The sequence below is a fragment of the Micromonospora sp. DH14 genome (assembly GCF_029809455.1).
Classification (GTDB): domain Bacteria; phylum Actinomycetota; class Actinomycetes; order Mycobacteriales; family Micromonosporaceae; genus Micromonospora; species Micromonospora parva.
Map to the genome: position 1 here is coordinate 1 of NZ_JARVKT010000029.1, position 54262 is coordinate 54262.

Consider the following 54262-nt stretch of genomic DNA (forward strand, 5'->3'; position numbering starts at 1 on the left):
GTGATCATGAAGTTGTTGCCGTGACACGCCGGTCCGAGTGGCAACAACTTCATGATCACCGTCTGCCGTGGGCAGAGTGGTTGGGCTGGTCGGGTGTCGGGGGCGCAGGATCGCTGCATGCGGATCCTCATCCTGGGTGGCACCCAGTTCCTCGGCCGGGCGACGGCCCGGCTCGCCGTCGAGCAGGGCCACGAGGTGACCTGCGCGGCAAGGGGAGTGTCCGGTGTCGTGCCGGCCGGGGCGCGGTTCGTCCCGGTCGACCGCGATGATCCGCAGGCGCTCGTCCCGCTGGCCGACGCGGGCTTCGACGCCGTGATCGACGTGACCCGCCAGATCAGTCACGCCCGGCACGCGCTCGCCGCGCTCGCCGATCACGTCGGCCACTGGTCGTTCGTGTCCACGATGTCGGTGTACGCGGACAACACCACCCCGGGCCAGAGCGCCGCGGACGCGCCCGTGCTGCCGGCCGCCCCGGCGGACGTGGACGGTCCGGTCGGCCCGGATCACCGCTGGTACGGCGAGTGCAAGGTGAGCATCGAGGAGCTGGTGCGGGAGCGGATGGGGGTGGACCGTTCGTTCGTCTGCCGGGCGGGGTTGATCGTCGGCCCCGAGGATCCGAGCGACCGTTTCCCGTACTGGGTGCGGCGGCTGTCGGCCGGTGGCGAGGTGCTGGCCCCCGGAGCGCCGACCGACCGGGTGCAGTTCGTGGACGTCGCCGACCTGGCGGGTTGGTTGCTGCACGCCGCCGGCACCCGCCTCGGCGGCACGTACGACGGCATCGGGCCGGCGATGACCCGGGCGGACCTGCTGGCCGGGGTCGCGGCCGGGCTGGACCTGGCAGAACCCGTCCTGACCTGGGTCGATCAGGAGTTCCTGAGCTCCCACGACGTCCGCGAGTGGTCGGGGGAGCGGGCGCTGCCGCTGTGGGTGCGACTGCCGGAGTACGGCGGCCTGATGGACCGCGACGCCCGACCTTCTCTGCACGCCGGGTTGGCGATCCGTCCGCTGCCGGACACCGTTCGGGCGACCGCGTCCTGGATGGCAGCGCATCCGGCCGCCGTACGGCAGGGTGGTCTCGACCCGGCGGATGAGGCGGTGGTCCTGGGGGAGTGGCAGGCTGTGCGGGACCGGTGATCCCGGCTGCCGACACTTTTCCCTACCGGACAGTCATAGTTGACGCTCACGCCTGGTGAAAGTAAGTTTCACCCGTGGCGAAGAGTCCGAAGATTTCTGCGAGAAACGAGCCCGGTGGACTGATCGTCCACATCAGTGGGTTGCTGCCATCGCTGTCGCCCGCCGAGCAGCGGGTCGCCCGGCTGGTCGTCTCCGACCCGGCGGCCGCCGCCCGGCGGACAATCACCGACCTCGCCACCGCAGCCGAGACGTCGGAGGCGACCGTCATCCGGTTCTGCCGTTCGGTGGGCATGGACGGTTACCCCCAGCTGCGCATCCGCCTCGCCGCCGAGGCCGCCCGGCGGATCGAGCCACCGGACGCCCGAGTCGTCGGCGGTGACATCCCGCCCGGCGCCGACCTGGCCCAGATCATCGCCACCATCGCGTTCAACGACGCCCGGGCCGTCGAGGAGACCGCCGAGCAACTCGACCCGGCCGTCTGCGAGCAGGTGGTCGAGGCGATCAGCGGCGCCGGTCGGATCGACATCTACGGCGCCGGCGCCAGCGGCTTCGTCGCCTCGGACTTCCAGCAGAAGCTGCACCGCATCGGGCGGATCGCCTTCTACTTCCCGGACGTGCACACCGCGCTGACCTCGGCCGCCCTCCTGGGCCGGGGCGACGTGGCGATCGGCATCTCGCACACCGGCACCACCTCCGACGTGATCGAGGTGCTGGAGCAGGCCCGCACCCGCGGCGCCGCGACGGTGGCCCTGACCAACTTCCCGCGCTCGCCGATCGCCGACGTGGCGGACTTCGTGTTGACCACGGCGGCCCGGGAGACCACCTACCGCTCCGGCGCGACGGCCAGCCGGCTGGCCCAGCTCACCGTGGTCGACTGCCTCTTCGTCGGTGTGGCCGCCCGCAACCGTGCCCGGGCCCGCAAGGCCCTGGAGGCGACCGCCGAGGCGGTCCAGTCGCACCGGGTGGGTGCCAACCGGAGGCGGGCATGACGGCCGGTGCGGAGATGCCCGCACCGCCCGCTCGCCCGACGGTCCGGGTGGGTGCTCCGACCGAACGGCGTAACCCGCTCAGCGTCGACCTGGACCTGATGTCGACCCGGGACGTGCTCACCGTGATCAACGACGCGGACCGGCGGGTGCCCGCCGCCGTCGCCGCGGTGCTCGACGAGATCGCCACCACCGTCGACCTGGCGGTCGAGGCGCTTCGCGGCGGTCACCGGGTGCACTACTTCGGTGCCGGCACATCCGGCCGACTGGGCGTGATCGACGCGGCCGAGCTGGCCCCCACCTTCAACTCGCCCCGGCACTGGTTCTGCGCACACCTCGCGGGCGGCCCGGACGCCATGTGGCGGGCAGTCGAGGACGCCGAGGACGATGACCGGGGCGGCGCGGTCGAAGCGGCCAGTTGTGTCCGTGCCGGGGACCTGGTGGTTGGTCTGGCGGCCAGCGGACGCACCCCGTACGTCCTCGGGGCGCTCGCCGCAGCCGGCGCCATCGACGCTTCCACGGTGCTGCTCTGCGCCAATCCGGAGGCGGAGGCCGCCCGGTCGGTGGACGTGTTCATCGGGGTGGACACCGGACCCGAGGTGGTCACCGGGTCGACCCGGATGAAGGCGGGCACCGCGCAGAAGTTGGTGCTCAACACGTTCTCGACCGCCGTCATGGTGCGCCTGGGGCGGGTCTACTCGAACCTCATGATCGACATGGTGGCCACCAACGCGAAACTCCGCGGACGAATGATCTCGATTCTGGTCGAGGCCACCGGCTGCTCGGAGGAGATCTCCCGGCAGGCCCTCACCGAGGCCGACGGTGACCTGAAGACGGCGCTCGTCTCCCTCGTCTCCGGCGCCGAGATCGACGCCGCCCGGGCCGCGTTGGCCCGCTCGGCGGACCAGGTGCGCGGCGCCCTCGCCCTGCTCGCCTCCTAACGCCGCCCACCCCCCGGGAAGCGAACCGGGCTTCGGATTGTTCATCTGGCCGGGGGGTAATAACACCCCCGTGGATGAACCGACCGGTTCACCGGTGCGTATCTGGCAGTGAGCAGGATCGCATCGTGGTGGTGACCCGGGTCGCTGTCCCCCGCGGCGGGCGGTGTTGCCATGGTGCGGTAACCCGTACGTGGTGCCCAATGGTGAGCCCACCCGATGGGGTGCTGACAGCAAACATGGACCGTGCTCTCAGCTACTACTCAGGCATTCGTGACACTTTCGACTCACGGCGAGGAATCCCCGACACGTCTCATCTGTTGTGTAGGTGTCAGCACCGATGGGCACAGCAGAAGTTACCAGGGGCTGACAGGCGTGGGAAATGGCAAGGAACCGGGCAACCGGCGCGAGCGAGGGGACCGTGGGCAACGTGGACAAGAACATCGGCATGCGAACCGACGAGGTTGCCGAGGAGCGCGACCTGGTCGGCGTCTACCTGCACGAGATCTCCCGGACGCCACTGCTGGACGCCGCCAAGGAGGTCGATCTCTCCAAGGCGATCGAGGCCGGCCTCTACGCCGAGCACCTGCTCGGTGAGGAAGCCGTTCCCGCCGGTGTCGACCGGGCCGACCTGGAGTGGCTGGTCGTCGAGGGGGAGCGGGCGAAGGACCTCTTCATCCGCGCCAACCTCCGGCTGGTCGTGTCGATCGCCCGGCGCTACGTACGCTCCGGGATGCCCATGCTGGACCTGATCCAGGAGGGCAACACCGGCCTCGTCCGGGCGGTCGAGAAGTTCGACTACGAGCGTGGATACAAGTTCTCCACCTACGCCACCTGGTGGATCCGGCAGGCGATCAGCCGGGCGATCGCCCAGCAGGAGCGCACCGTCCGACTCCCGGTGCACCTGGTGGAGGACGTCAACCGGATGCGCAACGTGGCGCGGCAGCTGACCCGCGAGTTGGGCAGCGACCCGGAGCCGGAGCAGATCGCCGCCGCCCTTGGCGTCACCGTCGAGCGGGTGAACGAGCTGCGCCGCTGGTCGCAGGACACCGTTTCGCTGGACACCCCGGTGGGTGACGACGGCGACACGAACCTCGGCGACCTGGTGGCCGACAGTGACGCGCCGTCGCCCGAGGACATCGTGCTCAGCGGCCTGGAGCGGCAGCGCATCGAGGGGCTGCTCAACCACCTCGACGACCGGTCCGCCGGCATCATGCGGGCCCGCTACGGGCTGGAGGACGGCCGGGAGCACTCGCTCACCGAGGTCGCGTCCCGGTTCTCGCTGTCCCGCGAGCGGATCCGGCAGTTGGAGATCCAGGCCCTCGGCCGGCTCCGTGAGCTGGCCCGGGCAGAGGGGCTGCAGGCAGCCTGACCTGGTAGTAATGACGGCGAACGGCCGGCGTCCGATAGGGGGACGCCGGCCGTTCGCCGTTTGCCGAGCGTGGTCAGCGAACCCGACCGTAACCCTGGATGGGCATCATGTTCATGCCGCGCTTGAGCACGTTGCGACCGGCGCTGGGCGCGTCGATCACCTGGCCGCCGCCCACGTAGAGGGCGACGTGCCCGAGCCCGCTGTAGAAGACCAGGTCGCCGGGGCTCAGGTCGCTTCGCCCGATGTGGGTGACCGCGCTCCACTGCATCCGGGTGTTGTGCGGCAGGGACTTCCCGGCCGCCCGCCAGGCCGCCGAGGTCAGCCCGGAACAGTCGTACCCGTTCGGCCCGTCACCCGCCCACACGTACGGCTTGCCGATCGCGCCGAACGCGTAGCGCACCGCCGTGCCGGCGGCGCCGGACACGGCGGGCACGTTCTTCGCCTCGTTCTTCGCCGCAGTGGGCTCGGGTCGTTCGGTGGCGGCCCCGTACGCCTGCCGGCGCAGCTCGTACAGCTTGGCCAGGTCCTGCTCGATCTGCTTCTTTCCCGCGGCGAGCTGGCGAGCCTGCGCCGCCTGCCGGGCCAGCGTGGCGTCCAGGCTGGCCTTCTCGTCGAGCAGTCGCTGCTGATTGGCGGTGAAGCCGGAGATGCTCGCCTGCCGTTGGCGGGTCAACTGTTCGACGGTGCCGAGCCGGTCCAGCAGCGTGGCCGAACCACCGGGACGCAGCAGCGCGTCAGCGGTGCGCAGGCTGCCGCTCTTGTACGCGGTGGAGGCGATCTTGGCGACGTCGGCCCGGCTCTGCTCGACCTGCTGTTCGAGCGGGCCGATGCGGTCCTGTAATCGGGCCACTGCGGCCTCGTTCGTCTTGATCTCCTCACGCAGCTTGTTGTACGACTCGACGACCCGCTCCAGCTCCGCCGAGGACGTCTCGATCCGGCGGGTCAGCTCGGCGGGGGACGGCTCGGCCTGGGCCACCGCCGTCGGGGCGATCAGCGCGGCGGACATGCCGACCAGCGCCACGGTGCGCAGCAGATTTCTCAGGGATGACAAGAGCGAAAGGCCCCTCTCCCACGGCCGCCGGGGCTGCTGATGCCCGCGACGACACCGGCCGGGGCCATCCGGGCGGACGGCACTGGGCCGGACCGGCTCGCCCAACCTAACCCGGGACGGATGTCACTCGCAGTTGAAGCAGTGGCGAAAGTTGGCGGAGTTGCCGGTCGTGGCCGGTGTGTTGGGTGGCGTCATCGTGGCTGATGACGACTCAGAACAGGCGAACATCGCCCCTTTTGAGGATCAGTGACGGATATGCGACTTTCGTCGTTCCCGGCGTATGCCGCCGGATTCCTGGCCGCCATAACCGATAAAACCTGAAATGGATGCTGTTTCTCGGCGATGTCACCCGCCGGGGTGGGCTGTCGGGAGCCCGCAAATGCCCAGGTCGACTGGCAATGCCGAAACACAATGAAGTCCGGAGCCGGGAATCCCGTCGGCAGATGGCGATGACTGTCACTGGCGGTCCACCCGGCCAACCGTCCCCTGCGGGAGGAACCGTGAATCGTGAAGGCGCAAAGACGCGACCGCCGCGAACGGTGCCGGGCGCCCGGTCGACCCTGCTGTACGCGCGGCCCGGCATCATCGTGACCGTCGACCGGTTCACCGTCGGTCGCAACAGCTACCGGGTCGCCGACCTGACCCATCTGCGTACCACCCGAGGCCCGCACGACCGGATCGCCGTCCGGGCCGTCGTCCTCACCGCCAGCATGCTCGGCGGGGTGGGGGTGCTCCTCGGCTTCACCGGCGGTCTGCAACGTCTCACCGCCGAGGCGTACCTGATCCTCGGCGCGGTGTTCCTGCTCCCGGCCGCGCTCGCAGTGGTCGGTGACCGCTGGCGGCCGCCGCCGCACGAGCTGTGGGGGTGGTACCGGGGAACGGAGGTGCTGCTGTTCAGCGCCGACGACGAACGGCAGTTCGGCCAGGTCACCCGGTCGCTGCTGCGGGCCCGGGAGGTCAACCGCTACGGCAGCTGGGTCGATCCGCTCGCCGCGGCGGACCCGTGGCGGCCCAACCGCTGACGCCCCGACCCGCCCGGGTGATCCTGCGACGGGCAGACCAGTCTGGGCGGTGCGGACCCAACTGCCGTAGCTGACCGACGGTACGTCAGCTGGCGACCGTCTCCGGGGTGCGTTGCACCGGTCGGGTCAGCCACCCGCTGACCCGGCGCTCGGCGTAGAACGAGACGAACGGCACGGTGCCGGCCAGCATCACCAGGAGCATCCGCTTCAACGGCCAGTCGGCCCGCCGGCTCAGGTCGAACGCGGCCACCAGGTAGATCATGTAGAGGAAGCCGTGCGCCGGCCCCACCGTCTCCACCACGACCGGGTTGTCGAACGCGTACTTCAGTGGCATGCCGATCACGACCAGCAGGATCAGCACCACGCCCACGATCCAGGCGATCACGCGGTACCGGGTAAGGGCAGCGCCCACCTTTGTCCGTCCTTCCGAGCCCGGCTCAGCCGGGATAGTCACCGGGCCGGGCACCCGGATTGGCGTTCAACCATGACAGATAGTGGTTGTAGGCGGCCAGATCGGTGTCCTCGCCGACGTCACCGGTGGCCGGCACCCGGGACACCCGCACCGGTCGGCGTACCGCCGGTCGGGACCCGGTGGTGACCGTCGGCGCCGGCTCGACGGCCGGGTCCACGGGCGGTGTGTCGGCCTCCGTCGCCCTGCGGCGGGCCAGCTTCACCTCACGCCACCAGACGTAGACCACGAAACCGGCGAAGATCGGCCACTCGACCGCGTACCCCCAGCTCAGGCTGTTGCCGGCGGTGGCCCGGCTGATCTGCCACCAGCCCAGCCCGAGGAAGCCCACGACCAGCACGACCATGGCCACGTGGCGCGCGATCCACGCCGGAGTCCAGAGCCGCCTCATGGCATCGAGGGTACCGGGGACGCCGCCGGTCTCCGACACCGTGTCGTAGTTGTCGCCTGGTCGGCGTGGTTTGGCATCAGCACGTCTGGGCAATCGTCTAGACGCCAGCCCAAACGAGATCAAGGGGGGCGATCATGACCGGATCGGTACGTGAGGACGGCTTCGCGTCCAGCGGCGGCGCGGATATGAGCCCGGAGCAGCGGGTGCCCGAGTGGGGCGGCGATGAGCTGGCCGACCCGGCCGGTGCTTCCGGTCTCGACGGCGATCTGCCCGGCATCGACCCGACGGAGCTGACCGACGAGGACCTGATCCGCGAGATGCACAGCCTGCACCGCACCCGCCTGGACACCCTGCGGCACGCTGCGGACTCCGCACTCGCCAACCACCTGCGACGCACGGCGGAGCTGGAGACCGAGTACCTGGCCCGCCACCCGGGTCGCGAGGTCGATCCCAGCCGCCTGCGGGACGCCTGATGTCGGCGCGCGCCGTACGCGGCATGTCCGCGCCGCCCGAGGTGGTCTTCAGCACGGCCACCGACCCCGACCGTGCCTCGGCCTGGCTGCCGGAACCACTGCGTGGCGACGGCAGCCCGGCCGCGGAGATCGACGGCGACGAGCTGCGTGCCCGGTGGGGCGACACCGACGACTGGTCCGCCGAGATCCGGGTCGAGCCGGCGGATTCCGGTGGCGCCCGGATCGAACTCGACCTGACCGACGGGTCGGGCGGGCCCGGGCCGGACCAGCTGGCCGACCAGGCGCTCACCAACCTGGCCCGCGAGGTCGCCGACAACCTCCAGGCCGGCTGAGCCGGCCGAGCGGGACGCCGCTCCCGCCGCCACCACCACGACACGTGAGGAGATCGGGTGAGCGACACTGGCCTGCGACAGAAGGCGGCCCGGCTGCGCCGGGCGTACGCGCCGCACGAACACCGGCCGCTCGGCGGCTACCTGGTGGCGATGGGCGCCTACGCCGGGGTGACCGGTGCGCTCGCCGGCCTGGTCAAGGCGACCGGTCGGCCGGTGCCGGAGCGCCCCGCGCCGTCCGACGTGGTGCTGCTCTCCATCGCCACGCACAAGCTGAGCCGGCTGCTGTCCAAGGACGCGGTGACGAGCCCGCTGCGGGCGCCGTTCACCCGCTACGACCGCCCGATCGGCAGCGGCGAGGTGATGGAACAGGTCCGCGACTCGGGCAGCCCGACCCGGCACGCCATCGGCGAGTTGCTGAGCTGCCCGTTCTGCCTGGCCGTCTGGGTGGCCACCGGGCTGACCGGTGGCCTGGTCCTCGCGCCCCGGCTCACCCGCCTGGTGGCGACCGCGCTGACCGCGGTCGCCGCGTCCGACTTCCTCCAGATGGCGTACGCGACGGCCCAGCAGGCCGCCGAGGGCGGGCACGGCGAAGACTGATCAGCACGCACGAAAAGGGGGGCCGGCGGAAGCTGGCCCCCCTTCTCGTACCCCTCAGCGCTGCATGCCGGACCAACCGTGCGGCGACTCCGGCTCCCGTTCGTGCTCGTCCGCCCCGGTGATGATGTCCCGGTCCACCGCCGTGCGGTCGTGCTCGTTGGCGAAGTCCGGCTCGGGCGTGGTGTCAGTGCCCTTGGGCGGCTGACCCAGCGCCGGCATTTTCTCGTCGTGGTCCTCGTCGTGGTGCGTCATGTGGTGTCCCTTCTGCTGTCGCTCACGCGGCGGAGCTGGCACAGGCGCTCAGCCGATGGAACCACCCAGCAGGTCGCTGGCCTCGTCCACCGCGTACTCGCCCTCGGGCAGCGCGTCGATCCGGGCGAGCAGGTCCGGCGGGAGTTCGGCGGCCACCGCCCGGCGGTAGATGTCCGCCTGGGTGACCCGTTCCTGCCCCCGGTAGAGGTCGTCGAGCAGGTCGTCGAGGGCCCGGGTGTCCGGCTCGCCGGCTACTGATGCGTCGTCGGTCACGTCGTTCAGCTACCCCGGGCGGAATCGGTCAAACGTCACGCCACCGGGCCGGCCGTCGCCTCCGGAGGGTTCGAGGGGGCTACCGACAGCGCCGCCCCCGGCCTTGTGGGCCGGGGGCGGCGCTGGTGTCGGTGTGCAGGTCGCCTCTCGGCGAGTGGCGCTACGCGGCTCCAGCCGGACGGTATTCCGCGAAGGCTATTTAGGTGAGGCCCGGGGACACTGGGCACACCGACACCCCAGTCAACGAGCCGACCCCCGCTCGTGTTCCGTGCGGCCCGGTGTCGGCGGTCACACCGTCGTCGGCACTGTGGCCCGGCGGGCCCGCACGGCCGAGGCGAGGTGGTCGAGCACCTCGGCGGTGTCGTCCCAGCCGAGGCAGGCGTCGGTGACCGACCGGCCGTACTCCAGCTGCCGGGTCGGGTCGAGCTCCTGTCGGCCGGGCAGCAGGAACGACTCCAGCATCACACCGGTGATCCCACGCTGGCCGGCGGCCAGTTGCGCTGCCACGTCCGCGGCCACCAGCGGCTGGTTGCGGTGATCCTTGCCGCTGTTGGCGTGACTGGCGTCGATCACCAGCCGCTCCGGCAGGTCGGCGGCGCGCAGCAGATCGAGCGCCCCGGCGACCGACGCGGCGTCGTAGTTGGGCCGGCCGCCCCCGCCGCGCAGCACCAGGTGCCCGTCGGTGTTGCCCCGGGTGTGCATGATCGCCGGGGTGCCGGAGAAGTCGATGCCGGGGAAGACGTGCGGAACCCCGGCGGCGCGGATCGCATCCACCGCCGTGCCGATGCTGCCGTCCGGGCGGTTCTTCATGCCGATCGGCATCGACAGGCCGGAAGCCAACTGCCGGTGCACCTGACTCTCCACGGTGCGGGCGCCGATCGCGCCCCAGGCCACCGTGTCCGCGATGTACTGCGGGGTGATCGGGTCGAGGAACTCGCAACCCACCGGCAGGCCGAGACGCAGCACGTCGAGCAGGAGCGCCCGCGCCAACCGCAGCCCGGTGTTGACGTCCCCGCTGCCGTCCAGCCCCGGGTCGTTGATCAGGCCCTTCCAGCCGACCGTGGAGCGTGGCTTCTCGAAGTAGACCCGCATGACGATCAGCAGGTCGTCGGCCAGCCGGTCGGCCGCCGTCCGCAGCCGCTGCGCGTAGTCGAGGGCGGCGGCCGGGTCATGCACCGAGCAGGGACCGACCACCACCAGCAGGCGGTCGTCCTCGCGGTCCAGCACGCGCCCCACCGCACGGCGGCCGTTCAGTACGGCCGACGCGAGCGGGGGATCAAGGGGCAACTCGTGGTGCAGCAGGGCGGGCGTGGTCAGCGGCACGACACGGTCGATCCGCTGATCGCTGACCCGATCGGTCTCCGGGGTCGTCACGGTGGGCATCCTTCCGCCGACCGTGCCCGGGGCCGGTGCCCGGGACGAGCCGGCTGCTCGTACGCAAAAGGGCAGGAACGACAGCTCCTGCCCAGCCGGCTCGGTCCGTGGTGACGTCAGTTCATGGTGAAGTCACCGGCGTGCGAGCCGGCTGCCTAAACCATCGATAGGAACGCGTCACCCGGCCAGCGTACCCGACCCGACGCGGTCACCCGGCCCGTCGTCCCAAGATGCGGAGCGAACATCGCGTGCCAGGGGTGCGGTCGGGGTAACAGGGGTCCCATGACACACGAACAGAGCGATCAGGACCGGGTGGAGTCCCGTGCACACCACCTCCTGCCCGAGGAGACGGCGGTGGGCAGCGACGACCCGGAGGCGCAGGCGGAGGCCATCCTCACCGAGTCGGACATCCGCACGGCGGACCAGAACGCCGCCCCGGACACGGTGCTGGAACGTCGTACCTCGGATCAGACCGTTGTCGCTGTCGAACCGCCGGACTGAGCGGTCGCCCCGCGCGCCCGGCGCGACCCCCGGTAGGTCTGGTCGCGCAGCCAGGCCAGCGGACCTGCCAGCCGCAGTTCGGCTGGCAGGTTGCGCGTCGGGTCGAACGCGAGCGCCGCGTCCTGCTCGGCGCTGAGCTGGGCACCGAGGCTGACCTGCCCGACCAGCCGCCACGGCCCCACCGCCGACGCGACCGCGAGCACCAGGCGCGGGGTGTCCGTGCGCGTCGCGGCGGCCACCGTGGCCAGGCTGCGGCCCAGGTCGGCCGCGTCCGGGTCGGCCAACGCGGCCAGCCAGAGGCGTCGGCGACCCGCGCGGTAGCACGTGATCGTGCTGTACGTGCCGGTGAAGCGGCGGCGGGGCAGCGGCAGGTTCCGCAGCACCGGGGCCGCGCCGCTGGAGCTGACCAACAGGTCGAACGGACGGCCGTCGTCGCGGTGCAGGCGCACCGCGAGGCCCAGCACGTCGGGCCAACTGCCCGGCGTGGGCGTGCCCTTGGAGAGCCGGACGGTGGTCCGGTACCGGCCCGGGTCGTCGAGCAGAGCGACCCCGGTGGGAGGTCCCGGCGTACCCCAGATCACCGTCTCGCCGACGAACGAGCGACCGGCCGGATGCAGCAACCGGCCGCGGCGCAGCCGGCCGAGTGCGGTGCTGGCGCGTTCGACGGCGGTGGCGGCCCGGGACGGGGGCGGGGTGACGGTCATTCCCCTCCGGTACCCCGCGCGGCCGCACCGATGCCGCCCGGGTCGGCTCGCCGACCGACAGCGCGTCACCTTTCCGCCCCCGAGATCGGATAGCGTCGGGGCATGCCCGACAGCGGTTACCCCTGGCCCATTCAGACGTCCCGACTGGACAACGGCCTGCGCGTGGTGGTGAGTGAGGATCGCACCGCGCCCGCCGTGGCCGTCAACCTCTGGTACGACGTCGGCTCCCGGCACGAGCCGGCCGGGCAGACCGGTTTCGCCCACCTCTTCGAGCACCTGATGTTCGAAGGCTCGGTGAACGTGGCGAAGACCGAGCACATGAAGCTGATCCAGGGCTCCGGCGGCTCGCTCAACGCCACCACCAACCCGGACCGGACCAACTACTTCGAGACGGTCCCGGCCGAGCACCTCGAGCTGGCGCTCTGGTTGGAAGCCGACCGGATGGGCGGCCTGGTCCCCGCCCTCACCCAGGAGACGCTGGACAACCAGCGGGACGTGGTGAAGAACGAGCGCCGGCAGCGCTACGAGAACGTGCCGTACGGGGACGCCTGGCTGCGACTGCTGCCGATGCTCTACCCGCCGGGGCACCCCTACCACCACGCCACGATCGGCTCGATGGCCGACCTGAACGCCGCCGACCTCGCCACCTTCCAGGCGTTCCATCAGACCTACTACGCGCCGAACAACGCGGTGCTCACCGTGGTCGGCGACGCCACCGCCACCGACGTGTTCGCGCTCGCCGACAAGTACTTCGGCGCGCTGCCCGCCCGCGACGACATCCCGCCGGCGCCGGACGGCCGCAGCGTCCCCGCCACCGGGCAGACGGCCGTCGAGTCGGTCAGCGCCGACGTGCCGGCGCCGCGGGTGTACATCGCCCACCGCAGCTACCCGTTCGGCAGCCCGGGGTACGACGTGATCACCGTGCTCGCCACGGTCCTCGGCAGCGGCCGAGGCAGCCGGCTCTACCAGCGCCTCGCCGACGGCGAGAGGATCGCGCAACCGGACCTGGTCGGGGCGTACGGGGTGGACCTCGCGCACGGCCCGGCACCACTGATCGCCACCGCCACCGCCCGCCCCGGAGTGAGCGCCGAGCGGCTGGCCGAAGGGTTGGCCGAGGTCGTCGACGAGCTGGCCACCGTGCCAGTCACCGCCGCCGAACTGGACCGGGCCAAGGCGTTGCTCAGCACCGGCTGGTGGCGTCAGCTGTCCACCGTCGACGGTCGCGCCGACCTGCTCGGCCGGTACGCCACGCAGTTCGGTGACCCGGCCCGCGTCGCCGACCACCTGCCGGCGCTGCTCGCGGTCACCGCCGAGCAGATCGCCGAGGCCGCCGCCGACGTGCTCGCCACCGACCGGGTGACCTTGACCTACCTGCCCGAGGAGACCTCATGACGCTGATCGCCGACCGTCCCGGCCCGGGTGCCGCCCGCCCGTACCGGTTCCCGCCGGTGGTCCGCCGCGCCGTGGCCGGTGGTCAGGTCGTCGCCGCGCACCTGCCGGGGCAGAACCTCGCCGTGGCCCTGCTGCTGCTCGACGTGGGCGCGGGCCAGGAGCCGGTCGGCAAGGAGGGCCTCTCCGGTGTGCTGGCCAAGGCGTTGGAGGAGGGGACCGCGCAGCGGGACGCCGCCGCGTACGCCCTCGCCGTCGAAGGGCTCGGCACCGCGTTGTCGACCGGCCTGGACTGGGACTCGTTCCAGGCCAGCGTGGTGATCCCGGTGGACCGGCTGAACGCGGCAGTGGAGTTGCTGGCCGAGGCGGTCCGCACGCCCAGGCTGGACCCCGCCGACGTACGCCGGGTCCGCGACGACGAGGCGACAGCGCTCCGCATGGACTGGGCCAACCCCGGCCCGCGCGCCGACGCCGCGCTGCGGGCCGACCTGTTCGGCGCGCAGAACCGTTGGGGGCGGCCGATGCACGGCGACCCGGAGTCGGTCGCCGGGTTGGACGTGGAGGACGTCACCGTCTTCCACTCCGAGTGGTTCCTGCGCCCCGGCACCCTGATCGTCGCCGGTGACCTGGACCGGATCGACCTGGACGCGCTGGCCGCCGCGGCGTTCGCCGGCACCGGTGGTGGCCCCGCCGAGCGCGGTGGCCCGCTTGAGGTGCCGACGCACAACGGTCGGCGGATCATCCTGGTGGACCGACCCGGGTCGGTGCAGTCGACGCTGCGGTTGGGCCACCCGGCACCACACCGGGCGCACCCCGACCACGTGCCGATGACGCTCGCCGGCACGGTGCTCGGCGGCGCGTTCACGTCCCGACTCAACCACCTGCTGCGTGAGGTCCGCGGCTACACCTACGGCATCCGGGCTGACTTCGCCGCGTCGCGGCGGTTCGGTCGGTTCGCGGTCAGCTCCGGGGTGCAGACGGCGGTCACCGCGCCGGCCCTCGTCGAGGCGGTGGGCGAGATCACCCGTACCCAGGCCGGCGGGGTGACCGAGGACGAGCTGGAGGTGGCCCGCTCCTGGCGGGCCGGGCAGCTCTCGGTCGAGTTGCAGAGCCCTCGGGCGATCGCCTCCGCGCTGACCACCCTGGTGGTGCACGACCTGCCGGACGACTACCACGCGCGGTTGCGGGAGTCGTTGCTCTCCGCCGACGTGGAGCAGGTCTCCGCGGCGGCGGCCACCCACCTGCACCCGGAGGCCCTGACCCTGGTCATCGAAGGCGACGCCGCCGTCATCCGCGACGACCTGACGGCAGCGAACCTGGGCGACCTGATCGCCTGACCCCGCTGTTCTCTCCCGCGTTGATCATGAAGTTGTTGCCACCTGCCACGGCGTGTCGCGGCAATAACTTCATGATCAACGGGGTGAGGCGGGGGAGAGGTGGTCGGGGAGGGGGTGGTCGGGGTGGGGGTGTGAGGTGGGACCCGGGGGGTGGGAAAGGGGTCCCGGTTCCGGGGGTCGGGTCGGTAGCCTCGCGGGCATGAGGATCGGCATTGTGGGAGCCACCGGCCAGGTCGGTGGCGTGATGCGGCAGGTGCTGGCGGAGCGGGAGTTCCCGGCGGAGCAGGTGCGGTTGTTCGCCTCGGCGCGGTCAGCCGGGCGTACGCTGCCGTGGCGCGACGGCGAGGTGATCGTCGAGGACGCGGCCAGCGCCGACTACTCCGGGCTGGACATCGTGCTCTTCTCGGCCGGTAAGGGCACCGCCCGGGAGTTGGCCCCCCGGGTCGCCGAGGCCGGCGCCGTCGTGATCGACAACTCCTCGGCGTTCCGGATGGACCCACAGGTGCCGCTGGTGGTCGCCGAGGTCAACCCGCACGCCGCACTGGACCGGCCGAAGGGCATCATCGCCAACCCCAACTGCACCACGATGGCCGCGATGCCGGTGCTGCGCCCGCTGCACGCCGAAGCCGGCCTGGTCGGCCTGGTCGTGTCGACGTACCAGGCGGTCTCCGGTGCCGGGCTGGCCGGCGTCGCCGAGCTGGACGAGCAGGTCCGCAAGGTCGCCGAGCACGCCACCGGGCTGGCCTTCGACGGGTCGGCCGTGGAGTTCCCCGCGCCGCGTTCGTTCGCCCAGCCGATCGCCTTCAACGTGCTCCCGCTCGCCGGCTCGATCGTCGACGACGGCTCGTTCGAGACCGACGAGGAGCAGAAGCTCCGCAACGAGAGCCGCAAGATCCTGGAGATCCCCGACCTGAGGGTCTCCGGTACCTGCGTCCGGGTCCCCGTCTTCACCGGGCACTCGCTCCAGATCAACGCCCGGTTCGCCCGGCCGCTCACCCCGCAGCGCGCCCACGAGCTGCTGGTCGACGCGCCCGGGGTGGCGTTGACCGACGTCCCGACGCCGTTGCAAGCCGCCGGCCAGGACCCGACCTACGTGGGCCGGATCCGCGCCGACGAGACGGTGGAGCACGGGCTGGCCCTGTTCTGCTCCAACGACAACCTGCGCAAGGGCGCCGCGCTCAACGCGGTGCAGCTCGCCGAGCTGGTCGCCGCCGAGCGCCGCTGACCGGCACGGGTCGCCACAGCGCAGGCCCCTCGACACCCGACAAGCACCGAGCCCTCGCCGCCCGTCGGCGAGGGCTCGCTGCCGTTCCGGGTGGTCGCACTGTCGTCGCGCGCGCTCGACCTCGGTCGCCCGAAAGCTCTGGACGAAGGCCAGCACCGGGTGGTCGCCCGCGAGGGCCGGCGGGTCGTGCTTGGATGGGTCGGAGACGATCGTCCAACCTGGAGGACAGCATGCCCGACGACCGCACCCAGCAGGCCTTGACCGACCTGGTGGCCGGCCACTCGATGGGCGTGCTCGCCACCATCAAGCGGGACGGTCGCCCGCAGCTGTCCAACGTGCTCTACTCCTTCGACCGGGACGCCGGCCTGATCCGGGTCTCGGTCACCGACTCGCGGGCGAAGACCGCCAACCTGCGCCGCGACCCCCGGGCCAGCTTCCACGTCAGCAGTCGGGACGGCTGGGCGTACGCGGTGGTCGAGGGTCGCGCCGAGCTGACCCCGCCGTCCGCCGAGCCCGGCGACGACACGGTCGAGGAGTTGGTGGCGCTCTACCGGGCGTTGAGCGGCGAGCACCCCGACTGGGACGAGTACCGCCAGGCCATGGTCGACGAGGGGCGGATCGTGCTGCGGTTGCACGTGGAGCGGCTCTACGGGATGCCGCCGAGAGGCTGAACCCGCCCGCTCAGCCCGGTTCCATCACGGTCACGCCGGGCCAACGCTGCGCCGGCCGGTGCCGGGCCAGCCGCCGCCGGGACAACGCCACACCCACCCGGGCCGGGTTGTGTCGCCACACCCCACCCAGCAGGTCCGCGAGGCCGTACGGCGCGCAGACCTCCAGCCGGTCGGCCGAGTCCAGGCGGACGGCCACCGCCGTCGCGTACTCCGGCCAGGTGGCCACCGCTTCGGCCACATCGCGGTACGGGGTGATCGGTTCGCCGCCGAACTTCGCCGCGTACCAGGTGTGCACCGCCGCCTGGTTGCGCGCCTCCCACGGCGGTTGCGGCCACGCCGCCGTCAGCCGGGCGGTGGCCCGGTCGTCGTCCTCGCGGGTCAGCCGGGTCGGGTCGAAGAAGACCACGTCCACGTCCCGGACCGTCGCCGGGTCGAACCCGTGTCCGTACCGATCGCCCCAGACCAGGTCGCGCAGGACGCCCGCGCCGATCCAGACGTCCGGCAGCCCCGAGTCGCGCACCACTGTCAGCGCCCGGGTCAACCACCGGTTGCCGGCGACCAGCTCCCGCAACTCCGACTCGTCCGCCGCCATCGGCCCACCGTAGGCGGCCACCCCGCGGCGCGCTGCCCCGGGCGGGTCGGCGCGTGGCGGGTCCGAGGTGCGGCGTGTGCGGCAGCGCCGGTAGCCACCGGCAGCCGGGCGTTACCCCGTGCCGGGCGGCGGGTAGACGGGCCGTGCCGACACCGAGAGGGGAGCACCATGACAACGGTCGGAGAGTTCATGACGACCCGGTTGGTGACGATGGACGGCAACGACACGCTCATCGCGGCCGCGCAGGAGATGCGTGACAGCGCGATCGGAGATGTGGTGGTGACCGACGGCGACAGTGTGGTCGGCATCGTCACGGACCGGGACATCACGGTCCGGGGTGTCGCGGAGAACATGGACCCGGGCTCGACCCGGTTGAACCAGATCACCACTCGCGACGTGATCACGGTGAGTCAGTACGACGACGCCGTGGCCGCCGCCGACCTGATGCGGACGTACGCCGTACGCCGGTTGCCGGTGATTGACGACGGACGCCTGGTTGGCCTGGTCTCGATGGGTGACCTCGCGGTCGAGCGTGAACCGCAGTCGGTCCTGGCCGACATCAGCGCCGACGACCCGAACAACTGACCGTCCGCCGCGCCAGACGCGCGCCGGCTCTCCCCCAGGGGAGAGCTGGCGCGCGTCCTGTCCCCCCACCTCCCACCCCTCCCCGCGTGATCAAGAAGTTTGCGTCACGACACGCCCACGGTGGTGACGTGAACTTCTTGATCACCGAAGCAAGGGGGGTCACCCGATTCGGGCGAGGTTGGGCGGGGGAGCGGCGGGGACCCGTGCGGGGACGTGCAACGCCGGCCGTCCGCGCGACGCGAGCGCGGTGGGTGGGATCCCCGGCCCGGCAACTGGGAGGAGTGGACCCGATGGTGGACGCGACCACGAGGTTCTTCGAGGACCTGGACCGGCGGGGGTACGAACCCCTGCTGGCCAAGACCTCCGGGACGCTGCGGATCGACCTGCACGAGGGGGCGCAGACCCGGCACTGGCTGCTGAGGATCGATCGCGGCCGGCTGAACGTCAGCCAGGAGGACCAGGAGGCCGACACGGTGATCGGCGCCAGCCCGGTCCTCTTCGACGACATCGCCTCGGGGCGCGAGCACGGCCTGGCCGCGCTGCTGCGCGGCGACATGACCGCATCGGGTGACCTTCGGCTGGTCGTACAGGTGGAGCGGATCTTCCCTGGGTCACCGGACGCCCGTGGGCCACGTCGACGTTTCGCCGGGGAGGTGCACTGATGGGGCAGAGCAACACGATCCGGATCCTGGACGGCAACACGTTCGTCGTCTGCGAGGACACCGGTGACATCGAGGCGACGCCGAGCGAGCCCACCGGGCTCTTCTCCATCGACACCCGTTTCCTGTCGACCTGGGTGCTGACCGTCAACGGCGAGCGACTCAACTCGCTCTCCTTCGACGACCTGCAGTACTTCGAGTCGCGCTTCTTCCTGGTCCCCGGGATGGCCACGCACTACGTGGACGCGAAGCTGTCGATCATCCGGGAGCGCGCGGTGGGCGGCAGCTTCCGGGAGCAACTGACCATTCTCAACCACGACGAGAAGCCGGTCGACCTGGAAGTCCGGATGGACGCGGCGTCGGACTTCGCCGACCTGTTCCAGGTCAAGGACGAGATCCTGAACAAGAAGGGCGAGATCTACACCGAGGTGGAGCCGGACCGGCTGCGGCTGGGCTACCGGCGGGGCAACTTCCGGCGGGAGACGGTGATCTCGTCGTCGATGTCGGCCCGGTACGACAGCAAGGGTTTCGCGTACACCGTCCACCTTGAGCCGAACGAGCAGTGGGAGGCCTCGATCGAGGTCGAGACCAACGCGGTCGGGCCCACCGGCCGGGACCTTCGTCTGGGGCTGCGCAAGCACGACATCGAGCGGCTCGCTCTCCAGCACGACCTGGAGCAGTGGATCGCCGACGCGCCGAAGGTAAACAGTGAGCACGGCCGGGTGGCCAGCACGTACCGGCGCAGCCTGATCGACCTGGCGGCGCTGCGCTTCCCGCCGCTGTCACTGGGCGGCGCCACCCTGCCGGCCGCCGGCCTGCCCTGGTTCATGACCATGTTCGGCCGGGACAGCATCCTCACCTGCCTGCAGACGCTGCCGTTCACCCCGCACCTGTCGAAGACGACGCTGCGCATCCTGGCGTCCCTGCAGGGCAGCCGGTTCGACGACTTCCGGGACGAGGACCCGGGGCGCATCCTGCACGAGATGCGCTACGGCGAAACCGCCGCCTTCGAGGAGCAGCCCCACTCGCCGTACTACGGCTCGGTGGATGCGACGCCGCTGTTCATCGTGCTGCTCGACGAGTACGAGCGGTGGAGCGGGGACGTCGAGCTGGTCAGGGAGCTGGAGCAGGAGTCCCGGGCGGCGCTGAGGTGGATCGACAACTACGCCGACCTGGTCGGCAACGGCTACATCTGGTACGAGCGCCGCAACACCGACACCGGCCTGGAGAACCAGTGCTGGAAGGACTCCTGGGACTCGATCTCCTACTCCGACGGCACGCTGCCGCCGTTCCCACGGGCAACCTGCGAGGTGCAGGGGTACGCGTACGACGCGAAGGTCCGGGCGGCCCGGTTGGCTCGCGAGTTCTGGGGTGACCCCGAGTTCGCCGACCAACTGGAGCGGGAGGCGGCGCAGCTCAAGGAGCGGTTCAACCGGGACTGGTGGGTGGACGACGGCGAGTACTTCGCCCTGGCCCTGGACCCGGACGGCCGCCAGTGCGACATCCTCAGCTCCAACATCGGCCACCTGCTGTGGAGTGGGATCGTCGAGCCCGAGCGGGCGGAGAAGCTCGCCGCACACCTGGTCGGGCCGCGGCTGTTCTCCGGCTGGGGGGTGCGGACGCTCGCCGAAGGGGAGGCGCGGTACAACCCCATCGGCTACCACAACGGCACGATCTGGCCGTTCGACAACTCGTTCATCGCCTGGGGTCTGCGCCGCTACGGCTTCGCCGAGGAGGCCGCGACCATCGCCAACGGCATCCTGGACGCGGCAACGTACTTCGACGGCCGGTTGCCGGAGGCGTTCGGCGGCTACCCGCGGGAGCTGACCAAGTTCCCGGTGGAGTACCCGACGGCGTGCAGCCCGCAGGCGTGGTCGACGGGCGCCCCGCTGTTGTTGCTGCGCACCATGCTCGGTCTGGAACCGCACGAGGGTCACCTGGCGGTCGAGCCCCGGCTGCCGGTCGGGATGGGCCGCATCGAGGTGTTGGACATCCCGGGTCGGTGGGGTCGGGTGGACGCGTTCGCCCGGGGTCGACTGGACCTGGACGCCCTCACCGACTGACCGAATCGACAGCCGGACCGGCGGTGGCGCGCACCACCCGTGCCGCCGCCGGTTCGCCACCCAGCCGATCTCCAGCCGGTCAGGGTAGATTCTGCGAATGCCGGAGCTCGTGTACCCGCCCGTTATCGCCACCGCCAAGACGCTGTTCCGGGTCCTCGACCTGAAGATCACCATCGAGGGCGCCCACCACGTACCCCGCACTGGTGGGGCGGTGCTGGCCAGCAACCACGTGAGCTACCTCGACTTCATCTTCGCCGGTCTGGGCGCCAACGCGTCGGGTCGGCTGGTTCGGTTCATGGCCAAGGAGTCGGTCTTCAACCACCGGATCTCCGGCCCGCTGATGCGCGGCATGCGGCACATTCCGGTGGACCGGCAGGCCGGCGCGGCCTCGTTCCGCGCCGCCGTGAGCGCGCTCAAGCAGGGCGAGGTCGTCGGTGTCTTCCCGGAGGCGACGATCAGCCGGTCGTTCACCGTCAAGGAACTCAAGAGCGGCACGGTCCGGATGGCCCGCTCGGCGAAGGTGCCGGTGCTGCCCGTCGCGTTGTGGGGCACCCAGCGACTCTGGACCAAGGGCCGCCCGCGCACCCTGACCCGCCGGCACACGCCGATCACCATCCTGATCGGCGAGCCGATCAACCCGGCGGACTTCCCCGATCCGAACGAGCTGGCCGCCGAGCTGACCACCCGGCTCAGCGCCCTCGTCGACCGGGCGCAGCGGGACTACCCGGACACTCCGGCCGGCCCGGACGACACCTGGTGGCAGCCCGCGCACCTCGGTGGCAGCGCGCCCACACCGGAAGAGGCCGCCGCGCTGGACGCCGCCGCCGAAGAACGCACCCCCACCGTCTGACGCCGGGTTGGCCGGATCGTTCCGCACCCGGGCAGGATGGTGTCTGCCGGTGTGAACGTCGTCGGACCAGTATCGAGGTCATGAGCAGAGCAGCACTCGTCGTGATCGACGTACAGGAGTCCTTCCGTCAGCGCCCGATCTGGGCGTACGGCTCCAACCCCGACATGATCCGCCAGGTCGACCGGCTGGTGGCTGCCGCCCGGCAGCGCGGCGACCTGGTGGTCTGGGTCCTGCACTCGGAGCCCGGCACGGGCGGGTTGTTCGACCCCGCCCTCGGGTACGTGCGGCTGATCGACGGTCTGGTCCCCGCCGAGGGTGAGCCGACCCTGGTCAAGACGGCGCACAACGCGTTCACCACCACGAACCTCCAGCAGCTGCTCACCCAGGCGGGCATCACCGACATCACCGTCTGCGGCATCCGCACCGAGCAGTGCGTGGAGACCACCACCCGGGTCGGCGCCGACCTCGGCTACCGGATGACCTTCGTCACCGACGCCACGCTGACCTTCCCCATCCCGCACCGGGACCTGCCGGACACCGCCACCGTCGCGGAGATCCTCGCCGACCCGCGCACCCTGACCAACGAGGAGATCGTGACCCGCACCGAGTACGCGCTCGCCGGTCGCTTCGCGACCATCCGGACCGTGGACGAACTGGTCGGGGCGACCCTCGTCGGCAGCGGGGGCTGACCTGGTGACCCGGGTCGTCTTCCTGCTGGTCCCACAGCTGCACCTGCTGGACCTGGCCGGGCCGGCCCAGGTCTTCTCCAGCGCCGCCGACCTGGGGTACGACTACCAGCTGCACTACGTCGCGGAACGCGAACAGGTGCCGACTGTGCAGGGCGTACCGCTGGTCGCCGACACCCGGTGGCCCGAGCTGGCCCCGGACGACCTGGTGATAGTGCCCGGCTGGCGGCCGGCGGCGCACGGGCCCCAGGGGCCGGTGTCCCCCGGCGACCTGCGGCGGCTCGCCGCGCACCACGCGGCCGGCGGCACGGTGGCCAGCGTCTGCGCCGGGGCGTACGCGCTCGGCCGGGCCGGGCTGCTCGACGGCCGCCGCTGCACCACCCACCACGAGGTGCAGGACGACCTGGCGCGCCGGCACCCGGCGGCCCAGGTCGTCCGCGACGTGCTGTACGTGGTGGACGACCGGGTGGTCACCTCGGCGGGCATCGCCAGTGGCATCGACGTGGCGCTGCACCTGGTGGCGACCCGGCACGGCCCGGCGACCGCCGCGAAGATCGCCCGCACGCTGGTCGTCTACGCCCGCCGCAACGGGCACGAGCCGCAGGCCAGCGCCCTGATGCGGCACCGTTCCCACCTGTCCGACTCGGTGCACCGGGTGCAGGATCTGATCGACAGCCGGTACGCCGAGCCCCTGCCGCTGGCCGAACTGGCCGCCACCGGCGGCGTTGCCGAACGAACACTGACCCGGCTGTTCCGGGCGAGCACCGGCCTCACCCCGCTGGGCTATCAGCAGCTGCTCCGGGTGGAACGGGCCGAGCACCTGATCGGGCACGGCAGCACCGTGGAAGCCGCCGCGCGGGCCGTCGGTTTCACCGATGCCCGGATGCTGCGCCGCCTGCGAGCCCGCCCCACGAGGTCGGCTCCGGTCTTGACCGGTAGTAGTCGTCCCGGGAGTGGAACTCCACCGGCAACGAGCCGGGCAGCGTGATCCGGGTGTCGCCGGCGAGCAGACCGGGGCCGGCCCGCAGCAGCAGCACGTCGCGTTCCTGGGCTGAGAGGTCGACCAGCTGCGGACGGTTGAGCCGGAACAGGGCCACTGCCCGGCGGACCTGCCGGGCCAGCGCCACGACCTCGGCGGCGGCTCCGCTGAGCGCCAACGCCGGTTGCTGGATGGTGCGCAGCGCGTCGCAGACGATCAGCAGTTGCAGCGGTGCGTCAGGGGTGGTCGCCGACAGCTCCAACCGGGACGGCCACTGCCAACGGATCTGCCCGCTCATCAGGCCGTTGAGCCGAGCGGGCGGCCGGGCGCGGTGCGTGCCGTCGGCGACGAGCGACAGCTGGGAGCCGCTGCCCACCCAACAGATCCGCTGGTCGGTGACGGTCACCTCGACCGGCTCGGGAAGCTCCCAGCGGCGTCGTACCTCGCTCGGCCCGAGCAGGTAGCCCGCGACCAGCAGCCGATGTCGCCCGAGCAATCGTTCACCGGGCCTCGGTCGCAGGTGGTAACGGCGGTCCAGGGTCGGGCCCACGTCGTCGTCCGGGGCGTCGAACCGGTGGGGACCGATGAAGAACGGGGACGCATCGGAGTGCATCGTCACGACCTTCCGGTCAGCTGGCTGTGAAGAGAAGCCTCGCGGACCGCAGCGCCCCTGTCATGACGCCTGTTAGGGGGTCGGCCGGTCGTGCGTCGCCTGTGACCGGTAGATGCCGATCTCCTCCGGGCGGACGAGACCGTCCTCGATCGCACGGGCGAGTAGTGCTGCCTTTGTGGCGGCTGGCCGCCCCGCCCGGGTGTACTTGATCCGCGCACGGTCGACGTACTGCTTCACGGTGTGCTCGCTGATCTGCATCCGCCGAGCCACCGACGCCTTGGACATCGACTGGAACCAGAGCAGCAGCGCCTCACGCTCCTTGTCGGACAGCATCGGCCGGTCCGGTCGCGGGTCGCCGACCATCGCACCGGCCAGCGCCGGCGGCACGTAGGGGCGGTCGTTCGCGGCGGCCAGCACCGTCTCCACGCAGTGTTCCCGGCCCTCGTGCTTGGCCAGGAACGCCACCGCCCCGGCGTCCAGCGCGGCCAGCATCGTCTGCGGGTCGGTGTGCTCCGAATAGACCACCACCCGCCGCCCGGCGGCGCTCAGCTCGGCCAACTTGTCCAACGCCATCCGCCCGTGCAACCGCAGGTCGAGCAGGACGACGGCGGCGTCCGGGGCGGCCCGCAGCACCTCGTCCGGGTCGTCACCGGTGGCGAGCACAGTGAGGCGCGGCTCGGTGGCGAGCCAGGCGCGGACCCCCTCGACCACCACCGGGTGGTCGTCGACGATCGCCACCCCGACCGGCTGATCGCCGCTCACCGCCGCCATCGGGTCTGCGCCCATCTGATGTTCCCGTCCCGTTCGTAGAGGTACTGCACCGGCCCGTCGTCACGCTCCCCGTGCGGTGGGCCGGTCGCCTCCGGGCCTTCCCGGTCCGGCGTGACCAGGCTGACCACCACCTCGTCCGGGCCGGAGACCACTGTCAGCCGCGCCCATTCCGGGGCGTCGGCGAGGGTGCCGGTGAGCGGGTCGGCCAGCCGGCGGCGGACCTCCACCGGCAGCGGCGGCGGGGTGCCGATGGTGACCAGGTCGATCGGCAGGCCGCTGCGTTCCGCCAGGTCGGCGGCGGCGCGCAACTCGTGCAGCAACGGGTCGGGCACATCGTCGGACTCGGCGATCAGCCGGCGTAGCCGGGCGGCGGCCAGCATGCACCGACGCTGCACCTCCGGGTCGCCCGGGTCGGCCTGCCCGGCGGCCAGGTCACCGAGGACCCGCCCGGCCGCCGAACTGACCAGGGTGAGCCGGTCGCGGCGTTCCTGGCGGCCACGCTCGGCGGCATCCCGCTCGGCGGCCATCGCGTGACCGGCGGCCGAGACGGCGGCCCGCTCCCGAGCCAGGCCGACGATGACGGCGCTGCCCACGAAGACCGCCACCGGCAGCGAGAACGTGCCGTAGACGTACATCACGTAGCGGGCCACGTCGGCCGGGTCGGCGCCGTGCCCCAGCACGGCCACCAGGGCGATCAGGGCGTGCGTGCTCAGCAGGGCGATCAGCCCCAGCACGCGCTGGCCCCACACCGCCAGCACGAAGAACCAGCCGAGCGTGCCCCACACCCAGTTGGCGGCCGTGAACAACTGCCGATCCCCGGCCGCCGCAAAGACGGCCGCGTCGACGACCAGCAGCAACACGGCCAGCGGCCACGGCGGCAGCGGCGAGCCCTGCAGCAGTCGTACCCCGGCCACCGCGCCGGTCACGGCGACCAGTATCCAGGCGCCGAGCACCACCGCTGGCGCGGCGAACTCCGCGCGGGCGGCCAGCACCGCCGGCAGCGCGATCGCGACGTGCCAGGCCAACGCGATGACGACGGCGGCGATCCGGGCGCCCCGGTCGGAGGCGTGGGCGACGGCGGCCGGCGCGGCGAGCGCCTCGGGGGAGACCGGCTCCCGGGGCGTCGGAACGGCGGCCCGGGTCGGTGCCTCCGGAGCGTCGGTGAGGTGCGCAGGGGCGTTCAGGTCAGCCGACACCGGGCCACTCCAGTCGAATCCGGGTGCCCGTCCCGACCGCCGAGTGCACCTCGGCGCGCCCACCGACGGTGGCCATCCGGCCGCGGATGGACTCGCGCAACCCGTACCGGTGCGGTGGGACGGTGGCCAGGTCGAAGCCGGGACCGTCGTCGGCGACCTCGACCACCACGCCGATCGCGTCGCGGGCCAGACGCAGCGTGGCCTCGGCGCCAGGCGCGTGGCGGACCACGTTGGACAGCGCCGCGTAGGCGCTCTCGCTGATCGCGTCGGCCACCCCGACCGGGACCGCGCAGGACGTCAGGTCCAGCCGTACCGCGAGCTCGGGCAGCCGTTCGACCACCGACCGCAACCGTCCGTCGAGCGGGACCGGGCCGTCGCCGGCCACCGGGCCGACGTCGCTGAGCGAGACGAGGGTACGCAGGTCGGCCGCGCACCGGTCCCGGAAGACGACCGAGGGACCGGCCACCGCGCCCAGCCCCACCATGGTCAACGTTCCCAGCACGGTGTCGTGCAGGTCGCGGTTCTGCTGGCGTTCGGCCTCGCGGGCGGCGCGGGCGACCAACGCCTCCCGGGTCAGCCGCTGGTGTGCGGCGAAGGCGCGGTCCGCCCGGCCGATGCGTCGCCGCATGACCCCCGCCATCATCGCCGTGCACGCGGTCTGCGCCAGCAGCGTGGCCGCGTGCGCCCGCGCCTCGGTGGGGTTGCCGGCCGCCTGCGCGCCGGTCACGTAGGTGACGATCACGAGCAGCCCGGCGGGGATCGACCAGCGCGCCAGGGCGGTGGCCTGTGTGTTGATCACTGTGGTGCTGGCCAGCACGGCGATCCAACTGCCCTCGCCGGGCAGCACCTCGGGCGCCACCAGCACGGGCATGAGGAGGCAGGCCGACGCGGTGACCGCGACGTCACCGGCGACGAGGGCGGGGCCGATGCCGTGGCGCAACGCGCGGTGGGCGTACCAGAGGGACCAGCCGGTCAGCACGCCGACAGCGGGCAGCAACACCGCCTGCTCGACCGGCGGGGTCTGCACGGACACGGCCACCGCAGCGCCGAACAGCCCGCAGGTCAGCCGCAGCAACGCCGGCAACGTGGTGAAGATGAGGCCCAGGGCCCCGCCGGCCGGATTGTCCAACGTGGGCGGCGGCACGGCTGGAGTGGCAACGGCCGGCATCGGGAAGTGCCCTTCCGACAACGACCCGGTCCGGGTCCACACGAAGCAGATCGACATCGGACAATAGCATGTCGGCTGACATCTGATGACCCCTAGTGTACGGAGTGTCGCTAATGTGTCACTCTGTGCCCGCGGCTCGGGGTGGCCGCACGGGTGCCGCGACCGGTCGGAACCGAGCGCACCTGCCGTCCGTCTCATCCTCGGGTGAAAGGATGGTGAGCCGGATGCGCTCGTCCCGGACGGTACTGGCGGTGGCACTGCTCGGCATGGCACTGAGCGGCTGCGGTGGCACGGAGAACGGGCCGGGCGAGGCTGCCGGGCCCGCCCCGGCCCAGATCGTCGACAAGTGGACCTCCTGCGCCAAGGATGCCCCCCGAGCCGGCGAGACAATCACGCTGCCGGGCACGCCGACGTCACCACCAGCCTCGAAAGAACCGACGACCGGTCCGATCGACCCCACGTTCACCCCGGTAGCGGCCGTGATCTGCGGGCGGGAGACCCGGCCGGGCCACCGGGGCGGCCAGCAGCAGATGGCCACCGAGCGGCGCGCCGAGGAGATCGGACCGCTGCTCGCCGCGCTGCGCCTGCCCAGCGAGCCGACCGGCGGAAAGGTCGCCTGCACCCTCGACATGGTCGTCCCGCCGTGGCTGGCCCTCCTGGACGACCGGGGGCGTTGGCTGCGCCCCCAGATCCCGACCGACGCCTGCGGCAAGCCGCGCCGCGAGGTCATCGCGGCCCTGGCCGGGCCGCAGTGGAGCACTGTGGACACCCGTACCATCGGGCAGGTCGAATCCGCGGCGGCCGAGGCCGCCGGATGCGCCCAGCAGTGGACGGACATGGTGTGGGTGGAAACCAGGAGCCGTCGCCCCGGGCCGGCCGGGCCGGTCGCCCGACCGGCCGCCGGGCCGCTGCGCCTCTGCGTCTACCAGGTGCCCGAGTCGCTCCAGGAGGGCGAAAAGCCTGCCGGCGACTTCGTGTACGGCGGGCCACTGCCAACCGAGCGCCAGGCGGGCGTGCTCCGGGCGCTGAACAACCGCCGGGCGGTGGTCGACTGTGCCACCCCGGCGACCCGCTTCGCGGTGCTGCGACCACTCGACGGGGAACGCCCCGACTGGTACGTGGAACTCGACGGCTGCCGACGGTTCCTCGTCACGCCACCGATCGGTGCAGCCCAGCTCGGCCAGGGTGACGACGCGCTGGTCGAGCTGCTGGGGCCGATCTGATCCGGCCGCCCGGTCACCAGGTGTCCGGGCGGTCGGGGTCGGCGGCCGGCCGGTACCCGCCGAGGACCGCCAAGCCCTCCGCCTCGGTGTAACCGTCCCGCCGCTCACTGTCGGCCGGCATCCGGAAGGTCTCAGTGAACCCGAGACCGGTGTAGAACTCGGCGGCGCGGGAGACGTCCTCGCTGAACAGGATCACCTGAGGAGTACGGAACATCGACACCTGACGACGCTATCAACGAAGTCGCCCCTCGCCATGCCTGCGATTCTCCGTCGCCGGGCAGAGAGAGCAGGTCAACCCTGCTGCGTGAAGGTGCGCCCGGCAGGATTCGAACCTGCGGCCTTGGGATTAGAAGTGGTATTCGCGGTGGCGGCTGTGGTTTCACAGGCTTCCTGAACTGCGTGAAACCCTTCTGTAGTTGCTTCCTGTTGCGCTAGCGACCCGTGGTTCCGCACCACGCGTGGCACCACGGGCCGTCCGCGCTAACGGTCCTGCCTATGCAGATGGGGATGCCTCCGGAGCTGGCACGGACCCCGAAGGAGTGGCCGTGCCAGCGCTCTCGCTCGGCACCGGATCTCCCGGGACCGGCTTTGGCTTGCCGCTGACGCAGCTATCGACGAAGAACTCCTTGACCTGATCGAACCATTCTTCCCGGTTGTCGTAGGTGTCAACGTTGGGGGCGTCGTTGGCGCTGAGCCCCCCGTAGGCGCGGTCGCACCGCTCCCTATCGATGGTGGCTTCCTGGCTCTTGATCAGGGCGTGGGTGTCCGCGCCACGTTGAGCCACCGTGCGCAGGTACTCCATCCGCTCGTCGTACGAGGCTGACTTTGTGCATGCGGCCAGCGATGTGGTCAGAGAGAGAGCTAACGCGGCTACTGCTACGGAGCGTGTCTTCATGGGCGCGGAGTGTATCAATGCTTCTTGATGTCCGGTGCCCCCTGGAACGCGCTTCGCCTGTACTTGCCCCGACTGTCATCGTGCACCGCAACGCCCACTTTGGCTTGTCTAGAGCGCCGGTGGCGGGGCGTTCCGGCTGGGCGAGGGTCAGGCGGTGGGTCGAGCAGTCGTATCGATGAGGGTTGCTAGAGCGGCCCGCTGAGAGCGTCGTAGAGCCAAGATTTCGCGCGGGTCGGTGTTCGGTGATGCGTCGTTCGGCTCCCGGGCTCTCAGCGGGTCGGTCTGCGCGGTCCGGTTGCGCTGGTCGGTGCTCGTTGTGGGAGGGGCTGAACCATCTCCGCATCTCCGCATCTCCGCAAACATGGCCGTGAGCTGGGCGAATGCTTGCGGAGATAGAGCGGAGTGGTGAGGGGTCATCTCCGCAAAGAGCCGAGATCTCCGCAGTTGGTTGCGGAGATGCGGAGATCGATGAACCTCTCTGGTCTGATCTCCGCAGAGTGTTTCCCCAGGTGGTGAGGGGTCGGTGCGGCGTTGCGGAGATGCGGAGATGGTTCAGCGGGGTTCACCCCTCGTGCCGCTCGACCCAGAACACCGACCGATCCCCCCGGTCGTTGCGGCCAGCACGGACGACGTGCTCACCGCGCCACCGCCCGGCCTGCCCGGTCAGGAGTCGGCCAAGTTGCAGCGGGTTGGGTAGCCGCCCGTTGTGGGTGGTGATGAACTGCCCATCCCACGGGTCGTTCACGTCGCTACCGAGGTGCATCGGCTCGCCGTCTTGCCGCAGCTCGGCGGCGGTCATCGCACGGCCGCCGTGGCGGTCGTGCCAGCAAGTGAGGAACGCGCGCCAGCGCGTTTCGTCCTCATCGATCTCACGAATGTCAGCGGCGTTGGTGAGGAATCCGTCGATGCCGTGATGGGCGAGGAACCCGCCGAGAGCCTGCGCCCACGGGGTGAACTGCCGCATCGACAACCCGCCCACCCGAGGTGCACCCCGCCGCGTCCAATCGAGCACCAGCACCAACAGGTGCCACAGGACGGTGAGTTGGTTCGCCGGGTCGGTGATCCACTGGTCAAGGTGCGGGATACCGAACCCACGCTGGTCGCGCAACTCCGGGCGGGGCATGTCCGGGTCGAGACGCACCCGCACCGCGCGCGACGCCATGTCCCCACCGACCTGGAGGTTGTTGCCGGTGGCCATCCAGAGCCGGTCGTTGACGGTGGCGACGTTGCGCGACGCACCCAACTGCCGGTCAGACCACACGCCCGAGGTGACGAGCTGGGCGAGCACGGCCGAGTCGATGACGGTTCCCTCAGCCAGGTTGTCCCAGATCACCACACCGACCTGCTCGGCCAGCACCGCCGTGATGGACTTGCGCAGTTCCTCATCCGAGTAGGCCCAGGTCATGACCCGCTGCCCGTAGAGCATCCCCGGCCCAGCGGTCAGGATCGTCTTACCCGATGACGGCATGGTCGCGTCGATCAGCGCGAACGGCGTCAGGGACCGGGTGAAGTGCCGCAGGATCGGCGTGGCCAGCAACGCCACATAGTTAGCCCGATCAGCCGCGGACGCCCATGGGAAGTCCCGCAGGAACCGATCCAGTAGGAACGTGCGCGCCTCGTCGACCTGCTCCGGGGTCGGTTCGTCCGGCACGGGCGGCAGAGCGACTTTCGATGCCAGGTAGAGGCCGGTCGCCGGGTCGTAGCCGGGCTGCTGCAACAGGGTGCCGTCCCGGCGCAGCACCGGAGCGCCGATGATCCCGCGCAGCGGCGGCACGCCTGGCCACGTCTTCCCGGCCAGCACCGAGGACAGGATGTCCCGGGGTGGGGTCACCTCGTCTTCGTACATTTCGGGGTCGCCGGTGTCGCTCTTGCGGGTCTTGAGCCGGTACACGTAGGCGTGCTCGGCCAGCAACCCGGCCAACCCGGCAGGGTTGACCATGCTGGCCGACACCGGCAGCGGCGAGTCCTCATCGGCGGCGGTCGCCAGCCCACCGGACACGGCCTCCATGTGCACCAGGGAACCGGCGGACACGTAGGTGTCGGGTAGCAACCCGTCGACCAGCGCCGCCTTGAGCACGCGGATCGTTTCGGGGCCAGAGCCGATCTGCAACCGGGTCGTCATGCCGCCGCCCTCCCCACCCCTGCCAGGCTGCGCGGGTTGTTCGCGCCGGTCCGCAGGCCCGACGCGATCGTGCGCGCGACTTCCCCAGCCGGCAGGCCGAGCGACAACGCGGCCGGTTCCAACACGGCGCTCACGTCGGCGGCGGTGAGCGCACCTCCCGCCACGAGCTGCCCGAGCGCCACGGCTGAGGCGAACAGGGCGTGATTGCGCTGCCCCTCCGGGGCGGCGGTGAGGTGGTCGACCTGCCGGCGGATCGCTGCCGCGAGGTACGCGCCGCGCCGATCGGCCGGCAGCGCCACCGGGGCCGGGCGGTGCGCGGGTCGCGGGGCGGGGGCGAGCAGCCCAGCCACCCACGCGGGCAGTGGCGCGGGGTCGCAGTCCAACGCCACCTCGTAGGGGTGGCCGGCAGCGGTGCTGCCAGCGGCGACGACGTAGCCGCCGTGGGCGCGGGTGTCGACCTTCCAGCCCAACCCGCCCCGGTCGCCGGTGGTGTTGCGCAGCAGCGGCCCGCCGTTGGGGTGGCGGTAGTAGAGGTGACTGCCGCCGCTGGCCGTGGTCACGGTGTACGTGGCGTCGATACCGCCCCGCAGCGGCGCGTCAGGGCCGATTCCGTCGAACGGGTCGAGCGGGGTGCCGTGCCGGGCGGCGAGGGCGCCGAACACGTCCAGGCCGTCACACGCCCCGGCCCACTGCGGCGGCGGGGTGTCGTCGGCGTGCTTGGGCACGTCGAGGTCGACCACAACCAGCCCGGACGGGCCGCAGGCAATGCCGATCCCGTAGGGGCGGGTCGACCATGCCCGGCGGATGCGCTCGGGGTCGGTGGTGGCGCGTTCCTCCCAGCCGACGTGGCGGCCGGCGGCGCGGCAGCGCGGGTCGGTGCGGGGGCAGTGCTCGGCGGTGCAGCGGTTGGGAAACGCGGGCCGCTTGGCGTGGTCCGGTTCGCCCGGTCGGTCGTCGGGACGCAGGGGAAAGACGTGCCAGCCGCGCCCAGCGTGTGCAAGCGCGGCGGTCAACAGGTCAGGCATGGGGGATCTCCCAAGGCTCGGGGGAATCGGGTCAGGCCGGGCGGCGGGCGGCGCGAGCGGCCGTGAGGTCGATCAGCGCGCCACCGGAGGCGTCCGGGGTGCCGGTGGGCCGCTGCCGGTCGGCGGCGACGCTGAGGCGCAGATAGAGCCGATAGCGACCGGCATCGCTGCCGGTCAGCGGCCGGCGGGTGCCGTGCTGGATGAGGTGCCCGACGTCGGCCAGGGCGGCAGTGACGGCGTCCAGCTCGGCGGGCGAGCCGGTAAGCCACACCTCCAACCCGGACAGCCGGGCGTCACGCGACGACGGACCATCGCGGCGCACGCCAGGCATCAGCCGGCCCGCCTCGGTCGCGGCCGCGCGGTGATCGCAGCGCGAGTGACGGCCTCCCGCAGGTCACCGAGCAACCCGACCAGTTGCCGCCGGGCGGCCACCTCGGTAGGTGCGAGGGCGACCCTGACGCGCACCTCGGCGTGCTCGCGGCCGGCGGCGGTGCGCACCCGCACGAGCACCGCGCGGGAGCGGCCGGCAACGTCGACCACGATGTCGTCGGAGCGGTGTTCGCCGAGGTTGCAGCGGTGGTCTTTGCCGCACCAGTCGGTGTGTCCGTCGCGTGGTCGGCGGTTCATCGTTTGGCCGCTTGGTACTCGTCTTTGATGTGGTTGATGGCGTGTCGGCCGACGCGTAGCCGCAGTCCGGTCCCGGCGCAGCGGCGGCACTCCCGCCGGATGCGGCCGAGCGGGGAGCGCTTGCGGCCGGTGCCCGTGCAGGTTCGGCAGCGTCCGAACGGCGCAGCTATGCACACCGCGAGGTAACCGAGCGTGAGCAGGGCGAGGATGAGGCAGGGTGCGGTGGCTAGCAGGGTGCGGGGGGTCATGACAGCCTCCAGGGCCGGTTTTCGGGTGTGGTCAGGGGAGGCCGCTAGATTCCTAGCGTCCTGATCACGGTTCGGATGGCGTCCTAGGGGCGGTCCTAGGTCTAGGAACCCTCTGGTCCTAGACCTAGGACCGATCCGGGGTTAGCTCGCGTCCCGCTTCCGGTTACGCTCCGCTATCGCGGCGATGATCGCGGCGCGTTCGAAGCCGCCCCGGTTCGCGCCCTTGCCGGTGACCGGGTCGGTGCCCCACGTCTGCCCAACCTTCACCCCGAACGGCTTCAAGGCGACGGTCACCTGCTCGCCGTCCCACCCGCCGTAGACGTCGGGCCGCAGCTCGGCCAGCCGGGCGGCGACGGTGCGGCACCACACCTTGGCCTCACTGGCGGGGACCACGGCGGTGATGTCGTCGAGCAGGTTGAACGTGAGGGCGGGTGCGATGGTGGGTTGCTCGCCGAGGGCGTGCCCGGTGAGCCGTCCGGCGGCTTCGCGGGCAACACGGGCGCGGGCGGCGATCTTCTCGGCTAGGGGGCCGTCGATGTTGACGGTGGTGGTGATCCGGGCGTCGGCGCCCTCACCGACGAAGTAGCCGGTGCCCTTGTCGGTCCAGGCGAACATGGTGGCGCGGATGCCCTGCTTGTACTGCGAGGTGCCGAGGACCATGTCGTTCTCGGTCTGCCCCATCACCTTGAGACAGAACCGGGTCGACGCGTTCGCCGAGATCCCGGTCGGCAGGCTTTTGGCGTCCGGCCGCTGCGTGGCGAACACCGGGATGATGCCCAGCGCCGGACCGCGCTTCACGAGGTCAGTCGAGATGGCTTCCAACTCCTTGCCGTACTCGGGGTGCTCGAACCACTTCTGGCACTCGTCCACCCCGATCACCAGCGGGTGCAACCCGAGGGACTTCTTCGAGGCCAGCTCGGGCGTGACCTTGTTTTCCGGGCAGAGGTCGCGGGGAAGGTCGCGGATCACCTTGGCCCGGCGGCGCAGTTCCTCGCGCAGCTCCCGCATCCCGGCCACCGCGTATTCGATGTCCTCGTCTTCTTCCCCGGCGCGGTAGCGGTGCGCGACCTGCTCCAACGCCGACAGGTCGCCGGTGCCCTTGAGGTCATAGGCGTGGATCTCCGCACGCGGGTCAAGCGCGGCGATGAGCAGCACTTCCCGCAGGGTGAAGGTCTTGCCCATGCGGGGGATGGAGCCGATGACCATGGCCATGAACATCAGCGTGAGATCGACCCACCGGCCGCGCGGGTCGGTGCCGAACGGCTGCGGCCGGAACAGGTCCACGCTGCCGGCCTTGAGTAGCGGCCACACGGGCTTGCGGGCCTTGGACATGTCCTGATCCCCGACCCAGAGCACGAGCCGTCCGGGGTGCACCTCCGGCTGCCCCTCCGGCCACACACAGCCGAGGGGGCGGGAGAGGCCGGCGGCGAGCTTTTCCCGCTTCTCGATGACCTCGGTGGCGGTGACGCCGTTGGGCAGCTCCACGTCCGCGCGCCAACCGGGGCCGTCGCGGGTGATCGGGGCGGGGAACCAGTCCTTGCCCCGGTCGCCCTTTGAGAGGGCTTGGTTGATGCCGGTGATACCGAGGTTGCCCAGCGCGCGCACCACGACATCGGAGGTGAGCTTCTGGACCTTGGGCACCATGACGGCGGTGTCGAGTAGCGGCTTATCCGCCGGACGGCCCAACGCGCCCAACGCGGCGAGCAGGGCAGCGAGGGTGGCGTAGCGGGCCTCGGCCGGGGCGAGTGCGTAGGCGATACCCAACGCGGGCAGCACACCGAGCACCACGGCGGCGGTGACAAAGCCGCGCCACCGGACCCGCTGGTCACGCAGCCGCGATGCCTTGAGGTACATCTCCGCGTCGCCCTTGTCCGCCATCAACTGCCGCACGTGCTCGCCCTGGAGGTCGAACAACCAGCGACCCCACCCGCCGAGCAGTCGCGCCGCGCCGCGCGGGGCACGCCACGCGAGCTTCCCGGCGTACTTGGGGGTGCGGGTCAGGTGGAACGCTGCGGCGTGGAACAGATGCCCGATCGTCCACCGGGCGGCGTCGCGCAGCTCGGCGCGCGAGCGCAGCCACGCCGGCACGATCGGCCGACGCTTCGCGTCCTGCAACCCCGCCACCGTGAACCGCGGCGACCGCTGCGCGGCCGGCGAGTCGACCAGACGCGGGCCGGTGCCGGCCGGGTCGCTGTCGTCGGGTGGGGTGGGTGCCTGCCGGCGGGACCGGGCGGCGTCCAGGTCCACCACGTCGGCATCCGCGCCGTTCAAGTCGTTTTCGGCGGCCTGCCAGTCGAATCGGTCGTCATCTCGGGGGGACGTCATGATGGGTGTTCCTCCAACGGTCGGGAGATCGGAAAGGGGACCGGCGGCACGGCACAGGTTGGGAAGCCAGGGGCCGTGCCGCCGGGCGGAACTAGTCGTGAGTGCGCACCAGGTGCGCGAGGGCGGCACCCATGCCGAGCACCGCCACCGGCAGGCACGCCACGGCGGTGGTGATCCACCACGGGGCCGACGTGACTCCGGCGGCCTCCAAGAGGTGGTAGGCGACCTGGCCGAGCGCGCCGATGGCGAGGGAACCGAGGGCGGACCACTTGGCGAACCGGCGTGCCCGCTCGGGCACCCGACCGGACAGCCACACGTAGAGGGCGTACGCGCCGTAGGTCTCGACCCCGATCGGGAGGGTGATCGCGCTGTTGATGGAGAAGCTGTCCCAGATCCCCGGGAGCGGGTGCACGATGCCGAACCCGGTGAGTCCGCCGAGGCCAACCCAGCCGGACCAGATGGCGACGAACGCGGGCAGGGCCAGCAGCACCACCGGCCACACCACCGCCCGCTGGTTGTCCGTCGAGTCGGTCGGGTCGGCCTCGACGCCGACCTTGGTGCCCAGGTCTGCGACGGGTACCGCCTGCTCTGACACCACCGGCGAGCCGTGGTCGGCGGCCGGCGGCAGGTCCGTTGCAGGTGCCCGGTCGGCGATCGGGTCCGGGGTGGTGTCGGCCGGGTCCGTAGTGGCTTCGGTGTCGGCCGGCGGGGTGTCGGTGCGGGCCAGAGCGGCGAGAATTGCGTCTGCCTTCGGACCGCCGACCCGCAGTTCCTTCTTGATGCGGTTGCGCGACGGGATCTCGCCGAGCTGGTCGGCCAGATCTCGGGCGGCGGGGATCAGGTCTTCGACCGGCCGGGGAAAGGCCGACAACGTGGGGGCGGTCATGACAGGTGTCCCTCCGATGCGTCAGTGCCGTAGATGAGCGAGAACAGGGCTTGTTGCAGGGCCAGCAGGTCTGCGCCGCACCCGTCGTATGGCGCGGCCATTGACGGGTAGCCGTGCGCCGCGATCACCTGAGCCACGTCGAGTGCCAGACCGAACGTGAAGCGGGAGTCGCCAGCGGGGCGGGGGATCGGGAATCGGCGGCTCACGGTGGCCCCTGCCTACGCGGCCTGGCCGGCGGCCGAGCGCACGGCGAGCAGGGCACGCGCTTCCCGCAGCACCCGACGCTGCGCCCGACGAAGCCGCTGCCAGTCCAACTCAGTCGGACCGGCATCACCGGTCAGCGCGACAATCTGTGCGTCGAGCAGCAGAACCTCAGCCTCGATCAGCGGCAACTCCTGCTCGATCTCTGCGAGGTCAGCCCCGCTCGGCTCGATCTCCGGGGGGTGGTTGAACTCGGTCACTTCGTGTCCCTTCTGACTGATCTGACGCCCTTAGATATGCGTCTCTGTTGCGCAACAAGGTAGCGATACGCGGGTCTGTTGCGCAAGGGGGTAGCGGTATATTGGTCCGATGAGCGATGCGCGAGACGAGCTGTCAGCAGCTACGAAGCGGTACCGGCGTACCGAAGCTGCTCATGAAGCCGCACGCGAGGCGGTGGTTGCGGCGGTGGTTGCGGCGCTCCGTGATGGCATCGGCCCGGCTGAGGTTGAGCGGCTATCGCCGTTCAGCGGTGCCTACGTCCGGAAGCTCGCTCGGGAGCACAGCGTCCCGCCTGCGCCGCCGGGGCCGAAGAGGGGCGCCCGGTAACCGTCATCCAGCGGCCCGCAACGTGTGGTTGCTGGCGTCCACCAGGCCGTACGTCAGCGCGGACGCCTCCATGTCGTCGATGGCGCGCGCTGGGATCACGAAGCGGCCACGGACCTTGATGGCTGGGAACTGGCCGGCGTGAATCGCCCGGTAGAGGGTCACCTCCGACATGCCAAGGATCGCTGCGGTGTCCGCGACCGACCGGAACCGGGGGCGATCGTTCTTGAAGGCGAGGGGTTCAGCCACGGGAGTCTCCTCAGTAGTCTGTGCTTGGCGTTCCGTTCAGCTTGCTGAAACCCAGTGAAGTCGAAAACAAGCGGAGCGCCCATGCAAACCCAGTGCAATGCGCGGCAATCCGATGCAACTTGCAAGCTCGGGAGACCACGGTGGCGACGGTGGATCGGTGGACAGGAAACCTCGCCTGCTCGCTTCAAGCTGCCGCCGGAATGACGAACGAGGGGTTCGCGGGGTGGCTTGGAATCGCGACAAGGACAGTCGCTTACTGGCATAGTCGGCCCGACACTGTTCCTGGAAAAGCGAATCAAGACGTGCTGAGCGCCGCCCTAAGCCGTGTATCGGATTCGGTTCGATCCCGGTTCTTCGAAACACTCAGCCGAGTGCGGTCGGAGGGAATTGCTGACAGCGACGGCACTGTTCTGGATGGTGTGAGCGCTGCTGCCGACTCGGTCGCCAACGATTCCCTGCTGATGAGCCTTGCTCTGCCGCACGACTCTATCGAGTCCTTGCAGGAAGACGTAACGCTGCTCGCCCGATCGGGTGGCATGGCGGCCTTCGACGTGTTCAGCGGCGCCCGGCGGTTGCGCGACGAGGCAAGGGCTTTAGTCGAGCGCACCCGTCGGCCCGTTGAGCTGGCCGAACTCTACGTGATTATCGGCCAGAGCGCCTCCCTGATGGCTTCCACCGCATTCGACCTCGGGCACTGGAACGAGTCGGCGGCACTGGCCAGGGCATCGACGCAGTACGCCGACCTGGCCGGACACGCGTCATTGAAGGCATGGACCTACGGCCTGCAAATGACACTTGCCAACTGGCGCAACGAGCCTGATTCCGCACTGAGCTACTTCGCTCGTGCCATGCGAGCGGCGCCGGAGGGGGAGCCGAGACTGAGGCTCCGCTATATCGCTTCCCGCTCTCATGCGCTGCTTGCCGATTCCGCTTCAGTCGCTGCCGTCTTGGATGCAGCCCAACGAGACAGAGAATCGGCAGCGGACCGACCCGACGAACTCGCCACCTCTACTGGCGGGGAATTCGCATTCGGCGACGCGCGGGCGGCGGCATGTGCGGCGGCGGCATGGCTTGACCTTCGGAACGGCGAGCAAGCCGCGAGGTACGCCCGGGAGGCGTTGCAGGTGTACGAGGCGTTGCCCTCGCCCAGGCAGCCGTACTCGCAGATCAACGGGACGCAGATCGATGTAGCCGCTGCTCACCTCCACATGCGAGACAAGGACGGTGCGGCCGAAGCGCTGCGTACCGTCTTGGACCTGCCGCCGCATAAGCGCAACGTTTCGCTGACAGGCCGGCTGTCGCGGATAGAGCGCCTGCTGAGCGAATCGCCGTGGGACCGCGACGCGGACGCGCGCCAGCTCGCCGAGCGCATCGCGGCGTGGTTGTCGGAAACGTCAGCCCGTCCGCTCACCTGACCGGTGCCAGCCGGCCAACACCTGCTCTTCCTTCTCCCGGCTGATGCCGATCTCCGCAGCCCGATCGTGGTTGCTGACCTCGCCGTTTTCCACCATCCATCGCCAGGTGTCGCGGACGGTCAGCGAGAGCGGCCGGCAGCGCAGGCCGGCTGTCTGCGCCTTAGTGGTGTCGACGCGCCAGACGCCGTCGAACGTGCGCCAGAGGGGCAGCTCGGACCACTGCCGAACGCCGTGGCTAAGCAGCGCCTCGTCAGGCACCCAGTCGAAGGAGGCATCAGCGTGGGTCGCGTGGGCGCAGTCCGCCAACAGTCCGCCGAAGGTTGCACCGCCCACCGGGGCGCAGACGTTGAACGCGCCCGAGGAACCTTCGGTAATGGTGTGAAGTGCGAATGCGGCCAGGTCGCGCACGTCGACCGGCTGAATGCTGCGGTCAGGGGAACCAGGGGCTAGGACTTTCCCACCAGCAGCCACGCGGCGCAGCCACCACGGCAGGCGGCCGACGTACTCGCGCGGGCCGAGCACAACACCGGGGCGAAGGATCGTCGTCCGACCTACTCCGAACGCGGCGACTGCTGCTGCCTCGCAACCGGACTTCTGGTAGCCGTATTGGGTCGGCCCGTCCTCGGTGTCTGTGCCATAGTCCGGACCGGCGTCAGGCGGGCAGTAGAGCACTTCGGAGCGTTCGGTGAGCGGCTTCAAAGGCCAGTCTCGGTAGACGCTGACCGTGGACATGAAGACGTAGCGACCGGCAACGGAGGCGAGCGCGCCGGCCACGTCGAGGGTATTCCTCGGCACGTAGCCCGAGGTGTCGACCACCGCATCCCAAGGACCGGCAGCGGAGAGGGCGGCGACGTCATGGGAGTTGGTCCGATCTCCCCGGATGGGTCGTACAGCCTCCAGGAATGGACCCGATGTACCTCTGTTGAACGTCGTAACCTCCCAGCCTGCGTCCAGAGCAGCCGTGACTATCGCGTGGCCTACGAACCAAGTTCCGCCGAGCACCAGCAAGCGCATTGGACCATTATGCCGTATAGACGGTTCGTGCTGCATGGAGAGCTAAATTGCCGGCGGCAAGGGGTTCAGGACACCTTCCGAACCACGCCGTCGTAGCGGTCTTCGATGTGGGTATCCTTCAATTTTCCTGCACGGGCTTGCCTGACAAAGGTTTTGAGATCACGAATGCCGAGAGGCAGTACCAGCGCGTTCTTGTCGGCGGAGATGCGCTTTATGTGCGTTAGGTACGAGGGATGCATGTCCCCCCTGAATGCGATGATAGCGAACTTTCCAATCGTGTCGTTCAGGTAATAGCTTACCTGCTGGAAGTCGTCTGCCTTCAGGTCGACATAGTTCTTGCACTCCCAGATTACCTGTGTCGCACTATATCGCTGTCGAATAATTGCCCAGAATCCCGAATGAGCTCGGATGGAAGCAATCCAATCACGGATGGCTTCACCTTCCACCGTCCTGGCTCGCGCTTCCACATTATCCAGCGCCCTAAAGAAGCAGAGGCGGAGAATGTCTCCCACTGCGTCTTCGAAGCGCCGAGATCCCGCGTGGCCGAGTGGAATCGTGTCCAATCGCTCCGCTAGATCTGCGAGGTGTTCCTCGTAGGATGTCGGGTCCAGGCCGCCTGGCAGCTCATTGACGATTCCTACCCTGCCCAACTCGGTGCTATCCGGCAAGGAGCGGATGAGAGTGTCTTGGAGGTCTAATGCGTCCCAGTAGCACCGGTGAACGGCGATCGTGACTTCGCTGTCAACGGCCGGTGGGCTAGTGTCCTGCGGGCCAAGAGCCCGGAATTTAACGGGTCGGCCCGGCTTCTGAATCCCAATGAATCCAATGTCGTACAACATCCGGACGAAGCGTTCGGGTGCCTGATGTTCGTAGATCCAAGACCCGCATAGCCGTTGAACCTCCTTATCCGCAAGCAACCCGCCTACTAGGGACTCAATTCCAGTGACCGTAAACCTCTGGCCTAGGCCGTAAAAGCGCGTGAGCACAAGTGCGACTTGAGGGTAGTTTTCTGCGTACTCATCGCCCAAGTCCTTGAGGCGGTTATCGGAGAACTTGCGGCGCGCCCCCTCAATGTCTTCAAGAAGAATCCTCTCGTGGCCGTTGTCCTTAGCGGCATCTATCGCATGCGTGACGTAGACGAGGATATCGCGAGGGCGGTTGTGGCAGAATTCGAAGATCTGGTCCCGGGCTGTCGACCCATCTTCGAAGAATGCGTTCCAGGTGGGGCCACCGAGGGGCAGTTTGGCGATTAGTGCCCGGTTCAGTCGCTTCTCAACCAGTTCCATAAGTTGTTTCTGGGTCCACGCGAGGCCGGATATAGAGGTTTCAAGCCGCGAGGATTCCGAATCTCGACTTCGCACTCGCTCGAATATGTTTTCTCTAAGGAACATCAGCACCCGCGCCCAGGGTATCTGTGTGGACAATTCCAGGCAGGCATGCAGGAATGCGGTGAGATAAGTGAGAGCTTGGTCCGATGCGTCCCAGAAGTCATCGATGCTGTCGACAAGGAGTGTGTATGAGCCGCCACTTTGAAGCGTCTTCATCTCCTCGATGAGCATCTTCGTTTCTTTGTTTTCGGAGACTATTTGCTGATCGTCCTCGGATGCTACTGCCCGCGCTATTCGACGTATAGCGTCGATTGCCCTGCTATCGAAATCTTGGGCGCAAGGTCCGAGAAGTTCCTGGGAAATCCCACTTGGGAGCGCTGCGTAGGTTGTATGGTGACGCCGCCAAAGGAGTAGCAGCTCATCTGCAAGGACCCGTTTGAAGGCGGCGACGAGAGTTCGGAATGGCCCCTTCCGTGGATTTTGCAGGAGTGCGAGATCAAACATTTGTGAGGAAGGGGAGAAGATTTCGGGGATGATCGTCTGTGTATATCCACCGTGCGCTTCGCAGTACCTCCGCAAGGCCGTCTTTCCGGTGCCTCGTCGTCCCACGTAGAAGTACTTTCCGCTATCCGAATCTATCGCGGCATTGAATGCTGGTGTCAAAACGTAGATCCCAGGATCGCCAAGGGCCGGATCATATTCCGCGAAAGATCCACCTACGTTTAGTTTCGCAATAGTCCCTTTTGGAATTCGGCTACCTGAGTCCGTTTGCTGTTTTGGGATCACTGCACTCGGCAAGCTGTTGCGCCGCGACTTCCTCGCCATCGGACCCCCTAGGACCATAGGTTTCGGGATCGTCTCATATGGAGAGAGTGGGACGCAGCATCTCTCGCTCGCGCGTGTCGTCGTACATGAGGCGTTTGCCCGGACTACTGCTGATATCTATTGCGGGCAGCTGCAACGGTGGCCCGGCGGCCCCGAACAACCGTGACCATGCCCTCTGCGGTCAGTACAGCTAAGGCGCGGTGAGCGGTGCCGACCGATACGCGGTGCGTTGCAGCCAGTTCGGAGACTGCCGGGAGTTGGTCGCCGGGCCGCAGCCTGCCGGCCGTGATTTGCGCTCGCAGATCGGCTGCGATCCTCTGATACGGACTGCCTTCCACCGTGCGCTGCGTCGGCGCGGCGGGGCGGGGTGGCATCCGAGCGGCCAATGTCCCTGCGGCTCGCTGGTCCGACTCCGACAGCCAGGCGGCGTAGACCCTGAGCGTGGTTGTCCCGCCGCCGCCATGTCCGAGCCGGCCGGCGACCGTACGCACGTCGACACCCGCGTTGATCAGCTCGGTCGCCGAGTAATGGCGCAGTGCATGGATATGGCTGTCGATGCCTAGCCGAGTGGCAAGCCGGCCGTACCGCTGGGTGACCGTGTCGGGCCGGTACCCACGGCTGTTGTCCGGCTCAGGGGAGAAGACGTAATCGGCAGGGTCGGCGTCGGCGTCGGCGTCGGCGGCGAGCAGCGCCAAGCGGTCTAGATACCGGCTGTGCAGCTCGCGCAGTACTTCGGTCGTCTCCGGGTCGAGAGCCAACCGTCGCTGTTGGTGCGTCTTGGTGTCCTTCTCGCGCAGCTCGCCGTGCTCATCGAGGTAGGCACTGCGCCGCAGCGTCAGCACGCCGGAGGCCAGGTTGAGATGGTGCCAGCGCAGCGCACAAAGCTCACCGCGTCGGGCGCCGGTGGTCATGGCGAGCCAGACCAACGCGCCCCAGTCCGGATCGCGCCATGCCTCGTTGATGATGCGCGCAGCGTCGGCGGGGTTCGGTGGTTGCGGGTCAGGGTGCGGCGGCGCAGGTGGTTCGGCCTGACTGGCGGGGTTGACAGCGATCCAGCGCCACCGGACGGCGCGACTGAGCGCACCACTGAGGATCCAGTGAATCTGGCGCACAGACGAAGCGCTGAGCGGCTTGCAGACGTGCGGCCGGCACTTCGCCGTGCAGGTGTGCTCACCTTCTACGCGGTGCTTCACGTACTCCTTACCGCCGCACCAGTCGCGGCAGCGGCGCAGGCTTGCGTAGAACGACTCCAACGTCTCGGCGTCGAGTCGGCCGACCGGCAGTTTGCCGAGCACTGGCCGTACGTGCTTGTTGAGCTTGTTCACGTAACCCATGCGGGTGGTCGCCTCGATGTCGGCCACCTCAAGCCATCGGTCTAGAAGTTGGTCGAGCGTTGCGCGGGTGCGTGGGTTGCGTCGCTCGTCCACCTGCGCCAGCAACCGCGTACGCGCCTTCTCGGCTTCCTTGGCGGCGGTGCGGCCGGCGGGGATGACCTCGGTCAGGTAGTGCCGCTTCCCGCTGATCGGGTCAACGCCGGCATAGACCTTCACCCGCAGTGACCCGCTGGGCAGGGTTTCGATCTCGCCGCGTTGGCGCTTGGTCCGTCCGTTCGAGGCTGCCACGGGGCCACCGTAGCGCGCTCGCACCACGAATAGCCCCACGCGAGCCGGTCAGATTGAGGAAGTACCTGTGCGCCCGGCAGGATTCGAACCTGCGGCCTTGGGATTAGAAGTCCCCTGCTCTATCCGCTGAGCTACGGGCGCGTGTGGCGTGGATGTCGCGCCCAGAGGGTACCGCCGTCCCACTGCCCGACGGCGAAAAGGGTGCCCGCGTCCACGTTGCCGAGCAGAGTCTCACGTCCGCCTCGGAGCGGGCATCCGGGTTACCGCGGACCGGCCCGGCCCCGGACCGTACCTTTGGCTGGTGTTGCTGGATTCCGACGCCGAGAGCGACGTCGCCTACGAGCTGTGCCAGGTCGTCGGTCGCGCCATCCTGCCGTACCGGTCATCGGGCGGTTTCGGTACCGCGTTCTTCTTTCGCAGCGGCGACGATCCGGTGGGGGAGTCGTTGTTGACGGCGGCCGACCTGGTGGGCGCTTCCGGGGGCGAGTTGGGCCTGCGGTCGAGCGTCACCGAGCCGGCGGGCGTGGCCCCGGAGGTCGTGTCCGAGGCCGAGATCGTGCCTGGTTGGGCCCGCTTCGGGGGCGACGGGGTGGCGGTGTTGCCGACGGCCGGCCTGCACCGGTATGCCGGTGACGGCGGCTGGCGGTGGCGCGTCCAGCCGGTGCCGGCGGGGATCGCCGCCGGGCCCGAGGTGGTCGCCCGCCTCGGCGCCGACGCCAGTTCCGCTTTCGTGCTGGCCCATGGGGTACGCGAAGACGGGTCGCGTCCGCTGGAGGTCGCGATCGAGCGGGTGGTCCGAGACGGGGACGCCGTGCTGATCACCACGGAGCTGCCGCCGGGGTATGTCGGGGCGCCGGTCTTCATCGTCCAGGCCGGCGACACCGGCGACGTCGCGCCGTACTGCCTGGGCCTGGTCCTGCCCGGCGTCGGCGCGCACCCGGTGGCGACCTTCGACCGGATCCGTGCCGTCCTCCCGGCGACGCCCGGCGACGTCTGAGCCGGGACGCCGTCCGGCGATGTCGGACTGCCCCGCTGTCCGGCGACGTCTGGGCCGGGCCGCCGACCGGCCTGGTCAACTGCCGGGCGTTGTCGCCCGCACCGTGTCGGCTGTCGGTGAACTGGTCGGGTCCGCGTCGGCCGGGGCGGTGGGGCCGGCGGCGAGGAACGCCTCGGCCCAGCGGCCCACCTCGTCGAAGACCTTCTTCCGTACGGCGGGGCCGGAGAGCGTGAGGTCGTGCAGCCCGCCGTCGAAGCGGGCCAGTGTGACGTGGCGGCCGAGGCGGGGCGCGTAACGGACCATGTGCTCGACGTCCAGTACGGCGTCGGCCAGCGTGGCGTTGGCGTGCCACTTGGTGCCCCGGAAGGACCGGGTCGAACAGGCCAGCAGCACCGGCACCTGGATGTCCAGCCCTGCACGGAGTCGGCGCTGCCCGGTGCGGATCGCGTTCAGCCAGCCGGCCCGGACCGGGAACCCGGCCAGCGGCTTCCACGCCAGGTCGTAGGTCCACTCGCCGCGGTGGTCGGAGTGGATGCTCTCGCCGTACACCGTGCCCAGCCCGAACGGCAGGATGCGGTGCGGCGCCCTGCGGCCCAGCCGGGACGCGGCGGCCGCGAGGGGTCGACGGACCGCCCAGGGGGCGTTCAGGTCGAAGAAGGGGCTGTTGAGCACGAGGCCGTCGACGATGCCAGTGTCGCGGCGGGAGTCCGCCCACAGCGAGATGATCAGGCCGCCGGTGGAGTGGCCCATCGCCAGCAGGGTCTCGTGTCCGTCGTCCTTGCGGATGATCTCAGCGGCGGCGTCCAGCTCGGGGAAGTAGTCGCTGATGTCGTGGCAGAAGTTCGGGGTCTGGCCCGGGAGCAGACTGCGGCCGTATTTGCGCAGGTCGAGGGCGTAGAAGTCCCAGCCTCGCTCGGCGAAGAAGTCGGCCAGGTGGGTCTGGAAGAAGTAGTCGACGAAGCCGTGCACGTAGAGCACGGCGCGCCCGGTGGGGCGTTCGGCCCGCCTCCGGACCAGCGTCGCGACAACGGGGCCTTCGTCGTCGGCGCCCAGGTCGATCGTCTGCCGCTCGTACGGCGGCCCCAACACGTCCGGTTCCACGAACGCGACGCTACGCCGCCAACCTACCCAGCGGTAGCCCACGCCCGCTCGGTCCGCCCGTCACGCTCGCCCCCGCGATCTTGCACTTGCTGCGCCGACATAGGGGGCAATAGCCGCTGTTCGGCGTGCGAAAGTGCAAGATCGCGGGGCGTGGGGGCGTGGATCAGACCGTTTCCGCGTCGGCGCGGGGGGCCTCGTCGGCGTCGGTCTGCGGCTGGGGGAGGTCGCGCAGGTGCTTGTTGTGCCGGGGCTCCTGGCGGGTCTTGGCGTCGTTGAGACGGCGGCGCAGGTCGTCGCGGACGTCGTTGAGGGCGGCGTGCAGGTCCTCCTCCGCGGAGGTGGTGACGATCTTCTGCCGGCCGGCGATCCAGCACTCGAGGGTGACCTTCTGCCCGCGTGCCTCCCGGTCCTTCACCGACACCTCCAGCTCGGTGGCGTCGGCGTGGAAGCTGGCGAGCCGGGCGTCGAGGGTGGCGAACTGCTCGGCGATCCAGTTGCGGTCGCCCTGCGAGAACCCGGCGCCCACCCGCAGGCACTCAGCCACGGTGGCCGGGTTCGCCACGGCGCTCATCGCCGCGCCTCGGAAGCGTTCGCGGAACCGATGGTAGTGATCGTCATGGCGCTGACCTCTCGTCGACGTGCAACTGTCGGTGGTGCGTTGATCAAGTCCTTACCCAGTTCCAGCGGCCCGGGAAACCGTCGACGGCGGGTCGGGCGGGTCGGGCGTACCACACCCGGGCGTGATCAGGGCGTTGTCCACAGGTGGGTTCGTCATCCACAGGCCGGCGGTGGGCGGTGGCGGTGGGCGGCCTCGGTGTCGAGGCTCGGTGGCGAGTCGACTCGCGCTGGCAGCCCCCGATCCCCTGGAGGGACGATGTTCGACACTTACGTGACAATCGTCGGCAACGTGCTGACTACGCCCGAGTGGCGACGTACGACCCAGAGCAACACCCTGGTGGCCAACTTCAAGGTCGCCTCCACCGCCCGCCGACTCGACCGGGACAGCGGCCGGTGGGTGGACGGCAATTCGCTCCGCGTCCGCGTCAACTGTTGGCGCAAGCTCGCCGAGGGGGTGGCGGCCTCCGTCATGGTCGGCGATCCGGTGGTGGTCTGCGGGCGGCTCTACACCCGCGACTGGACCGACGACGCCGGCAACCACCGCACGCTCTACGAGTTGGAGGCGGTCGCCGTCGGCCACGATCTGTCCCGCGGTCGGGCCCGGTTCCTGCGCAACCGGCCGAGCGTGACGACCAGCACCGTGGAGGACGCGGAGGCCGAGAGCCGGGTGCACGGCGAGCCCACCGAGCCGGTGCCGACCGGGCAGGCCCCCGTGCTGCCCGACGACCGGCCGCTGGACGACGACTTCGAGCTGCCGGACTACGCCGAGCTGCGCACCAGCCCGTTCGGCAGCGACCCGGACGACGATTCCCCGAGCGGCGGGCAGGCCGAGCAGGTCGATGCCGTACTGGGCATCGACGAGCTGACAGCTCCGCCCGAGGCGAACGACGACAACGCCGACGGTGACCTGGACCTCGAACTGGGGGCGGTGCCCGACGAGGGGCAGCCCGAGCCGACGCAACCCGGTCGCGGGCGGCGCGGTCGGGGCCGGATCCCGCAGCCGGCCTGACCGATCCGGGCGGCACGAACGGGGGCGGGGTGGCGGCGCGGGCAGCGTCGTCACCCCGCGTGACGGGTGTCAGCGGGGCGGCCCGGCTGTTCGCTCCAGGGGTTCTCGTGGCGGGTGCGGCACCGTGGGCCGGGCCGGTTCCCGGGGTGCTCGTCTAGGCTGGCCGGCCGGAGGTGGTGCGGGTGCGACGGACAGCGCCGATGGCGAACGCGGTGGGGCTGCTGGCCGGTTACGCGCTGGACAGGTTGCTCGGCGACCCCCGCCGGTGGCACCCGGTGGCCGGCTTCGGGCAGGCCGCCGGCGCGCTGGAGCGCCGCCTCTACCGCCCGGACCGAACGGCGGGTACGGCCTTCACCGTGCTGGCTGTCGGAGGGCCGGTGCTGCTCGGAGCGGTCGCTGCGGCGGCTACCCGGCACCGGCCGGTGACGCGGGCGGTGCTCGTGGCGGCCGGCACGTGGAGTGTGCTGGGCGGCCGCACGTTGCGGCACGAGGCGACCGTCATGGGTCGGACGCTGCGTGACGGTGACCTGCCCGCTGCCCGGCTACGCCTCGGCAACCTCTGCGGGCGGGACCCGTCGACGCTTGGCGAGTCGGAGCTGGCCCGTGCCACAGTCGAGTCGGTTGCCGAGAACACCTCCGACGCGGTCGTCGCTCCGCTGCTCTGGGGTGCGGTCGCCGGCCTGCCCGGGCTGCTGGGCTACCGCGCGGCGAACACCCTCGACGCGATGGTCGGGCACCGGTCGCCGCGCTACGCGCGGTTCGGCACCCCGGCCGCTCGGCTGGACGACGCGCTCAACCTCGTGCCGTCCCGGCTGACCGGGCTGCTCACCATCGCCGTCGCGCCGGTGGCGCACGGGGACCGGCAGCGCGCCTGGCAGGTGTGGCTGCGCGACCGCAACGACCACCCGAGCCCCAACGCCGGCCAGTGCGAGGCGGCGATGGCCGGTGCGCTCGGGGTCCGCCTCGGCGGCCGCAACGTCTACTTCGGGCGCTCCGAGGTGCGGCCGTTCCTCGGCGACGGTCCCCGCCCGGAGGCGCGGCACCTGAAGCGGGCCGCCCGGATCTCCGGCGCGGTGGGTTTGGCCGCGGTGGGCCTGGCCGCCGCGTACCCGGTGACCCTCGGCCGGCTGATCGGCGCCGTGGGCCGGCGCGGGTTGACCGCCGTGACCGGAACACGCGGACTGGCTGCCGGGGCCGGAACGCGCGGACTGGTCGGGCGGCGCGGGTTGACCGCCGTGACCGGAGTGCGCGGACTGGCCGGCGGAGTGGACGCGGGTGTCGGGGTGCGGCGGGGGAACGGGCGGTGAGTGGCGGGCTGCTGGTGGCCGGCACGACGTCCGACGCGGGCAAGAGCGTGCTCACCGCCGGCATCTGTCGCTGGCTGCACCGCCAGGGCGTGAAGGTGGCGCCGTACAAGGCGCAGAACATGTCGAACAACTCGGCGGTGGTCGTCGGGCCGGACGGGCGCGGCGGCGAGATCGGGCGCGCCCAGGCCATGCAGGCCGCTGCGTGCGGGCTCGCCCCCGACCTGCGGTTCAACCCGGTGCTGCTCAAGCCGGGCAGTGACCTGGCCAGTCAGGTGGTGCTGCTGGGCGAGGCGGTCGACACGATCACCGCCGGCACCTTCCGGCAGTTGCGCCCCCGGCTCGCCGAGACCGCGTACGCCGCGCTCGCCGAGCTGCGCGAGACGTACGACGTGGTGGTCTGCGAGGGCGCCGGCAGCCCCGCCGAGATCAACCTGCGGGCCGGTGACTACGTCAACATGGGGCTGGCCCGGCACGCCAACCTGCCCACCATCGTCGTCGGTGACATCGACCGGGGCGGCGTGTTCGCCTCGATGTTCGGCACCGTGGCCCTGCTCGACCCGGCCGATCAGGCGCTGATCGCCGGCTTCGTGATCAACAAGTTCCGGGGTGACCGGGGGCTGCTCCAGCCGGGTCTGGACATGCTGCGTCAGGTCACCGGCCGTCCCACGTACGGGGTGCTGCCCTGGGCACTGGACCTGTGGCTCGACGCGGAGGACTCTCTCGCCTACGGCCGGGTGCTCGGGCGCCCCGCCGCCCCGCACGGCACCGAGTGGTTGGACGTGGCCGTCGTCCGCCTACCCCGGGTCAGCAATGCCACCGACGTGGAGGCGCTCGCCACCGAGCCGGGTGTCCGGGTACGCCTCACCATCGAACCGGCCGAGCTGGCCGCCGCCGACCTGGTCGTCCTGCCCGGCTCCAAGTCCACCGTCGCCGACCTCGCCTGGCTGCGCGAGACCGGCCTCGCCGACGCGGTGGCCACCCATGTGGCGGCCGGCAAACCTCTGCTCGGCCTCTGCGGCGGCTTCCAGATGCTCGGCCACGCCATCCACGACCCGGTGGAGAGTCGGCAGGGCAGCGTGCCGGGGCTCGGTCTGCTGCCCATCGAGATCACCTTCGATCCGCGCAAGACCGTGCGGCAGTCGGTGGGCACCGGCCACGGTGGCCTTCCGGTGCACGGCTACGAGATCCACCACGGGTACGTGTCGCAGGCCGACCCTGGCCTGTCGCCGCTGCTGACCGGCGACGACGGTGTCGCAGAGGGGGCCGTGCTCGGCGCGGTGCACGGCACGCACTGGCACGGGGCGTTCGAGTCCGACGGCTTCCGCCGGTGGTTCCTCACCGAGGCGGCTCGCCTGGCCGGGCGCAGCGGGTTCCGGGTCGCACCGGCCACCAGTTTCGCCGCCGCCCGGGAACGCTCGCTTGATCTGCTCGGCGACCTGGTCGAGGAACACCTGGACACCGATGCCCTCTGGCGTCTCATCGAAGCCGGCCCACCCGCCGGCCTCCCGTTCATCCCACCCGGCGCGCCACCGGCCTGACTGGCACACCGTCCCCTGGGGACTGTGCAGGTGGGGGACCGCCCATGATCGTGCTCGATCGTTGTTCCAGGGGCCTCGTCCGCGTGCGGAGGGGCCTGTTTCCTGGATCGAGCGCGATCGTGAGCCGGCTGCCCGCCGGAGGTGGGCGCACGGTGGTGGGGGTCAGGGGCGGACGTCGGCGGGGCGGTCGGTGGTGGGCAGGCCGGCGGCGAGCCAGGCGTCCACACCGCCGATCATGTCGGTGGCCCGACGCAGCCCGAGGGTCTGCAAACTGGCGGCGGCCAGGCTGGAGCTGTAGCCCTGCCGGCACACCAGCACGATCTCCCGGTCGTACCCGGTGGCCTCCGGGATCCGCCAGGCGCTGGCCGGATCGAGGCGCCACTCCAGTACGGTCCGGTCGATGACGACCGCGCCCGGCAGGTCGCCCTGTTCGCGGCGTTGCAGGTCGGTACGGGTGTCGACCAGCAACGCGCCGCCGCGGACCGCCTCGACGGTCTGCTGCGGAGTCAGTCGGTGCAGCCCGGCGCGGGCCTGTTCGAGCAGGGCGTCTATGCCGGGGCTCATCACGTCTCGGAGCACCACCCGATCATCCCGATTCGGTGGCACCCCGGGCGGCGAACGGGCCGCCCGTCACCCGTCGTCGCCCCAATTCCCCCGGACGTGACGGTGGCCGGCCAGGGCGACCAGCCGGACGGGTCACGGTGGCCCATCCTGGCCCCTCAACCAGCATGATCGACATGGCCGCGCGGTGCCCCTTCGGCAGGGACACCGCGACCGCACCGAACCGGAGTCGATCACCCTGCCCGCCGGTGGTGACGGCATACTTCGGTCATGCACCACGCGAGGTTGTGCTGAACCCGGAGACTGCCGGCCCGACCGTGGCGGTTGTCGAGGCGTACGCCGAACTGGCTCGTCGGGTGCTCGCGGGCCCGGCGCGGTTGGGGCGGACCCGGCTGGTCGCCGTCGACGGGCCGAGCGGCGCGGGCAAGAGCCGATTCGCCGCGCAGCTCGCGGATGCCCTGGCGGGGCCGCTCGGCGACCGACCGCCGGTGGTGCACACCGACGACCTGCTCGACGGGTGGGACGATCAGGTCACCTTCTGGCCCCGGCTCGACGACTGGGTGCTCGCCCCGCTGCGGGCCGGGAAGCCGGGTGCCTACCGGCGGTACAGCTGGGTCCGGCACCGTTTCCTGCCCCGGCCGGTGCCGGTGCCGGCGGCTCCGGTGCTGCTGGTCGAGGGGGTCAGCGCCGCCCGTGCGGTCGTCCGGCCGGAGCTGACGCTGGCCGTGTTCGTCACCGCACCCGCGTCGCTGCGGCTGGCACGCGCGCTCGCCCGGGACGGGCCGGAGATCCTGCCCGAGCTGCGCCGCTGGCACGACGGGGAGCGGGCGCACTTCGCCGTCGACAAGACCGCGACCCACGCCGACCTGGTGGTCGACGGCGCGCCCGGCCTGCCGCACGACGTGGACCGGTACTACGTGCGGCTGCGCTGAGCGGGGCATGGACGTCGGCCACCGACTACGGCACGATGCGGGGAGCTACGGCGAACGGGGAGCCACCATGACGGCAGCGGACGCGCCAGCGCGGCGTCGGATCACCCTCACCGGCATCAGCTCACGGGCCTGGGAGCATCCCGCCGACCGGGGTGCCCTGGTCGCGCTGCGGGAGCTGCGCGGTTTCGACGACGTGGTGCGGTCGTTCTTCGGCATGTGGAACGAGCGGGGTTTCCGGCTGTCCGTGCTGGCCTCCGGCATCCGGGTCGACCACCGGCAGTACCCGGCGGTGTGGCAGCGCTACACCGAGGCCGCGGCGGCGCTCGACGTGGCCGAGCTGCCCGAGCTGTACGTGACCCAGTCGCCCTGGTTGGGCGCCGAGGCTGTCGGGCTGGAGCGGCCGTTCATCGTGGTGAACTCCGCCTGCGTGCAACAACTCGACGAGGACGAGCTGCGCTGTCTGCTCGGCCACGAGTTGGGGCACGTGGGCAGCGGGCACGCGGTCTACAAGACCATGCTCATGATCCTCACCCGCTGGGCTGCCAACCTGAGCTGGTTGCCGGTCGGCGCGATCGCGCTGCGGGCCATCATCGCGGCGATGCTGGAGTGGTGGCGCAAGGCGGAGCTGTCCGCCGACCGGGCGGGCCTGCTCGCCGGGCAGGACCCGGCCGCCGCGTTGCGGCTGTTGATGAAGCTCGCCGGTGGCGGTGACCTGTCCCAGGTCGACACCACCGCCTTCCTGGAGCAGGCCGCCGAGTACGCCGGCGGCGGCGACCTGCGCGACAGCCTGCACAAGATCCGGATGACCGCGTGGAGCACCCACCCGGTGCCGGTGGCGCGGGCGGCGCAGCTGCGCCAGTGGATCGACTCCGGGGCGTACGGGCGGGTGCTGGCCGGGGACTACCCACGCCGCGAGGACGACAGCTCGACCAGCGTCACGGAGGAGATCAAGGCCGCTGCCGAGTCGTACCGGGAGGAGTTCAGCAGGTCCAGCGACCCGCTGGTCGGGTTGCTGCGCCGGCTCGGCGACGGCGCGAGCGACGTCGGCGAGTGGGTGGGCGGCACCGCCGGTCGGGCCCGTTCCTGGATGGACGCGGCCACCGAGGCGGCGGCCCGCGCGCACCGCGCCGGCCGGGCCGCCCCCGGTGCGCGGGCCGGCGCCGGCCCCACGGACAGCGGTGACGGTACGGGCTCCGCCGGCACGCCCAGGTAAGGCCGGCATACGATGCCGGTCATGACCTCACCGATCATGTCCGAGTCCGAGGTGCGAGCCGCCGTCGAGCGGGAGATGCCCGGCGTCCGGGCCGACCTGGAGCGCCTCGTCCGCATCCCCGGCATCGCCTTCGAGGGCTTCGACCACTCGCACGTGGAACGCTCCGCCGAGGCGGTGGCCGAGCTGCTGCGCGGTTGCGGCCTGGACGTCGAGATCGTGCGATCCGGCGGCCAGCCGGCGGTGATCGGCCGTCGGGCCGCGCCGCCCGGCGCACCCACAGTGCTGCTCTACGCCCACCACGACGTCCAGCCGGTCGGCGACCTGTCGCTGTGGGAGTCCGACCCGTTCGAGCCGGTGGAACGGGACGGCCGGCTCTACGCCCGGGGCGCGGCCGACGACAAGGCTGGCGTCATGGCGCACATCACGGCGCTGCGCGCGTACGGTGACGCGCTGCCGGTCGGCGTGGTCCTGTTCATCGAGGGCGAGGAGGAGTACGGCTCCGACTCGCTGGAGCAGTTGCTGGTCGAGCACCGCGACAAGCTCGCCTCCGACGTCATCGTGATCGCCGACTCCGGCAACTGGGACATCGGCGTACCGGCGTTGACCACCTCGCTGCGGGGCATCGTCAACTGCTTCGTCGAGGTGCGCACGCTCGACCAGGCGGTGCACAGCGGCATGTTCGGCGGCGCCGTGCCGGACGCGCTCACCGCGCTGGTCCGGTTGTTGGCGACGCTGCACGACGACGCCGGTGACGTGGCGGTGGACGGGCTGGTGGGCCGCGAGGGCGCCACCGTCGACTACCCGGAGGACCGGATCCGGGCCGAGGCGGGGCTGGCCGACGGCGTGGGCTTCATCGGCACCGGCCGGATCACCGACCGGCTCTGGACCAAGCCGGCGCTGGCCATCCTCGGTGTCGACGCGCCGTCCACGGGCGAGGCGCCGAACGCCCTGGTCCCGTCCGCGAAGGCGAAGCTCAGCATCCGGCTCGCCCCGGGCGACGACAGCAAGCGGGCGTACGCGGCGGTGCGCGCGCACCTGGAGCGGCACGCGCCGTGGGGTGCGCAGGTGACCGTCACCTTCGAGCACGACGGCGACCCGTGCGTGATCGACGCGTCCGGGCCGATGTTCGACGCCGCCCGGTCGGCTTTCCGGGCCGCCTGGGACGGCACCGACCCGGTGGACATCGGCGTCGGCGGCTCGATTCCGTTCATCGCCACCTTCCAGGAGATGTTCCCGAAGGCGGCGATCCTGGTGACCGGTGTGGAGGACCCGCACGCCCGTGCGCACGGCCCGAACGAGAGCCTGCACCTGGGGGAGTTTGCCCGGGTCTGCCTCGCCGAGGCGCTCCTGCTGGGCAAGGTGGCGGCAGCGGGCGGGTAGGGCCCCGGGCGTGGCGCGGGAACTTTGGGTCTGATCTGGGGGTTTACGGCGTGTCGGCCCGCTGTCTGTTATAGCCTTTCGTACATGAGTACGAACGAGGTGATGGCCCGGTTGGGGGCCGCTGTCAGCGCGCTGGGAGATGTCGACGTCTCCGCGTGGTCCGAGGACACGCTCAACGAACAGCTCGGTGAGCTCTCCGCCGCACTGGTCGCCCTCGACTCGGTGCTCTCCCGCGTGGCCGGCGAGGTCCGGGCCCGGGGGCTGCGCATTGAGGAGCCCGTCTCGGCCTAGGGCTGCTTCCGCGAGGAATGGCCCGCCCGTCGTCCGCGTGAGCGGGCGGCACCC

59 protein-coding genes and 1 tRNA gene are annotated in these 54262 nt (G+C 70.8%); 29 read left to right on the forward strand and 31 right to left on the reverse strand.

Going from position 1 to position 54262, the window contains the following annotated elements; all coding sequences use genetic code 11:
* Positions 1 to 117: 117 nt before the first annotated feature.
* From QCZ28_RS27215 to QCZ28_RS27230, 4 genes are all read left to right on the forward strand, one after another.
* A complete protein-coding gene (locus QCZ28_RS27215) occupies positions 118 to 1134 on the forward strand; it encodes an NAD-dependent epimerase/dehydratase family protein (protein ID WP_279519302.1) in 1017 nt (338 codons plus the stop codon).
* Between the two features lie 74 nt (positions 1135 to 1208).
* Positions 1209 to 2123, forward strand: a complete 915-nt coding sequence (locus tag QCZ28_RS27220; RefSeq protein WP_279519303.1) for a MurR/RpiR family transcriptional regulator — start codon at positions 1209 to 1211, stop codon at positions 2121 to 2123.
* Positions 2120 to 3061 (forward strand): N-acetylmuramic acid 6-phosphate etherase, encoded by a 942-nt coding sequence (locus QCZ28_RS27225; RefSeq protein WP_279519304.1) that lies wholly within the window; start codon positions 2120 to 2122, stop codon positions 3059 to 3061. Before QCZ28_RS27220 ends, QCZ28_RS27225 begins: the two co-directional genes overlap by 4 nt.
* A gap of 379 nt (positions 3062 to 3440) precedes the next feature.
* Positions 3441 to 4430 carry a sigma-70 family RNA polymerase sigma factor gene (locus QCZ28_RS27230; protein ID WP_203148097.1) on the forward strand — a complete coding sequence of 330 codons (990 nt, stop codon included), beginning with the start codon at positions 3441 to 3443 and terminating at the stop codon, positions 4428 to 4430.
* Positions 4431 to 4503: 73 nt separating this feature from the next.
* Here QCZ28_RS27230 and QCZ28_RS27235 read toward each other — a convergent pair whose 3' ends face one another.
* Complete coding sequence (locus QCZ28_RS27235; protein WP_279519305.1) at positions 4504 to 5481, reverse strand: C40 family peptidase; 978 nt, start codon at positions 5479 to 5481, stop codon at positions 4504 to 4506.
* 500 nt (positions 5482 to 5981) lie between these two features.
* On the opposite strand from QCZ28_RS27235, the gene QCZ28_RS27240 reads away from it, so the two are divergent.
* Positions 5982 to 6503 (forward strand): DUF6232 family protein, encoded by a 522-nt coding sequence (locus QCZ28_RS27240; protein ID WP_279519306.1) that lies wholly within the window; start codon positions 5982 to 5984, stop codon positions 6501 to 6503.
* An 85-nt stretch (positions 6504 to 6588) separates the two neighbouring features.
* Here QCZ28_RS27240 and QCZ28_RS27245 read toward each other — a convergent pair whose 3' ends face one another.
* The gene (locus QCZ28_RS27245) at positions 6589 to 6915 is read right to left on the reverse strand and encodes a DUF3817 domain-containing protein (protein ID WP_279519307.1); all 327 of its coding nucleotides are present in this window, start codon (positions 6913 to 6915) and stop codon (positions 6589 to 6591) included.
* Positions 6916 to 6940: 25 nt separating this feature from the next.
* Complete coding sequence (locus tag QCZ28_RS27250) at positions 6941 to 7363, reverse strand: hypothetical protein (RefSeq protein WP_279519308.1); 423 nt, start codon at positions 7361 to 7363, stop codon at positions 6941 to 6943.
* A gap of 134 nt (positions 7364 to 7497) precedes the next feature.
* Between QCZ28_RS27250 and QCZ28_RS27255 the strand changes: the two genes are divergently transcribed.
* From QCZ28_RS27255 to QCZ28_RS27265, 3 genes are read left to right on the forward strand one after another with little or no spacing between them, the layout of a single operon-like run.
* Positions 7498 to 7836, forward strand: a complete 339-nt coding sequence (locus QCZ28_RS27255) for a DUF6158 family protein (protein WP_279519309.1) — start codon at positions 7498 to 7500, stop codon at positions 7834 to 7836.
* Entirely contained in the window at positions 7836 to 8168 is a 333-nt protein-coding gene (locus QCZ28_RS27260; RefSeq protein WP_279519310.1) for an SRPBCC family protein, read from the forward strand. The genes QCZ28_RS27255 and QCZ28_RS27260 overlap by 1 nt, the downstream gene beginning before the upstream one ends.
* 57 nt (positions 8169 to 8225) lie before the next feature.
* On the forward strand, positions 8226 to 8765 hold the full coding sequence (locus QCZ28_RS27265; protein ID WP_279519311.1) for a DUF1360 domain-containing protein: 540 nt from the start codon (positions 8226 to 8228) through the stop codon (positions 8763 to 8765).
* A 54-nt stretch (positions 8766 to 8819) separates the two neighbouring features.
* Here the strand turns inward: QCZ28_RS27265 and QCZ28_RS27270 are convergent, their stop codons facing one another.
* The 3 genes from QCZ28_RS27270 to QCZ28_RS27280 form a co-directional block, all read right to left on the reverse strand.
* A complete protein-coding gene (locus QCZ28_RS27270) occupies positions 8820 to 9017 on the reverse strand; it encodes a hypothetical protein (RefSeq protein WP_279519312.1) in 198 nt (65 codons plus the stop codon).
* 48 nt (positions 9018 to 9065) lie between these two features.
* Positions 9066 to 9290 carry a hypothetical protein gene (locus QCZ28_RS27275; RefSeq protein WP_279519313.1) on the reverse strand — a complete coding sequence of 75 codons (225 nt, stop codon included), beginning with the start codon at positions 9288 to 9290 and terminating at the stop codon, positions 9066 to 9068.
* Positions 9291 to 9578: 288 nt separating this feature from the next.
* The gene (locus QCZ28_RS27280; protein ID WP_279519314.1) at positions 9579 to 10673 is read right to left on the reverse strand and encodes a 3-deoxy-7-phosphoheptulonate synthase; all 1095 of its coding nucleotides are present in this window, start codon (positions 10671 to 10673) and stop codon (positions 9579 to 9581) included.
* Positions 10674 to 10946: 273 nt separating this feature from the next.
* Here QCZ28_RS27280 and QCZ28_RS27285 point away from each other — a divergent pair, with 273 nt between their 5' ends.
* Positions 10947 to 11165 carry a hypothetical protein gene (locus QCZ28_RS27285; protein WP_030333347.1) on the forward strand — a complete coding sequence of 73 codons (219 nt, stop codon included), beginning with the start codon at positions 10947 to 10949 and terminating at the stop codon, positions 11163 to 11165.
* Here QCZ28_RS27285 and QCZ28_RS27290 read toward each other — a convergent pair.
* A complete protein-coding gene (locus QCZ28_RS27290; protein ID WP_279519315.1) occupies positions 11132 to 11869 on the reverse strand; it encodes a phosphodiesterase in 738 nt (245 codons plus the stop codon). The two genes, QCZ28_RS27285 and QCZ28_RS27290, sit on opposite strands and share 34 nt — an antisense overlap.
* A 102-nt stretch (positions 11870 to 11971) precedes the next feature.
* Here QCZ28_RS27290 and QCZ28_RS27295 point away from each other — a divergent pair, with 102 nt between their 5' ends.
* From QCZ28_RS27295 to QCZ28_RS27310, 4 genes are all read left to right on the forward strand, one after another.
* Entirely contained in the window at positions 11972 to 13261 is a 1290-nt protein-coding gene (locus tag QCZ28_RS27295) for a pitrilysin family protein (protein WP_030333351.1), read from the forward strand.
* Positions 13258 to 14595, forward strand: coding sequence for a pitrilysin family protein (locus QCZ28_RS27300; protein WP_279519316.1), 1338 nt, complete (start codon positions 13258 to 13260; stop codon positions 14593 to 14595). The genes QCZ28_RS27295 and QCZ28_RS27300 overlap by 4 nt, the downstream gene beginning before the upstream one ends.
* A gap of 199 nt (positions 14596 to 14794) precedes the next feature.
* Positions 14795 to 15820 (forward strand): aspartate-semialdehyde dehydrogenase, encoded by a 1026-nt coding sequence (locus QCZ28_RS27305; protein ID WP_279519317.1) that lies wholly within the window; start codon positions 14795 to 14797, stop codon positions 15818 to 15820.
* A 230-nt stretch (positions 15821 to 16050) separates the two neighbouring features.
* Positions 16051 to 16491: a PPOX class F420-dependent oxidoreductase gene (locus QCZ28_RS27310; protein ID WP_279519318.1), complete on the forward strand. Its 441-nt coding sequence runs from the start codon at positions 16051 to 16053 to the stop codon at positions 16489 to 16491.
* Positions 16492 to 16501: 10 nt separating this feature from the next.
* Here QCZ28_RS27310 and QCZ28_RS27315 read toward each other — a convergent pair whose 3' ends face one another.
* On the reverse strand, positions 16502 to 17083 hold the full coding sequence (locus QCZ28_RS27315; protein WP_279519319.1) for a nucleotidyltransferase family protein: 582 nt from the start codon (positions 17081 to 17083) through the stop codon (positions 16502 to 16504).
* A 168-nt stretch (positions 17084 to 17251) separates the two neighbouring features.
* On the opposite strand from QCZ28_RS27315, the gene QCZ28_RS27320 reads away from it, so the two are divergent.
* From QCZ28_RS27320 to QCZ28_RS27345, 6 genes are all read left to right on the forward strand, one after another.
* Entirely contained in the window at positions 17252 to 17668 is a 417-nt protein-coding gene (locus QCZ28_RS27320; RefSeq protein WP_030333361.1) for a CBS domain-containing protein, read from the forward strand.
* A 290-nt stretch (positions 17669 to 17958) separates the two neighbouring features.
* Complete coding sequence (locus QCZ28_RS27325) at positions 17959 to 18330, forward strand: SCP2 sterol-binding domain-containing protein (RefSeq protein ID WP_279519320.1); 372 nt, start codon at positions 17959 to 17961, stop codon at positions 18328 to 18330.
* Complete coding sequence (locus QCZ28_RS27330; RefSeq protein WP_279519321.1) at positions 18330 to 20390, forward strand: glycogen debranching N-terminal domain-containing protein; 2061 nt, start codon at positions 18330 to 18332, stop codon at positions 20388 to 20390. The genes QCZ28_RS27325 and QCZ28_RS27330 overlap by 1 nt, the downstream gene beginning before the upstream one ends.
* 97 nt (positions 20391 to 20487) lie before the next feature.
* Positions 20488 to 21240, forward strand: coding sequence for a lysophospholipid acyltransferase family protein (locus QCZ28_RS27335; protein ID WP_279519322.1), 753 nt, complete (start codon positions 20488 to 20490; stop codon positions 21238 to 21240).
* Positions 21241 to 21320: 80 nt separating this feature from the next.
* Positions 21321 to 21929, forward strand: coding sequence for an isochorismatase family protein (locus QCZ28_RS27340; protein WP_279519323.1), 609 nt, complete (start codon positions 21321 to 21323; stop codon positions 21927 to 21929).
* Between the two features lie 4 nt (positions 21930 to 21933).
* Positions 21934 to 22914: a DJ-1/PfpI family protein gene (locus tag QCZ28_RS27345; protein WP_279519324.1), complete on the forward strand. Its 981-nt coding sequence runs from the start codon at positions 21934 to 21936 to the stop codon at positions 22912 to 22914.
* Here the strand turns inward: QCZ28_RS27345 and QCZ28_RS27350 are convergent.
* From QCZ28_RS27350 to QCZ28_RS27365, 4 genes are all read right to left on the reverse strand, one after another.
* Positions 22796 to 23518: a hypothetical protein gene (locus tag QCZ28_RS27350; RefSeq protein ID WP_279519325.1), complete on the reverse strand. Its 723-nt coding sequence runs from the start codon at positions 23516 to 23518 to the stop codon at positions 22796 to 22798. The two genes, QCZ28_RS27345 and QCZ28_RS27350, sit on opposite strands and share 119 nt — an antisense overlap.
* Positions 23519 to 23590: 72 nt before the next feature.
* Positions 23591 to 24304, reverse strand: a complete 714-nt coding sequence (locus QCZ28_RS27355; RefSeq protein ID WP_279519326.1) for a response regulator transcription factor — start codon at positions 24302 to 24304, stop codon at positions 23591 to 23593.
* Positions 24277 to 25485, reverse strand: a complete 1209-nt coding sequence (locus QCZ28_RS27360; RefSeq protein WP_279519327.1) for a hypothetical protein — start codon at positions 25483 to 25485, stop codon at positions 24277 to 24279. The genes QCZ28_RS27355 and QCZ28_RS27360 overlap by 28 nt, the downstream gene beginning before the upstream one ends.
* A complete protein-coding gene (locus QCZ28_RS27365; protein WP_347815136.1) occupies positions 25475 to 26653 on the reverse strand; it encodes an ATP-binding protein in 1179 nt (392 codons plus the stop codon). The genes QCZ28_RS27360 and QCZ28_RS27365 overlap by 11 nt, the downstream gene beginning before the upstream one ends.
* 224 nt (positions 26654 to 26877) lie before the next feature.
* On the opposite strand from QCZ28_RS27365, the gene QCZ28_RS27370 reads away from it, so the two are divergent.
* Complete coding sequence (locus QCZ28_RS27370) at positions 26878 to 27876, forward strand: hypothetical protein (protein ID WP_279519329.1); 999 nt, start codon at positions 26878 to 26880, stop codon at positions 27874 to 27876.
* A gap of 13 nt (positions 27877 to 27889) precedes the next feature.
* Here QCZ28_RS27370 and QCZ28_RS27375 read toward each other — a convergent pair whose 3' ends face one another.
* The 12 genes from QCZ28_RS27375 to QCZ28_RS27430 all read right to left on the reverse strand — a co-directional run bounded on the left by QCZ28_RS27375 (position 27890) and on the right by QCZ28_RS27430 (position 37057).
* Positions 27890 to 28096: a hypothetical protein gene (locus tag QCZ28_RS27375; RefSeq protein WP_279519330.1), complete on the reverse strand. Its 207-nt coding sequence runs from the start codon at positions 28094 to 28096 to the stop codon at positions 27890 to 27892.
* Between the two features lie 273 nt (positions 28097 to 28369).
* Positions 28370 to 28678, reverse strand: a complete 309-nt coding sequence (locus tag QCZ28_RS27380; protein WP_279519331.1) for a hypothetical protein — start codon at positions 28676 to 28678, stop codon at positions 28370 to 28372.
* Positions 28679 to 29333: 655 nt separating this feature from the next.
* Complete coding sequence (locus tag QCZ28_RS27385) at positions 29334 to 30893, reverse strand: hypothetical protein (RefSeq protein WP_279519332.1); 1560 nt, start codon at positions 30891 to 30893, stop codon at positions 29334 to 29336.
* A complete protein-coding gene (locus tag QCZ28_RS27390) occupies positions 30890 to 31918 on the reverse strand; it encodes a bifunctional DNA primase/polymerase (RefSeq protein WP_279519333.1) in 1029 nt (342 codons plus the stop codon). The genes QCZ28_RS27385 and QCZ28_RS27390 overlap by 4 nt, the downstream gene beginning before the upstream one ends.
* Before the next feature lie 31 nt (positions 31919 to 31949).
* Positions 31950 to 32249 carry a hypothetical protein gene (locus QCZ28_RS27395; protein WP_279519334.1) on the reverse strand — a complete coding sequence of 100 codons (300 nt, stop codon included), beginning with the start codon at positions 32247 to 32249 and terminating at the stop codon, positions 31950 to 31952.
* On the reverse strand, positions 32249 to 32545 hold the full coding sequence (locus QCZ28_RS27400) for a hypothetical protein (RefSeq protein WP_279519335.1): 297 nt from the start codon (positions 32543 to 32545) through the stop codon (positions 32249 to 32251). The genes QCZ28_RS27395 and QCZ28_RS27400 overlap by 1 nt, the downstream gene beginning before the upstream one ends.
* Positions 32542 to 32793 (reverse strand): hypothetical protein, encoded by a 252-nt coding sequence (locus QCZ28_RS27405; RefSeq protein ID WP_279519336.1) that lies wholly within the window; start codon positions 32791 to 32793, stop codon positions 32542 to 32544. Before QCZ28_RS27405 ends, QCZ28_RS27400 begins: the two co-directional genes overlap by 4 nt.
* A 141-nt stretch (positions 32794 to 32934) precedes the next feature.
* Positions 32935 to 35118: a cell division protein FtsK gene (locus QCZ28_RS27410; protein ID WP_279519337.1), complete on the reverse strand. Its 2184-nt coding sequence runs from the start codon at positions 35116 to 35118 to the stop codon at positions 32935 to 32937.
* A gap of 91 nt (positions 35119 to 35209) precedes the next feature.
* Positions 35210 to 36004 carry an ABC transporter permease gene (locus QCZ28_RS27415; RefSeq protein ID WP_279519338.1) on the reverse strand — a complete coding sequence of 265 codons (795 nt, stop codon included), beginning with the start codon at positions 36002 to 36004 and terminating at the stop codon, positions 35210 to 35212.
* Positions 36001 to 36210 (reverse strand): hypothetical protein, encoded by a 210-nt coding sequence (locus tag QCZ28_RS27420; protein ID WP_279519339.1) that lies wholly within the window; start codon positions 36208 to 36210, stop codon positions 36001 to 36003. Before QCZ28_RS27420 ends, QCZ28_RS27415 begins: the two co-directional genes overlap by 4 nt.
* Positions 36211 to 36222: 12 nt before the next feature.
* Positions 36223 to 36465: a DUF6284 family protein gene (locus QCZ28_RS27425; RefSeq protein ID WP_279519340.1), complete on the reverse strand. Its 243-nt coding sequence runs from the start codon at positions 36463 to 36465 to the stop codon at positions 36223 to 36225.
* A gap of 349 nt (positions 36466 to 36814) precedes the next feature.
* On the reverse strand, positions 36815 to 37057 hold the full coding sequence (locus tag QCZ28_RS27430; protein WP_279519341.1) for a helix-turn-helix domain-containing protein: 243 nt from the start codon (positions 37055 to 37057) through the stop codon (positions 36815 to 36817).
* 371 nt (positions 37058 to 37428) lie between these two features.
* Between QCZ28_RS27430 and QCZ28_RS27435 the strand changes: the two genes are divergently transcribed.
* Positions 37429 to 38472 (forward strand): hypothetical protein, encoded by a 1044-nt coding sequence (locus QCZ28_RS27435; protein WP_279519342.1) that lies wholly within the window; start codon positions 37429 to 37431, stop codon positions 38470 to 38472.
* On the opposite strand, the gene QCZ28_RS27440 is transcribed toward QCZ28_RS27435, so the two are convergent.
* From QCZ28_RS27440 to QCZ28_RS27455, 4 genes are all read right to left on the reverse strand, one after another.
* Positions 38452 to 39486 carry an NAD-dependent epimerase/dehydratase family protein gene (locus tag QCZ28_RS27440; RefSeq protein WP_279519343.1) on the reverse strand — a complete coding sequence of 345 codons (1035 nt, stop codon included), beginning with the start codon at positions 39484 to 39486 and terminating at the stop codon, positions 38452 to 38454. The genes QCZ28_RS27435 and QCZ28_RS27440 overlap by 21 nt on opposite strands.
* 65 nt (positions 39487 to 39551) lie before the next feature.
* The gene (locus tag QCZ28_RS27445; protein WP_279519344.1) at positions 39552 to 41045 is read right to left on the reverse strand and encodes a hypothetical protein; all 1494 of its coding nucleotides are present in this window, start codon (positions 41043 to 41045) and stop codon (positions 39552 to 39554) included.
* 698 nt (positions 41046 to 41743) lie between these two features.
* Positions 41744 to 43261, reverse strand: a complete 1518-nt coding sequence (locus QCZ28_RS27450; RefSeq protein ID WP_279519345.1) for a tyrosine-type recombinase/integrase — start codon at positions 43259 to 43261, stop codon at positions 41744 to 41746.
* A gap of 68 nt (positions 43262 to 43329) precedes the next feature.
* A tRNA-Arg gene (locus tag QCZ28_RS27455) sits at positions 43330 to 43402 on the reverse strand.
* Positions 43403 to 43562: 160 nt separating this feature from the next.
* On the opposite strand from QCZ28_RS27455, the gene QCZ28_RS27460 reads away from it, so the two are divergent.
* The gene (locus QCZ28_RS27460; protein ID WP_279519346.1) at positions 43563 to 44258 is read left to right on the forward strand and encodes a hypothetical protein; all 696 of its coding nucleotides are present in this window, start codon (positions 43563 to 43565) and stop codon (positions 44256 to 44258) included.
* A 75-nt stretch (positions 44259 to 44333) separates the two neighbouring features.
* Here QCZ28_RS27460 and QCZ28_RS27465 read toward each other — a convergent pair whose 3' ends face one another.
* Positions 44334 to 45359, reverse strand: coding sequence for an alpha/beta hydrolase (locus QCZ28_RS27465; RefSeq protein ID WP_279519347.1), 1026 nt, complete (start codon positions 45357 to 45359; stop codon positions 44334 to 44336).
* Positions 45360 to 45522: 163 nt separating this feature from the next.
* Positions 45523 to 45930: an HPF/RaiA family ribosome-associated protein gene (locus QCZ28_RS27470; RefSeq protein WP_279519348.1), complete on the reverse strand. Its 408-nt coding sequence runs from the start codon at positions 45928 to 45930 to the stop codon at positions 45523 to 45525.
* Between the two features lie 303 nt (positions 45931 to 46233).
* Here QCZ28_RS27470 and QCZ28_RS27475 point away from each other — a divergent pair, with 303 nt between their 5' ends.
* From QCZ28_RS27475 to QCZ28_RS27485, 3 genes are all read left to right on the forward strand, one after another.
* The gene (locus QCZ28_RS27475) at positions 46234 to 46986 is read left to right on the forward strand and encodes a single-stranded DNA-binding protein (RefSeq protein WP_279519349.1); all 753 of its coding nucleotides are present in this window, start codon (positions 46234 to 46236) and stop codon (positions 46984 to 46986) included.
* 200 nt (positions 46987 to 47186) lie between these two features.
* Positions 47187 to 48293: a cobalamin biosynthesis protein gene (locus tag QCZ28_RS27480; protein WP_279519371.1), complete on the forward strand. Its 1107-nt coding sequence runs from the start codon at positions 47187 to 47189 to the stop codon at positions 48291 to 48293.
* A complete protein-coding gene (locus QCZ28_RS27485; protein WP_279519350.1) occupies positions 48290 to 49831 on the forward strand; it encodes a cobyric acid synthase in 1542 nt (513 codons plus the stop codon). The genes QCZ28_RS27480 and QCZ28_RS27485 overlap by 4 nt, the downstream gene beginning before the upstream one ends.
* A 162-nt stretch (positions 49832 to 49993) precedes the next feature.
* Here the strand turns inward: QCZ28_RS27485 and QCZ28_RS27490 are convergent, their stop codons facing one another.
* The gene (locus QCZ28_RS27490) at positions 49994 to 50395 is read right to left on the reverse strand and encodes a rhodanese-like domain-containing protein (protein WP_030333422.1); all 402 of its coding nucleotides are present in this window, start codon (positions 50393 to 50395) and stop codon (positions 49994 to 49996) included.
* 284 nt (positions 50396 to 50679) lie between these two features.
* Here QCZ28_RS27490 and QCZ28_RS27495 point away from each other — a divergent pair, with 284 nt between their 5' ends.
* The 4 genes from QCZ28_RS27495 (at position 50680) to QCZ28_RS27510 (ending at position 54208) form a co-directional block, all read left to right on the forward strand.
* Positions 50680 to 51324, forward strand: coding sequence for a hypothetical protein (locus tag QCZ28_RS27495; RefSeq protein WP_279519372.1), 645 nt, complete (start codon positions 50680 to 50682; stop codon positions 51322 to 51324).
* 67 nt (positions 51325 to 51391) lie between these two features.
* On the forward strand, positions 51392 to 52537 hold the full coding sequence (locus QCZ28_RS27500; protein WP_279519351.1) for a M48 family metallopeptidase: 1146 nt from the start codon (positions 51392 to 51394) through the stop codon (positions 52535 to 52537).
* A 36-nt stretch (positions 52538 to 52573) separates the two neighbouring features.
* On the forward strand, positions 52574 to 53917 hold the full coding sequence (locus QCZ28_RS27505) for a dipeptidase (RefSeq protein WP_279519373.1): 1344 nt from the start codon (positions 52574 to 52576) through the stop codon (positions 53915 to 53917).
* Between the two features lie 84 nt (positions 53918 to 54001).
* Positions 54002 to 54208, forward strand: a complete 207-nt coding sequence (locus QCZ28_RS27510; protein ID WP_030333429.1) for a hypothetical protein — start codon at positions 54002 to 54004, stop codon at positions 54206 to 54208.
* Positions 54209 to 54262: the final 54 nt, after the last annotated feature.

Bases quoted from the DNA above. Each gene is read 5' to 3' on its own strand.
- QCZ28_RS27215 (WP_279519302.1), top strand. From the start codon at position 118: ATGCGGATCCTCATCCTGGGTGGCACCCAGTTCCTCGGCCGGGCGACG.
- QCZ28_RS27225 (WP_279519304.1), top strand. From the start codon at position 2,120: ATGACGGCCGGTGCGGAGATGCCCGCACCGCCCGCTCGCCCGACGGTC.
- QCZ28_RS27230 (WP_203148097.1), top strand. From the start codon at position 3,441: ATGGCAAGGAACCGGGCAACCGGCGCGAGCGAGGGGACCGTGGGCAAC.
- QCZ28_RS27250 (WP_279519308.1), bottom strand. From the start codon at position 7,363: ATGAGGCGGCTCTGGACTCCGGCGTGGATCGCGCGCCACGTGGCCATG.
- QCZ28_RS27255 (WP_279519309.1), top strand. From the start codon at position 7,498: ATGACCGGATCGGTACGTGAGGACGGCTTCGCGTCCAGCGGCGGCGCG.
- QCZ28_RS27260 (WP_279519310.1), top strand. From the start codon at position 7,836: ATGTCGGCGCGCGCCGTACGCGGCATGTCCGCGCCGCCCGAGGTGGTC.
- QCZ28_RS27270 (WP_279519312.1), bottom strand. From the start codon at position 9,017: ATGACGCACCACGACGAGGACCACGACGAGAAAATGCCGGCGCTGGGT.
- QCZ28_RS27280 (WP_279519314.1), bottom strand. From the start codon at position 10,673: ATGCCCACCGTGACGACCCCGGAGACCGATCGGGTCAGCGATCAGCGG.
- QCZ28_RS27285 (WP_030333347.1), top strand. From the start codon at position 10,947: ATGACACACGAACAGAGCGATCAGGACCGGGTGGAGTCCCGTGCACAC.
- QCZ28_RS27290 (WP_279519315.1), bottom strand. From the start codon at position 11,869: ATGACCGTCACCCCGCCCCCGTCCCGGGCCGCCACCGCCGTCGAACGC.
- QCZ28_RS27295 (WP_030333351.1), top strand. From the start codon at position 11,972: ATGCCCGACAGCGGTTACCCCTGGCCCATTCAGACGTCCCGACTGGAC.
- QCZ28_RS27300 (WP_279519316.1), top strand. From the start codon at position 13,258: ATGACGCTGATCGCCGACCGTCCCGGCCCGGGTGCCGCCCGCCCGTAC.
- QCZ28_RS27305 (WP_279519317.1), top strand. From the start codon at position 14,795: ATGAGGATCGGCATTGTGGGAGCCACCGGCCAGGTCGGTGGCGTGATG.
- QCZ28_RS27310 (WP_279519318.1), top strand. From the start codon at position 16,051: ATGCCCGACGACCGCACCCAGCAGGCCTTGACCGACCTGGTGGCCGGC.
- QCZ28_RS27315 (WP_279519319.1), bottom strand. From the start codon at position 17,083: ATGGCGGCGGACGAGTCGGAGTTGCGGGAGCTGGTCGCCGGCAACCGG.
- QCZ28_RS27320 (WP_030333361.1), top strand. From the start codon at position 17,252: ATGACAACGGTCGGAGAGTTCATGACGACCCGGTTGGTGACGATGGAC.
- QCZ28_RS27325 (WP_279519320.1), top strand. From the start codon at position 17,959: ATGGTGGACGCGACCACGAGGTTCTTCGAGGACCTGGACCGGCGGGGG.
- QCZ28_RS27330 (WP_279519321.1), top strand. From the start codon at position 18,330: ATGGGGCAGAGCAACACGATCCGGATCCTGGACGGCAACACGTTCGTC.
- QCZ28_RS27335 (WP_279519322.1), top strand. From the start codon at position 20,488: ATGCCGGAGCTCGTGTACCCGCCCGTTATCGCCACCGCCAAGACGCTG.
- QCZ28_RS27340 (WP_279519323.1), top strand. From the start codon at position 21,321: ATGAGCAGAGCAGCACTCGTCGTGATCGACGTACAGGAGTCCTTCCGT.
- QCZ28_RS27350 (WP_279519325.1), bottom strand. From the start codon at position 23,518: ATGCACTCCGATGCGTCCCCGTTCTTCATCGGTCCCCACCGGTTCGAC.
- QCZ28_RS27355 (WP_279519326.1), bottom strand. From the start codon at position 24,304: ATGGGCGCAGACCCGATGGCGGCGGTGAGCGGCGATCAGCCGGTCGGG.
- QCZ28_RS27365 (WP_347815136.1), bottom strand. From the start codon at position 26,653: ATGCCGGCCGTTGCCACTCCAGCCGTGCCGCCGCCCACGTTGGACAAT.
- QCZ28_RS27370 (WP_279519329.1), top strand. From the start codon at position 26,878: ATGCGCTCGTCCCGGACGGTACTGGCGGTGGCACTGCTCGGCATGGCA.
- QCZ28_RS27380 (WP_279519331.1), bottom strand. From the start codon at position 28,678: ATGGAGTACCTGCGCACGGTGGCTCAACGTGGCGCGGACACCCACGCC.
- QCZ28_RS27385 (WP_279519332.1), bottom strand. From the start codon at position 30,893: ATGACGACCCGGTTGCAGATCGGCTCTGGCCCCGAAACGATCCGCGTG.
- QCZ28_RS27390 (WP_279519333.1), bottom strand. From the start codon at position 31,918: ATGCCTGACCTGTTGACCGCCGCGCTTGCACACGCTGGGCGCGGCTGG.
- QCZ28_RS27395 (WP_279519334.1), bottom strand. From the start codon at position 32,249: ATGCCTGGCGTGCGCCGCGATGGTCCGTCGTCGCGTGACGCCCGGCTG.
- QCZ28_RS27400 (WP_279519335.1), bottom strand. From the start codon at position 32,545: ATGAACCGCCGACCACGCGACGGACACACCGACTGGTGCGGCAAAGAC.
- QCZ28_RS27405 (WP_279519336.1), bottom strand. From the start codon at position 32,793: ATGACCCCCCGCACCCTGCTAGCCACCGCACCCTGCCTCATCCTCGCC.
- QCZ28_RS27410 (WP_279519337.1), bottom strand. From the start codon at position 35,118: ATGACGTCCCCCCGAGATGACGACCGATTCGACTGGCAGGCCGCCGAA.
- QCZ28_RS27415 (WP_279519338.1), bottom strand. From the start codon at position 36,004: ATGACCGCCCCCACGTTGTCGGCCTTTCCCCGGCCGGTCGAAGACCTG.
- QCZ28_RS27440 (WP_279519343.1), bottom strand. From the start codon at position 39,486: ATGCGCTTGCTGGTGCTCGGCGGAACTTGGTTCGTAGGCCACGCGATA.
- QCZ28_RS27445 (WP_279519344.1), bottom strand. From the start codon at position 41,045: ATGCTCATCGAGGAGATGAAGACGCTTCAAAGTGGCGGCTCATACACA.
- QCZ28_RS27470 (WP_279519348.1), bottom strand. From the start codon at position 45,930: ATGAGCGCCGTGGCGAACCCGGCCACCGTGGCTGAGTGCCTGCGGGTG.
- QCZ28_RS27475 (WP_279519349.1), top strand. From the start codon at position 46,234: ATGTTCGACACTTACGTGACAATCGTCGGCAACGTGCTGACTACGCCC.
- QCZ28_RS27480 (WP_279519371.1), top strand. From the start codon at position 47,187: ATGGCGAACGCGGTGGGGCTGCTGGCCGGTTACGCGCTGGACAGGTTG.
- QCZ28_RS27490 (WP_030333422.1), bottom strand. From the start codon at position 50,395: ATGAGCCCCGGCATAGACGCCCTGCTCGAACAGGCCCGCGCCGGGCTG.
- QCZ28_RS27500 (WP_279519351.1), top strand. From the start codon at position 51,392: ATGACGGCAGCGGACGCGCCAGCGCGGCGTCGGATCACCCTCACCGGC.
- QCZ28_RS27505 (WP_279519373.1), top strand. From the start codon at position 52,574: ATGTCCGAGTCCGAGGTGCGAGCCGCCGTCGAGCGGGAGATGCCCGGC.
- QCZ28_RS27510 (WP_030333429.1), top strand. From the start codon at position 54,002: ATGAGTACGAACGAGGTGATGGCCCGGTTGGGGGCCGCTGTCAGCGCG.